Genomic DNA, 56411 nt, shown 5'->3' with positions numbered 1-56411 from the left:
ATACCGTGACGGATTGCACCAGCTTGGCCAGTGTATCCACCACCGTTAACGTTTACCAACACATCGTAGTTGCCAACAGTTTCAGTTGCAACTAGAGGTTGTTTGATAACCTCACGTAGTGCTTCGAATGGGATGTAGTTTTCTACTTCACGATCATTAATAACGATTTTTCCGTTACCTGGTACTAAACGTACACGAGCTACTGAGCTCTTACGACGACCAGTTCCGTAATATTGAACTTGTGCCAAGATAATAACCTCCTCTTATTAATTATCCACGAAGTTCGTAAACTTCTGGTTGTTGTGCTTGGTGCGTATGCTCAGCGCCTGCGAAAACATGCAATTTCTTGAACATTTGACGGCCTAAAGATCCTTTTGGAAGCATACCTTTAATTCCAAGTTCAAGCATTTTTTCTGAGTAGTTTGTACGCATTTCAAGAGCCGTACGGGATTTCAAACCGCCTGGGTGCTGGCTGTGACGGTAGTAGATTTTATCGGTAAGTTTCTTACCTGTCAATTCAATTTTAGATGCATTAATGATGATCACGTGATCACCAGTGTCAACGTGTGGTGTGAAAGTTGGTTTGTGTTTACCACGTAAGATTGCTGCTACTTCGCTGGAAAGGCGACCAAGAGTCTTGCCTTCAGCGTCAACAACGAACCACTTACGTTCGATTTCATTAGCTTTTGCCATATATGTCGTACGCATGAGTTACCCTCCTAATATTTATCATTCATAAATCATTTAAGTTCCGATAGTATATATCTTTAATCACAATAAGATTCCGGGGCTTATCGTGGGGTTAATAACATACCATATGTTATAATATCTTGTTCACGCCGGGATGTCAAGGGAATGTTACACCTGGATTAGTTGTTTTAGAAAAAAAGTATAAAAGCTTTTCTAAATCCTCTGTTCAGTCAAGAATTTTCAGGTGCAAAGAATACGGTTTTTCTTCTTTGCAAAGAGGAGAAGCTAACCATTTTACAACCCTCAGTAAAAAACCTTCCACAAATACAACCCTTGAGGAGCAGCGGTTTTCCCTGCTGCACTGCGGTCTCTTGCCTTTAGCATGGCGCCCGCCTCTTCCGCGCTGTACTTGCCCCTTCCCACATCCAGCAAGGTGCCGGACAGGATCCGGACCATATTATAGAGGAAGCCATTCCCGGTATACGCAAAAGTTAGTTCATCTTCCCTTTCGCTTATATCAATTTTGTATAGTGTCCTGACCTTATCTTCCACATCCGTCTTAGCAGAACAGAAACTGGTAAAGTCATGCTCACCTATTAAATGCTCCGCTGCCTTATGCATTTCTTCTAAATTCAGGTGAAACGGGTAGTGCAAGGCGAAGTTCCTTTTAAAAGGATCTGCTGTTCTACTACGGTAAACAGAATACCGGTACTCTTTTTTCACTGCCGAAAAACGGGCATGGAAATCTTCCGGAACCATTTCTGCTGAACGGACCACAATTTCCGATGGCAGCTTACTGTTCAGCACAGCAGGCCACTTGTCCTCGGGAATAGAGAGCTTTGTATCAAAGTGAAAAACCTGCCCCTTAGCATGGACTCCGGCATCTGTTCTTCCAGAGGCCGTGATTCTCAACTCTTCCCCTTTATGGATGCTGCTTAAGGCCTTTTCAATTTCGAGCTGGACCGTACGTTTCCCCGGCTGCACCTGATACCCTGCAAACGGGGAGCCATCATAGGCCACAGTACACTTTATTCGCTGCATAGAAACACTCCCATTATCCTCTTAATACTAATAGGACCGCGGCCAGTACCACGAGGGATCCCAGGACAGCCGTGTCGGTTCCAGTCCATCTCAAAACCCGGTATTTCGTCCTGCCTTCGCCGCCTTTATACCCTCTGGCTTCCATGGCCGTCGCCAGATCCTCTGCCCTTTTGAACGCACTGACGAACAACGGGATTAACAGGGGTACAATGGACTTGATCCTCTCTTTAACCGGTCCTGTGGCCAGTTCTGCTCCTCGGGCTGTCTGAGCCTTGATGATCTTGTCCGTTTCTTCCATTAGTGTAGGAATGAAGCGGAGGGATATACTCATCATCAGTGCCATCTCGTGCACCGGAAACCTGATCTTCTTCAACGGGTTCAGCAGGGTCTCGAGACCGTCCGTAATGGAGATGGGCGAGGTGGTAAGCGTTAATAGGGTTGTCACAATGATTAAATAGGTGAATCTTAAAGAAATGAATACAGCCTGCCTGAGACCCTCTTCATAGATTTTGATAAAGCCGAAGTCTGCCAGGACCTCTCCCTCTTTAGTAAAAAAGATATGAAGAAGAAAAGTGAACAGCACGAGCCACATCACCGGCTTCAGTCCTCCAAGGAGAAACTTCAGCGGAACCTTTACCGAGAGCATGGCACTCAGCGTAAAAGCTCCAAGTACTGCATAGGTGACAGCATTATTCGCAAGAAAAACTATACATATAAAGGCAAAAATAAAAATTAACTTAGAGCGCGGATCCATTCGGTGTACAAATGAATCGCTCGGTATATAACGGCCGAATATCATTTTATCCATCATGGCTGTTCACCGCGTTCTGAGATGGCTCCCATTTCGGCAGCCAATTCTTCGATGGTCAGACATGTCTTACTGAATTTCATTCCAAGCTTCTGCTCCATACTATATTGGAATTTCACCACTTCCGGCACATCCAGCCCAAGTGAAAACAACCATTCCGGTTTTGAGAAAATATCTTGAGGAGATCCTTTCCCCACAAGCTTGCCTTTTTGCATAATGACGATTTCATCCGCATACTGAGCAGCATCTTCCATACTGTGTGTGACAAGTACAGTAGTCAGACCTTTTTCTCTATGGATCCGATGAAACATCTCCATGATTTCTGTCCTTCCCCTTGGGTCAAGACCTGCTGTTGGTTCATCCAGTACCAGCACATCCGGCTCCATTGCTAGGACGCCTGCAATGGCCACTCTTCTTTTTTGTCCCCCTGAAAGATCAAAAGGAGAGCGCTCCAGTACATCCTCATTCATCCCTACAATCCGAATTAATTCCTTCGCTCTTCTTTCTGCCTCTTCCTGTGTGGCGCCAAAGTTAAGAGGGCCGTAGCATATATCTTTTAATACTGTTTCTTCAAACAGTTGATGTTCAGGAAATTGGAACACGATACCTACGCGTTTCCTGATTGGCTTTAATTGTTTATTTTTCTTTTTGGGAGTTATTTCATATTCTCCTATGACTACTTTTCCTGCTGTCGGTTTCAATAGAGCATTCAAGTGCTGAAGAAGAGTGGATTTTCCCGAACCGGTATGCCCTATGACCGCTGTATACTTTTTTGAAGGCAGAAGGAGGTTGAGATCCTTAAGTGCCAGCTTTTCAAAAGGGGTGCCTGCGGAATAACGGTATTCTACTTTTTCGAGTGATATGTCCATAAATCCCTCACCAATTCTTCTTGTGTCAAATAGGTATCTGCCAGAGCAATCCCACTGTTTCTCAACGCTTTTGCCATCCTGCCGGGAAAGGGGATATCCAGTCCCAGGGCAGTTAATTCTTCATCAAGCTTGAAAATCTCCAAAGGAGTTCCTTCTTTGAACACCTCTCCTTTATTCAAAACGACCATCCTGTCAGCCTTTGCTGCCTCCTCCAGGTCATGGGTAATCGAAATGACAGTAAGACGGCTGTTTTCTTTTAGCTCACGGATCGTTGCTAACACTTCCTGTCTTCCTTGGGGATCCAGCATGGAGGTGGCCTCATCCAGGATAATGATGTCCGGTCTTAAGGCAACCACACCGGCAATAGCCACACGCTGCTTCTGTCCTCCAGAGAGGTGGTGAGGTTCTTGATTAAGAAAATCACTCATTTTGACCAACTTAAGAGCTCCAAGGACTCTCTCTGCCATGGCATCCTGGGCGATTCCGTGATTTTCTAAACCAAAAGCCACATCATCTTCAACGGTAGTACCCACAAATTGATTATCGGGATTTTGAAAAACCATTCCGACCTTTGCTCTGATATCCCATACACTTTCTTCAGTCAGGGAGATGCCATCAACGGTAACGGCCCCATTCTCAGGAAACAGCAATCCATTGAGCATCTTGGCCAATGTCGATTTGCCGGAACCATTATGCCCGACAATGGCCAGCCATTCAGAATCATATACTTTTAAGGAGATATCATTTAATGCATATCCTTCTTGATCATTATAACGGTAGCTCACGTTCTCTATTGAAATGCGTTCTGTCATAGTGATCCCTCCTCTAATCTCTTCTAAGCTCATTGTGTTCTCTTTTAATTTCAGAGCAAATGGGAAAACTACTTTTAATGGAGTTCCCGCCACTTAAAAGGTCCCCAATACAAAAAAAAGCCTGCACCTCGTTCCAAAAACAGCCGCGGCTGTCTTGTTCACTGCAGGAACGGACTTCTATCAAATAGAAGCTGGAAGAGGTGCATGGAGCTAGACGGGTCATTTCTGAGAATGCCCATCATAACGCTCTGCTTTTTGTGTATTGACCAGGGTGTAAACAAAAAGGGCTAGAAGCAGTTAACAAAATAACTGTCCTGCCCTCGTTGTGTAAAATGAAATTATACTAGCTCAATGATAACCATTGGAGCACCGTCACCACGGCGAGGTCCAAGCTTCATGATACGAGTGTATCCGCCTTGACGCTCTGTGTAGCGGCCAGCGATGTCAGCGAATAACTTTTGAACTGCATCTTGGTTCTCTTCAGCGTTAGCTACTTCATGACGGATGAAGCTTGACGCTTGACGACGTGCATGCAAGTCACCACGTTTTCCTAATGTGATCATTTTCTCAACAACTGAGCGAAGTTCTTTTGCACGAGCTTCTGTTGTTTCGATACGTTCGTTGATGATTAGGTCAGTAGCCAAATCGCGAAGCATTGCTTTTCGTTGAGCGCTAGTACGTCCTAACTTTCTGTATGCCATTTAAGATTCCCTCCTTTGTTAGATCGTTAAATAACGTTTTGCCTAACTCAGTCGTCCTTGCGTAAACCTAAGCCCAAGTCTTCAAGCTTAACTTTTACTTCTTCCAAGGATTTACGTCCCAAGTTGCGAACTTTCATCATATCTTCTTCAGTCTTGTTGGCAAGTTCCTGAACAGTGTTGATTCCAGCGCGCTTCAAGCAGTTATATGAACGAACAGATAGATCTAGTTCTTCTATAGTCATTTCAAGAACTTTCTCTTTTTGATCCTCTTCTTTTTCTACCATGATTTCAGCATTCTGAGCTTCGTCAGTAAGACCGACAAAAATGTTAAGATGCTCATTTAGAATCTTGGCGCCAATAGAAATTGCTTCTTTAGGGCCAATGCTTCCGTCAGTCCAAACATCAAGAGAAAGCTTATCAAAGTTAGTCAACTGACCAACACGAGTGTTTTCTACTTGATAGTTAACGCGTGAAACTGGAGTGTAAATTGAGTCGATTGGGATCACGCCGATTGGCAGGTCCTCACGTTTGTTTTGAACAGCAGGTGTATATCCTCGACCTCGTTGAGCAGTCAGACGCATACGGAAGTTGCTGTTAGTAGACAATGTAGCAATGTGCAGGTCCGGATTAAGGACTTCAACATCACTATCATGAGTAATATCAGCAGCTGTTACTACGCCTTCACCTGGTACATCGATTTCAAGCGTTTTCTCTTCATCAGAGTAAATCTTCAGAGCAAGCTTTTTGATATTCATGATGATTGTCGTTACGTCTTCCACGACACCTTCAATTGTTGAAAATTCATGCAGTACGCCATCAATCTGAATGGACGTTACAGCAGCACCAGGGAGTGAGGACAATAGGATACGACGTAAGGAGTTACCCAAAGTTGTACCATACCCACGCTCGAGTGGTTCTACGACGAATTTCCCAAATGCGGCATCATCGCTGATCTCAACCGTTTCAATTTTTGGTTTCTCAATTTCGATCATTAATATTTACCCTCCTTCAAAACGTCAAAATCCCGGTTTTAGGTTTATCACCGAAATTTCCCATGCTTACGTTCCCGATTGCGTACCAACAACTGGTTTAACCCTCTCTTTATGAACGTATCATTTTATCATATCCATTATTGACACGGATACAAAATTTATACAGAGAAATTAAACGCGGCGACGTTTTGGCGGACGACATCCATTATGAGGAACTGGAGTAACGTCTCTGATTGCAGTAACTTCAAGTCCTGCAGCTTGAAGAGCACGGATTGCTGCTTCACGGCCTGCACCTGGTCCTTTTACTGTTACTTCAAGAGTTTTTAATCCGTGTTCCTGGGATGCTTTTGCAGCAGTTTCAGCAGCCATTTGGGCAGCAAAAGGAGTCGATTTACGAGAACCTTTGAACCCTAAAGAACCTGCACTTGACCATGCTACAGCATTACCATGAACGTCAGTGATCATTACGATAGTGTTGTTGAATGTAGAACGAATGTGTGCAATACCAGATTCGATATTCTTTTTCACACGACGCTTACGAGTGTTAGTTTTACGTGCCATTTTAAGATGTACCTCCTTTACCTATTATTTTTTCTTGTTCGCTACAGTCTTACGAGGACCTTTACGAGTACGAGCGTTGTTTTTAGTGTTTTGACCGCGAACAGGTAAACCTCTGCGGTGGCGGAGACCACGGTAAGAACCGATTTCCATTAGACGTTTGATGTTAAGAGAGATTTCACGACGAAGATCTCCTTCAACTTTCAATTTGTCTACGATATCACGGATTTTACCAAGTTCATCATCAGTCAGGTCGCGAACGCGAGTATCTTCAGATACACCTGATTCAGCAAGAATTTTCTTAGCTGTATTTTTACCAATACCGAAAATGTATGTTAATGAAATGACAATACGTTTGTCACGTGGGATATCAACACCAGCAATACGTGCCATATTAAAAGCGCACCTCCTTCTTTATTAGCCTTGTTTTTGTTTGTGTTTAGGGTTTTCACAGATAACCATGACTTTACCGCGACGGCGAATAACTTTACATTTTTCGCAGATCGGCTTTACGGATGGTCTGACTTTCATCTTATTCTAACCTCCTTGAGAGTACGGAGTGCAATGAATTATTTATAACGATAAGTGACTCTTCCACGAGTCAGGTCATATGGAGATAGTTCAACAGTAACTTTATCTCCTGGCAGGATTCGGATGAAGTGCATACGAATCTTACCGGATACGTGAGCAAGTACCGTATGACCATTTTCTAATTCTACCTTAAACATAGCGTTAGGCAAAGTTTCTACTACTGTGCCTTCCACTTCGATTACATCATCTTTCGCCATCGAATTCGTCTCCCTTCTTAACATCTTCTAAGACTTCGTTCAAAAACTTTGTTAGAGCGTATCGCAGTTTTCCATTCGTCACCCGCCCAGTTTCTGTTAAACTGTTCTGAACTTCTGGAGAGATATAATTGTGAAAATAGAGATGTTGAATGTTTTTCTTCTTAGGACGATCAAACTTTCGCTTATCTCCATCAGCAATTAACACAAACCGTTCATCCACTTTTTGAATGATTACCGAGTACTGCCCGGCATCTCTTCCTTTTCTGGTTGAAACGATCTGCCCTATACATGGAGTCGTATCGGACTCGATCAATCAGATCACCTTCACTTAGGCTTTCGTTAAAATCTCGTAACCTTCTTCTGTAATAGCAATTGTGTGTTCAAAGTGCGCACACATTTTACCATCAACTGTAACAACTGTCCAGTTATCAACTAATGTCCTTACATAACGACTGCCTGCATTTACCATAGGTTCAATAGCAAGTACCATACCAGGCTTTAGACGCGGACCTCTGTTTGGCGGACCATAGTGAGGAATTTGGGGATCCTCATGTAAGTCTTGACCAACACCGTGCCCGACATACTCACGAACAATGGAAAACCCTTCTGCTTCAACATAGGTCTGAATCGAATGAGAGATGTTCGATAGGCGTTCACCTGGTTTTGCTTCTTTTAAGCCTAGATATAATGATTCCTCAGTTACATCCAGCAGTCTTTGAGTTTCGTCATCTATAGTTCCAACAGGATATGTCCAAGCGGAATCACCATGATAACCATTGTATTTAGCACCGATGTCGATGCTGATAATATCACCGTTTTTCAACGTGCGGTCACCCGGAATTCCATGAACCAATTCATCATTTACGGAAGCACAAATGCTGCCACGAAACCCATTATAACCTTTAAAAGAAGTAATTGCACCATTTTGACTTATGAATTTTTCAGCGATTGCATCCAATTCACCAGTCGTTATTCCCGGGGCAATATGCTTTTGCAATTCCTTGTGAGCAAGTGCGACAATCCTGCCAGCTTCACGCATGATGTCTAACTCACGAGGTGTTTTACAAATGATCATTAGCGAGAGCTCCCGATTAGTTCATCAATATCAGAGAAAACCTCTTTGATATCTCTCTGGCCGTCGATGTTAACTAAGTAACCCTTATCTTGATAGAAATCAAGAAGCGGCTGAGTTTGTTTAATATTGACATCCAAGCGGTTCTGAACAGTTTCTTCATTATCATCTGCACGCTGATAAAGGTCACCGCCGCAGCGGTCACAAACGCCCTCTTCACTTGGCGGATTGAATACTAGGTGATAAGTTGCGCCGCACTTTTTGCAGATGCGACGGCCTGTCAGGCGTTCCATCAAGACTTCTTTATCTACCTGTATGTTAATCACATAATCAATTTTCTTATCCAGGTCGGTTAGGATAGTTTCCAGAGCATCTGCCTGAGCAACCGTTCTTGGAAAACCATCTAAAAGGAAACCTTTATGGCAGTCTTCTCTGCTGAGACGTTCACGAACGATTCCGATTGTAACTTCATCAGGAACCAATTCACCTTTATCCATAAAAGATTTAGCTTTCAAGCCCAGCTCCGTTTCCTCTTTCATTGCGGCACGGAACATATCGCCGGTTGAGATATGGGGTATTCCATATTTCTCGACGATCATTTCAGCCTGAGTACCTTTTCCTGCACCTGGCAGACCCATTAAAACTATATTCACTTGAATTCCACCTCAGTCTCTATTAGGGTTTCAGGGAACCGACGTCCCCAAAACCTTTTTTTATTTAATGAAGCCTTTGTAGTGGCGTTTCACCAACTGAGCTTCCAGCCCTTTCATCGTTTCGAGTGCAACACCCACAACGATCAGCAAGCTTGTTCCTCCAATTTGAGCCGCCTGAGGCAGACCTGCAAATTTTATGAAGAAAACAGGAAGAATGGAAATGACGGCTAAGAATATCGCTCCAACAAAAGTCAGTCGATATAATACCCTGGTCAAGTATTCTTGAGTGGTTTTACCCGGACGGATACCAGGGATATAGCCACCTTGCTTCTTCAAGTTCTCTGACATTTGTTCAGGGTTGACTTGAATGAAAGCATAAAAGTACGTGAATGCGACGATCAACGCAACATAGATGATCATTCCGATCGGCTGCGTATAATCAAACACATACTGAATCGTACTTGTTACATCATTCGTACCAAAGAATGATGCGATGGTTTGCGGTGTAATGATGAAGGAAATCGCGAAGATTACCGGAATTACACCTGCAGCATTGACTTTCAACGGCAAGTGAGTCGACTGTCCTCCGACAGGGCTGCGTCCTACCAATCGCTTAGCGTATTGAATAGGAATCTTTCTCAGAGCCTGCTGTATGAAGATAACACCCACTGTGATTGCCACGATTGCCAATAGGATCAATATTGTCACAACAATACGAAGGAACAGCTGTTCACCAGCGCCTTCTAACTGAGATGCATAATATTGGTTTACTGCATTAGGGATAGCTGCAACGATACCTGCAAAAATCAAGATTGAAATACCGTTTCCAACTCCCTTGGCAGTGATCTGCTCACCGAGCCATAATAGAAATGCCGTACCAGCAGTCAAAATGAGTGCAATTAAAAGGTACGTCGCGACACTTGGGTTCGGGATTAAAAATCCACCGTACAATTGATTAAATCCATATGACATACCCAAAGCCTGGATAAAACCTAATACGATCGTGAAATAACGGGTAAACTGAGCTAACTTACGGCGGCCAACATCCCCCTGTTTAGACCATTCCGTAAATTTAGGCACAACATCCATCTGCAAAAGCTGCACAATGATAGATGCTGTGATGTACGGCATGATCCCCATAGCAAAGATCGAGAAGTTTTGCAGAGCTCCTCCGCCGAATGTATTCAGGAAGCCGATCAAGCCGGCTTGTTCTTGCATTTTCAGCACATCTGCGTCAACGCTTGGCACTGGAATGAATGTACCTAAGCGAAAGACTACTAACATTAGAAGGGTGAAAATAATTTTGTTTCTTATATCACCCACGCGCATAAAATTGGAGATTGTCTGAAACATTAAATCACCTCGGTTTTACCGCCAGCAGCTTCAATTGCTTCTTTAGCAGTGGATGAGAATTTGTTTGCTTTTACTGTAAGCTTTTTCTCAATATTACCTTTACCAAGAATCTTGATTCCAGATTTTTCGCTGCTTACTACTCCCGTTTCAATAAGAAGTTCAGGAGTAACTTCTGTTCCTTCTTCAAAACGATTTAATGCATCTAGGTTAACGATTGCAAATTCTTTACGGTTGATGTTTGTGAAACCGCGCTTAGGAAGACGTTGGAATAAAGGTGTTTGACCACCCTCGAAACCAGGACGAGTTCCACCGCCAGAACGAGCGTTTTGACCTTTGTGGCCTTTACCGGAAGTTTTACCATTTCCAGAACCAGTTCCACGGCCTACACGATTGCGCTCTTTGCGAGAACCTTTAGCAGGTTTTAATTCATGTAATTTCATGTCGGCACCTCCTTATTTACAAAGAATCTAATTAAGCTTCTTTAACCGTGACTAAGTGAGCAACCTTATTGACCATACCGCGGATAGCAGCATTATCTTGTTGTTCAACTGTTTGATGAAGCTTACGTAAGCCCAGAGCCTTAACTGTTTCGCGTTGATCTTTCGGACGACCAATCACACTGCGAGTGAGGGTAATTTCTAGTTTGTTTGCCATAGTTATCCCTCCTTATCCTAACAGTTCTTCTACTGATTTACCACGTAATTTCGCTACGTCCTCAGCACGTTTTAATTGTTTTAAACCTTCGATTGTAGCACGGATCATGTTGATTGGAGTGTTGGATCCCAATGATTTAGAAAGGATATCCTGAACACCAGCAAGTTCAAGTACCGCACGAACCGGACCACCAGCGATGATTCCTGTACCGGCAGAAGCAGGTTTGATAAGGATTTGTCCAGCACCAAAACGACCGATTACTTGGTGAGGAGTAGTTCCACCTACCATAGGCACTTCAACAAGATTTTTCTTCGCATCTTCAATTGCTTTACGGATAGCATCAGGTACCTCTTGAGCTTTACCAGTACCGAAACCTACGTTACCGTTTTTGTCTCCGACAACTACAAGAGCAGCGAAGCGGAAACGACGTCCACCTTTAACTACTTTCGCAACACGGTTGATCGTTACTACGCGTTCTTCAAGTTCTAGTTTGTTTGGATCAATTCGACGCATCTATATGTCCCTCCTTTTTTATTAAAATTCTAAGCCGTTTTCACGAGCTGCATCGGCTAATGCTTTTACGCGGCCGTGGTATAGGTAACCTCCACGGTCAAAAACTACTGATTTCATACCTTTTTCAGTTGCACGTTTGGCAATTAGTTCACCGACTTGAGCTGCTGCATCTACGTTTGCAGTAGAGTCAAGGTTGATCTCTTTATCTACAGTAGAAGCACTTGCCAAAGTTACACCATTAACATCATCGATCAATTGAGCGTAGATGTTTTTATTTGAACGATATACGTTTAAACGAGGACGTTGTTCTGTACCAGTAATTTTAGAACGTACACGAGCATGTCTTTTCTTACGCGTTTTGTTTTTAGATGGCTTAGTGATCATTAAGGTCACTCCTTTCTACTGCCTAAGCGGCATTATTTACCTGTTTTACCTTCTTTACGGCGTACGAACTCGCCTTCATAACGGATACCTTTGCCTTTATAAGGCTCAGGAGGACGGACAGCGCGGATGTTGGAAGCAATCGCACCAACACGCTCCTTGTCGATACCTTTGATTGAAATCTTTGTGTTAGCCGGAACTTCGATTTCGATACCATTCTCAGGTTCGAATTCAACTGGGTGAGAGTAACCTACGTTCAATACAAGCTTAGTTCCTTGTTTTTGAGCACGGTAACCTACACCGATAAGTTCAAGGTTTCTTTCGAATCCTTTAGAAACACCTTCAACCATATTAGCGATCAAAGCACGAGTCGTTCCGTGTAATGAACGATGTTCTTTTGATTCAGATGGACGAGAAATGTTCACTACGTTTTCTTGGACTTCTATATTAATATCCGGGCTGAATGTACGAGACAATTCACCTTTAGGACCTTTTACAGTTACGTTATTGGCATCAGTAGTGATTGTAACGCCTGCTGGCACCTCGATAGGTTTTTTACCTACACGTGACATACTGTTGCACCTCCATTCATTTCAAAAATATTACCAAACGTATCCTAGTACTTCTCCACCGACTTGCTGAGCACGAGCTTCTTTATCAGTTAGAACTCCTTGAGAAGTTGAAACAAGAGCTACTCCCAAACCGTTAAGTACTTTAGGAACTTCATCAGCTTTTGCATAAACGCGTAGACCTGGTTTAGAGATACGCTTTAATCCAGTGATAACACGTTCGTTATTAGAACCGTATTTTAAGAAGATGCGGATAACACCTTGCTTGTTATCTTCAACAAATTCCACATCGCGTACGAAACCTTCACGTTTAAGGATTTCTGCGATTTCTTTTTTGATGTTAGAAGCAGGTATTTCTAGCTTCTCGTGACGTACCATATTCGCATTACGGATGCGAGTAAGCATATCTGCAATTGGATCTGTCAATGTCATATTAATTTACCTCCTTCCCAAAATAGGGTTTTACCAGCTAGCTTTTTTAACGCCAGGAATTTGACCCTTGTAAGCAAGTTCACGGAAACAGATACGGCAAAGTTTGAATTTGCGGATTACTGAATGTGGACGGCCACAACGCTCACAGCGAGTGTATCCTTGAACAGGATGCTTAGGTTCACGTTTTTGTTTTGCGATCATTGATTTTTTAGCCACATTTTCGCCTCCCTTATTTAGAGATTACTTTTGAAATGGCATTCCGAATTGTGTCAATAACTCACGTGATTCTTCATCAGAGTTTGCTGTAGTAACGATAACGATATCCATTCCGCGTACTTTGGAAACTTTATCATAATCGATCTCTGGGAAAATCAACTGCTCTTTAACACCAAGAGTGTAGTTACCGCGACCATCGAATGCTTTTTTAGAAATACCGCGGAAGTCACGTACACGAGGTAGAGATACAGAGATAAGCTTATCTAGGAACTCATACATGCGTTCGCCGCGAAGAGTTACTTTCGCACCGATTGGCATACCTTCACGAAGACGGAAACCTGCGATAGATTTTTTTGCTTTAGTTACAACTGGTTTTTGACCAGTGATTAGTGTTAATTCTTCAACAGCAGTGTCCATTGACTTTGCATTTGAAACAGCATCGCCGACACCCATGTTAATAACGATTTTGTCGATCTTTGGAACCTGCATTACTGATTTATAGCTGAATTTGCTCATTAGAGCTGGAGTAATTTCGTCATTAAATTTTGCTTTTAGGCGGTTCATTTGAGTACCTCCCTTCTTCTTTAAACTATTTATCTAGAACTTCACCAGATTTTTTTGCTACACGTACATTCTTACCATCAACCTTCTTGAATCCAATACGAGTTGGTTCATTCGTCTTAGGATCAAGCAGCATAACATTCGATACATGAACAGGTGCCTCTTGGCTGATGATTCCGCCTTGCGGATTCCCTTGAGAAGGTTTTGAATGTTTTTTGATAACATTGATTCCTTCTACGATCACACGGTCTTTTTTAGGTAGTGATGTTAGTACAACACCAGTTTTACCTTTATCTTTACCTGTGATTACCATTACTTTATCGCCTTTTTTTACATGCATTAGTCGCACCTCCTCTTAACGCACAATAGGTTCTATTAAAGAACTTCTGGAGCTAAAGATACAATTTTCATAAAGTTATTTTCGCGCAATTCACGTGCTACTGGTCCGAAGATACGAGTACCACGCGGTCCTTTATCATCACGGATAATTACACATGCGTTTTCATCAAACTTAATGTAAGTTCCGTCTGTACGGCGGACACCGCTCTTTGTACGAACAACAACAGCTCTAACTACGTCGCCTTTTTTAACAACGCCACCTGGTGTTGCTTGTTTTACTGTACATACGATAACATCACCGATATTAGCTGTTTTACGGCCAGATCCGCCAAGTACTTTAATAGTCAAAACTTCACGAGCACCAGAGTTGTCGGCAACTTTCAAACGAGATTCTTGTTGAATCATCTAGGTAACCTCCCTTCGGAAAATAAATATCCGAACTTTTATTAAATAATTACTGCTTTTTCTACTACTTCTAGTAAGCGGAAACGTTTTGTAGCTGAAAGCGGGCGAGTTTCCATAATACGAACTACATCACCAGTTTTAGCTTCGTTCTGCTCATCATGAGCCTTGAACTTTTTAGAGTACTTTACGCGTTTGCCGTACAATGAATGTTTTTTGTAAGTTTCAACTAGAACTGTAACTGTTTTATCCATTTTATCGGAAACAACACGTCCAGTGTAAACCTTACGTTGATTGCGTTCACTCATTCTGCAAACCTCCTCTCAATTTATCGATTGTTAACCCCGATCTCTCTTTCATGGATAACAGTTTTCATACGAGCGATCGCCTTACGTACTTCACGAATACGGGCAGTGTTTTCAAGCTGTCCTGTCGCAAGCTGGAAGCGAAGGTTGAATAGTTCTTCTTTTAAAGATTTTACTTTTTGATCAATTTCGGCAGTGGTTAGGTCACGAATTTCATTACTTTTCATTTGATTCACCACCAATTTCTTCACGTTTCACAAACTTAGTTTTGATAGGAAGTTTGTGTGATGCAAGACGAAGCGCCTCACGAGCTACCTCTTCAGATACACCTGCAATTTCAAACATGATCTTGCCAGGCTTCACTACTGCTACCCAGCCTTCAGGAGCACCTTTACCAGAACCCATTCGGACTTCTAGAGGTTTAGCAGTGTAAGGTTTATGAGGGAAAATTTTAATCCACACTTTACCGCCACGTTTCATGTAACGAGTCATAGCAATACGTGCAGCTTCGATTTGTCGGTTAGTGATCCAAGAAGCTTCTACAGCTTGAAGGCCATATTCACCGAATGCAACCTCTTGGCCGCCTTTTGCGCGTCCACGCATTTTACCACGATGTTCACGACGATACTTAACGCGTTTAGGTAATAACATAATTATTTTCCTCCTTCCTCAGATTTCTTCTTAGCAGGAAGGACCTCTCCACGATAGATCCATACTTTAACACCAAGTTTACCGTAAGTTGTGTCAGCTTCAGCATGAGCATAATCAATGTCAGCGCGAAGTGTATGAAGTGGAACTGTTCCTTCGCTGTAATGTTCAGCACGAGCGATATCTGCACCGCCAAGACGACCAGATACTTGAGTTTTGATACCCTTAGCTCCTGCGCGCATTGCACGTTGGATAGTTTGTTTTTGAGCACGACGGAAAGATACACGGTTTTCTAATTGACGAGCGATATTCTCTGCAACTAGCTTGGCATCTAGGTCAGCTCTCTTGATTTCAACGATGTTGATGTGTACACGCTTAGAAGTAAGCTCGTTCAAAGCTTTACGTAAAGCTTCAACCTCTGTACCACCTTTACCGATAACCATACCAGGTTTTGCTGTATGAATTGTGATATTGATGCGGTTTGCCGCACGTTCGATTTCTACTTTAGAAACAGAAGCGTCAACTAAACGTTTCGCAATATATTCACGTACTTTAAGGTCTTCGTGCAGAAGATTGGCATAATCTTTATCAGCGTACCATTTTGATTCCCAATCACGAATAACTCCTACACGCAGTCCGACTGGATGTACTTTTTGACCCACGAATTATCCCTCCTTCTTTTCTGATACCACGATTGTGATGTGGCTTGTGCGTTTGTTGATTTGGCTTGCGCGTCCCATCGCACGAGGGCGGAAGCGTTTCATTGTTGGACCTTCGTTAACAAAGGCATCTGAGATGACTAAGTTGTTCACGTCCATGTCATAGTTATGTTCTGCGTTAGCGATAGCAGATTTTAATACTTTCTCAACTACTGGAGAAGCAGCTTTAGGAGTAAGATTTAAAATCGCTACAGCTTCGCCTACTTGCTTACCTCGGATTAGATCAACCACTAAACGTACCTTACGAGGAGCAATACGAACTGTTTTAGCGACAGCTTTAGCTTGCATTAGGATACCCTCCTCTCAATTAGCGTCTTGTTTTCTTGTCATCATTTCCATGACCTTTGTAAGAACGAGATGGTGCGAATTCACCAAGCTTGTGTCCTACCATATCTTCTGTAACATATACCGGTACATGTTTACGACCATCATAAACTGCGATTGTATGACCGATGAAATTCGGGAAAATTGTTGAACGGCGTGACCAAGTTTTAACAACTTGCTTCTTTTCGCCTTCGTTCAATTTCTCGATTTTAACCATCAAATGATCATCAACAAAAGGTCCCTTTTTTAAGCTACGACCCATGTTTGAACCTCCCTTCGTGATTGCTCTACGGCTCTATAGGTGAACCGTAGTCCAATCCCGTTATTTTTTGCGACGGCGCACAATAAATTTGTCAGATTTGCTCTTCTTCTTACGAGTCTTGAATCCAAGAGTTGGTTTACCCCATGGAGACATTGGTGATTTACGTCCGATAGGAGCGCGTCCTTCACCACCACCGTGTGGATGGTCGTTAGGGTTCATTACAGATCCACGTACAGTTGGGCGTTTGCCTAACCAGCGAGAACGACCTGCTTTACCGATGTTGATTAGTTCGTGCTGCTCGTTACCTACTTGACCTACAGTCGCGCGGCAAGATGAAAGGATCATGCGAACCTCACCTGAATTTAAACGTACAAGCACGTATTTACCTTCTTTACCAAGAACCTGAGCTGATGTACCAGCAGAACGAACCAATTGTCCGCCTTTACCTGGCTTAAGTTCGATGTTATGAACTACAGTACCTACAGGGATATTGATAAGTGGTAATGCATTACCTACTTTAATATCTGCTTCTGTGCCAGACATTACTTCCATACCTACTTGAAGTGTTTTAGGAGCAAGGATGTAACGCTTTTCTCCGTCCACATAGTTGATTAATGCAATGTTTGCTGAGCGGTTAGGATCATATTCGATTGTAGCAACGCGTCCTGGTATACCATCTTTATCACGTTTGAAGTCGATGATACGGTATTGACGCTTATGACCGCCGCCTTGATGACGAACTGTTAACTTACCTTGGTTGTTACGGCCGCCTTTTCTGTGTAAAGGCGCTAGCAATGACTTTTCTGGTTTGTCAGTAGTGATCTCTGCAAAATCAGAAGTAGTCATTCCGCGACGACCATTAGAGGTTGGTTTATACTTTTTAATCGCCATGTTTTTCCCTCCTCTTCTAAATTATTGGATTATACTTCAAAGAATTCGATTTCTTTGCTTTCAGCTGTAAGAGTCACGATCGCCTTACGACGTTTGTTCGTATAGCCGGCATGACGTCCCATACGCTTGAACTTACCTTTGTAATTCATAACGTTCACTTTTGCAACTTTAACGCCGAAGATCACTTCAACTGCATCTTTCACTTGAGTTTTGTTCGCTCTAGTGTCGACTTCAAAAGTGTATTTTTTATCAGCCATTAGATCAGTTGAAAGTTCTGTAATTACGGGGCGCTTAATGATATCGCGTGCATCCATTATGCAAGCACCTCCTCTACTTTTTCAACTGCTGCTTTAGTGATGATCAATTTATCATGAGCAACAACGTCCAGTACGCTGATTCCGTTAGCTGCAACTACTGTTACACCAGGAATGTTACGTGCTGATAGTGCTACATAATCTTCATTTCCTTCTGTTACTACTAATGTTTTAGAGTTTACAGAAAGGTTTTTCAAAACACCAGCGAATTCTTTTGTTTTTGGAGAATCAAAAACAAGAGATTCTAATACTAGGATGTTTTCTTCTGCTACTTTAGAAGATAGAGCAGATTTGATAGCTAAGCGACGAACCTTCTTAGGAAGCTTGTAGCTGTAGCTGCGTGGAACCGGTCCAAATACAGTACCACCGCCGCGCCATTGTGGAGATCTGATAGATCCCTGACGTGCACGTCCAGTACCTTTTTGACGCCATGGTTTACGTCCACCGCCTCTTACTTCAGAACGGCCTTTTACTTTGCTTGTACCTTGACGCTGAGATGCTCTTTGCATGATAACAGCTTCATAAAGTACGTTTTGGTTTGGTTCGATACCAAATACTGAATCATTAAGTTCAACATCACCAACTTGTGATCCGCTTTGGTTAAATAATGCTACTTTCGGCATTCGTGTTTCCTCCTTTCCAAAAAAGTTCTATTATTTTGTTTTTACGCCAGTTTTAACTTTAAGCATTGCTTTTTTAGGTCCAGGAACATTTCCTTTAACTAGAAGCAAGTTGCGTTCAGCATCAACTTTGACGATTTCAAGGTTTTGAATCGTGATTTGCTCTCCGCCCATGCGTCCAGGTAGTAATTTACCTTTGAATACACGGTTTGGATCAACAGGTCCCATTGAACCAGGACGACGATGGTAGCGGGAACCATGGGACATAGGTCCGCGGGATTGGTTATGACGCTTGATAGCACCTTGGAAACCTTTACCCTTTGAAATTCCTGTTACATCTACGATATCGCCTTCTGCGAAAATTTCTACTTTGACTTCTTGACCTACTTCATAATCTGAAGAGTTTACTCCGCGGAATTCACGGACGAAGCGCTTAGGAGCAGTTTCTGCTTTAGCAACGTGTCCTTTTTCCGGTTTGTTAGAAAGCTTTTCGCGTTTGTCTTCAAAACCGATTTGGATAGCTTCGTATCCATCAACCTCTGAAGTCTTCTTTTGAAGAACAACGTTTCCAGCAGCTTCGATAACTGTTACCGGGATAAGATCACCGTTTTCAGCAAAAACTTGAGTCATACCGATCTTTCTGCCTAAGATTCCTTTGGTCATAAGTCACACCTCCTGAATTGTTTTTGTATAGTAATTATAATTTGATTTCAATATCGACACCAGATGGCAGATCTAAACGCATTAGCGCATCAACCGTTTGTGGTGTTGGGTTAACAATATCGATTAAGCGTTTATGCGTACGCATTTCGAACTGCTCACGAGAATCTTTGTACTTATGGACCGCACGAAGAATTGTGTAGATTGATTTCTCAGTCGGAAGCGGAATCGGGCCGGACACTGCCGCACCAGAACGCTTTGCTGTTTCAACAATTTTCTCTGCAGATTGATCCAGGATTCTGTGATCATACGCTTTTAAACGAATACGAATTTTTTGTTTTGCCATTATTTTCCCTCCTTTATCGCCTACTTTAAGATAGACATTCTCCATGGAAATTTCCCACACACTCGCCATGGCAAAGCGGCCGGGTGTGTCAGCAACCTTCCATTTCATCGCAGTCAAAGACCAACATTGTCTATTATAACTAATTCCCAAAGGATATGCAACATTTTCTTGAATATCTTTGTTATTAGCGCACTTTTACAATTATACAAATTAATATGGGTGATTGCAAGGGGGAGACGAGATTACAAAATATTTCTATAGAAATAGGTTTTCGAGTCGATCTTCTGAACATAGACAGACATCAGTTGGCGAGTTTCCATTATAGTGCTTTGTTTTTTTAAGTTGTTTATATATAGAAGGAAATAAACTGCGACTTTTATAGAACATTTTGTGTAGTGAGTAAGTTAGAGAGATACCTGTTCAATGGCTGTTACTTATAATAGAAGGAGTTTTTCTTTTAGTCTGGGTATAGGGGGGAAGGTTATAAGATAGGTTACTCATATGGGATTTTCAGTGTTTAAGAAAGGACTGAAGTATCTTACCTTAGTCTCATTAGTTATATATCTTTATTCTGATTCTTAACGTGCCAAAGTTCATTGTCCAGTATTCTAGAATATCTCAGTTACCCAATGGTTTGTATAGTATGTTACGTTTGATGAATAGGGTTTTTTTGTTTAATTTCTTGTTCTGGGGTTTTTTTAATGGTGAAAGGCCTTTTTTACTGTCACAAAGGATGTAAGCTAATCACCCTACTATAAAGAGGATTTTCCTTTTTAGTATAGTGTTTACAGGCTAATCACCCTATTATAATGAGGATTTTTCTTTTTAGTATAGTGTTTACAGACTAATCACCCTATTATAATGAGGATTATCGTTTTTAGCATGGTGTTTACAGGCTAATCACCCTATTATAATGAGGATTATCCTTTTTAGTATAGTGTTTACAGGCTAATCACCCTATTATAATGAGGATTATCCTTTTTAGTATAGTGTTTACAGGCTAATCACCCTATTATAATGGTGTTTTTAGTCTTTACCATGGTGTTTATGTTTTATCAACCCTAAAATAATGTGTATTTCCATTGAGCTCCTGCATGATTTCTACATATATACTTATCAAACCATACAAAAAAGCAGATGGGCTCCGGATCCCATCTGCTTTAGTATGAATCTAAGAGTAAGAACTACTCTTGGATAGTAGCAACTACTCCAGCGCCTACAGTACGTCCACCCTCACGGATAGAGAATTTAGTACCTTCTTCGATAGCGATTGGAGAGATTAGTTCAACTGTCATTTCGATGTTATCTCCAGGCATAACCATTTCTACGCCTTCAGGAAGATTACAGATACCAGTTACATCAGTTGTACGGAAGTAGAACTGAGGACGGTAGTTAGTGAAGAATGGAGTGTGACGTCCACCCTCTTCTTTAGAAAGAACATAAACTTCAGCTTTGAAGTTAGTGTGTGGAGTGATTGTACCTGGCTTAGCAAGTACTTGACCACGTTGGATGTCTTCACGAGCTACCCCACGAAGAAGAGCTCCGATGTTGTCACCAGCTTCTGCATAGTCAAGAAGCTTACGGAACATTTCTACACCAGTTACAGTAGTAGATTTTGGCTCCTCAGAAAGACCGATGATGTCGATAGTGTCTCCAACTTTAACTTGTCCACGCTCTACACGTCCAGTTGCAACTGTACCACGGCCAGTGATTGAGAATACATCCTCAACAGGCATCATGAATGGCTTTTCAGTGTCACGCTCTGGAGTTGGGATATAGCTGTCAACAGCTTCCATTAGTTCGTAGATTTTCTCTTCCCACTCAGCTTCTCCTTCAAGAGCTTTAAGAGCAGAACCTTTGATTACTGGTACATCATCACCAGGGAAATCGTATTCAGAAAGAAGGTCACGAACTTCCATTTCTACAAGTTCAAGCAACTCTTCGTCGTCTACCATATCACATTTGTTCATGAATACTACTAGGTATGGTACACCAACTTGACGAGAAAGAAGGATGTGCTCACGAGTCTGTGGCATTGGGCCATCAGCAGCAGAAACAACTAGGATTCCGCCGTCCATTTGAGCAGCACCAGTGATCATGTTTTTAACGTAGTCAGCATGTCCTGGGCAGTCAACGTGTGCATAGTGGCGAGTATCTGTTTCGTACTCAACGTGTGCAGTAGAGATTGTGATACCGCGCTCTCTTTCTTCTGGAGCACCATCAATTTGGTCATAAGCCATAGCTGTTCCACGGCCGTACTTCTTATGCAAAGTAGTTGTGATAGCAGCTGTTAATGTAGTTTTACCATGGTCAACGTGACCAATTGTACCGATATTAGCATGTTCCTTGGAACGATCGAATTTTTCCTTACCCATTTGGAAATCCTCCTTTAAATTATAAAAAATTAAGTATATTTTATATGGCTGCCAGAAGGCGGGGTACCACCTTCTTAGACACCATAGCTTACACTAGTATTTATACTTGATTACAGCGAATAAATCAATTATTCACCTTTATTTTTTTTGATGATTTCTTCAGCGATTGATTTTGGAACTTCTTCATAATGATCGAAGTGCATAGAGTATGTTCCGCGACCTTGCGTGTTAGAACGCAATGAAGTTGCATAACCAAACATTTCAGAAAGTGGGACGAAGGATTTAACTACTTGCGCGTTACCGCGAGCTTCCATTCCTTCTACACGTCCGCGACGGGATGTGATATCACCCATGATGTCACCCATGTATTCTTCAGGGATAACAACTTCAACCTTCATCATTGGCTCTAGGATAGCTGGATCACACTTAGAAACTGCGTTTTTAAGTGCAAGGGATGCAGCTACTTTAAATGCCATTTCAGAAGAATCGACGTCATGGTAAGAACCATCGACTAGTCTAGCTTTAACATCGATTAACGGATAACCGGCGATAACGCCATTCTCCATAGAGTCAGCAAGACCGGCTTGTACTGCTGGGATGTATTCACGTGGAACAACCCCTCCAACAATACCGTTTTCGAATTCGAACCCTTTTCCTTCTTCATTTGGAGAGAATTCAATCCAAACGTGACCGAATTGTCCACGACCACCTGATTGACGGGCAAATTTACCCTCAACTTTAGCAGAACCGCGGAATGTTTCACGATAAGATACTTGAGGAGCACCAACGTTAGCTTCAACCTTGAATTCGCGTCTCATACGATCCACGATGATATCCAAGTGAAGTTCACCCATACCCGCAATGATAACCTGTCCAGTTTCCTGGTCAGTATGCGCGCGGAATGTAGGATCTTCTTCTTGAAGTTTTTGAAGTGCAGTCGTCATCTTATCTTGGTCAGCTTTAGATTTAGGCTCAACAGATAGAGAGATAACAGGCTCTGGGAATTCCATGGATTCTAAGATTACAAGGCTCTTTTCATCACATAGAGTATCACCAGTTGATGTATCTTTCAATCCAACAGCAGCTGCGATATCTCCAGCATATACTGTTGAGATTTCCTCACGAGAGTTAGCATGCATTTGCAGGATACGACCTACACGCTCACGCTTGCCTTTCGTAGAGTTTTGTACGTAAGAACCAGAATCAAGTGTTCCGGAATATACGCGGAAGAAAGTCAGTTTACCAACATAAGGATCTGTCATTACCTTAAATGCCAATGCAGAGAATGGTGCATCGTCAGTTGATGGACGAGTTACTTCTTCTTCTGTATCAGGAAGCATACCCTTGATGTCAGCAACATCAGTTGGTGCCGGAAGATAATCGATGACAGCATCGATTAGCAGCTGAACACCTTTGTTTTTGAAGGCAGAACCACAAAGCACTGGATAGAATTCTACTGTGTTTGTCGCTTTACGGATAGCAGATTTCAATTCATCGTTCGTTAGCTCTTCGCCTTCAAGGTATTTCATCATTAATTCTTCGTCAAGTTCAGAAACCGCTTCAATCAGTTTACCACGGTATTCTTCTGCTTGATCTTTATACTCATCAGGGATTTCACGAGCATCAGCACGTGTACCAAGATCATCTTCATAGAAGTAAGCTTTCATTTCTACAAGGTCGATGATTCCTTCGAAATCGTCTTCAGCACCGATTGGAAGCTGAATAGGATGAGCGTTCGCTTGAAGACGGTCATGCATAGTTCCTACAGAGTATAGGAAGTCAGCACCGATTTTATCCATCTTGTTTACGAATACTACACGAGGTACACCGTAAGTCGTTGCCTGGCGCCAAACTGTTTCAGTCTGAGGCTCAACTCCAGACTGAGCGTCTAGAACTGCTACTGCACCATCAAGTACACGAAGGGAACGTTCAACCTCAACAGTGAAGTCTACGTGTCCTGGTGTATCAATGATGTTGATACGATGGTCTTTCCAAGATGCTGTTGTCGCAGCAGATGTGATCGTGATTCCACGTTCCTGCTCCTGCTCCATCCAGTCCATCTGAGAAGCACCTTCGTGAGTTTCACCGATTTTGTGAATACGTCCAGTATAGAAAAGGATACGCTCTGTTGCAGTTGTTTTACCAGCATCGATGTGAGCCATGATACCGATATTACGAGTCTTTTCTAAGGAGAACTCTCTAGGCATGTCGTCTTTCTCCTTCCATTAATGAAAATTATTTTATATAGTAGAAGATTACCAACGGTAGTGAGCAAACGCTTTGTTTGCTTCAGCCATTTTGTGCATATCTTCACGCTTCTTAACAGAAGCACCTGTGTTGTTTGCTGCATCAAGGATTTCATTAGCTAAACGCTCTTCCATCGTCTTTTCACCGCGAAGACGAGAGTAGTTTACTAACCAACGAAGACCTAAAGTAGTACGACGCTCAGGACGAACTTCAACAGGTACTTGGTAGTTTGCACCACCAACACGACGTGCTCTTACTTCCAATACCGGCATGATATTTTTCAGAGCTTGGTCGAACACTTCCATTGCATCTTTGCCAGAACGCTCGCTGATTAGATCAAACGCAGCGTATAGTTTCTTTTGAGCTTTACCTCTCTTACCGTCAATCATGATTTTGTTGATTAGACGAGAAACTAATTTGGAATTGTACATTGGATCTGGAAGTACATCTCTTTTTGCTACAGGACCTTTACGTGGCATGTGTTTTCCTCCTTTCAACGAAAATAATCTATTCGTTAAATTAGTTCTTTATTATTTTTTAGCTGCTTTAGGACGCTTAGTACCGTATTTAGAACGGCCTTGCATACGACCTTCAACTCCAGCTGTATCCAACGCACCGCGAACGATGTGATAGCGTACCCCTGGTAAATCCTTTACACGTCCGCCGCGAATTAACACGACACTGTGCTCTTGAAGATTGTGGCCAATCCCAGGAATGTATGCAGTTACCTCGATTCCGTTAGTTAAACGTACACGAGCGTATTTACGCAACGCTGAGTTTGGTTTCTTTGGAGTCATCGTACCAACACGAGTACAAACACCGCGTTTTTGTGGAGAAGAAAGGTTAGTGTTCACTTTTTTGAAGCTGTTGTAACCTTTATTCAATGCAGGTGAAGTTGACTTTGTTGATTTAGACTGGCGTGGTTTACGCACTAATTGATTAATAGTAGGCATGTAAATATCCTCCCTTCTTATATTTTATAAGCCCACACATCCAGGTGGTTCATTTTTGTGTAAAAACAAAGTCTTTGCAGATCTCTAACTGCAAAAACTATTTTACTTAATAATAGCAACAGCTGCCGCTCCAACTTCAATTCCGCATGACTTCCCCAGCTTTCGCATGGAATCAACTCGTGTCACTGGAACATCCATCTCATTGGCTGTTTGTATGACCTTAGAAGTTACTTTGTGATCAGCATCATCAGCTACAACCAATAGTGATACAAGACCATTTTTAAGAGCTTTGACTGTCTGCTTTGTTCCTACAATGATTTCACTAGCCTGTGATACTTTTTCATAAGACATTATTTCATCCTCCAAAGTAACAGGTTACAGTATAGGAGCAACCTTGAATATATTATCATCTTAAAAAACTATTGTCAACAACAGAAATGAATATTTTATAAGTGCGGGTACTTATATATCATCTAAAAATTAATTTTCATGATTTCCGCTCCAGGTGTACGACTCCGCTGGGCTCACCTGTCGAGCTTATCCCGCAGGAGATCGTACACCTTACGCTCCAATCTAAGAGTGAAGCAGAAAAGCGGTCAAATCATATTAAAATTCCTGTAGACAATTTTTAACGCCGAGCATTATAAAATTATTCTACTGTTACTGTTTCTTCTTTTTGTTCCATCAATGGTTCTGCTCTGCGGTAACGCTGCATTCCTGTTCCAGCCGGAACAAGTTTACCAATGATGACATTTTCTTTCAAGCCGAGCAATTCATCGCGCTTGCCTTTGATCGCTGCATCAGTAAGGACACGTGTTGTTTCCTGGAAGGATGCTGCTGACAGGAATGAATCTGTTTCAAGAGAGGCTTTTGTGATACCAAGCAATACCGGACGTCCGGTTGCTGGTATATCCCCATCAAGAATGGCTTTTTCATTGGCGTCCGTAAATTGGTGGATGTCTAGCAATGTACCAGGCAGAACTTCCGTTTCACCTGCATCGATTACTCTGACTTTTCTCAGCATTTGACGTACCATAACCTCTACGTGCTTATCGCCGATTTCAACACCCTGCATACGGTAAACCTTTTGTACTTCACGAAGCAGGTATTCCTGCACTGCGTTTACGTCCTTGACTTTCAATAGTTCTTTAGGATCGATGGAACCTTCAGTGATTCCCTCACCTCTGATCACCCGATCATTGACACCATATTTCAAGCGGGCCGTATATGGAGCAGTGTAAGTCCTTGTTTCTACTTCGCCTTGTACAGTGATTTCATATTGGCGGTCCTTGCCTTCTGAAATAGAAGTGATAACACCTTCAATTTCAGAGATGACAGCCTGCCCTTTAGGATGGCGAGCCTCAAAGATCTCCTGGATACGAGGAAGACCCTGAGTGATATCGTCTCCTGCAACCCCTCCTGTATGGAAGGTACGCATCGTAAGCTGTGTACCCGGCTCACCGATAGATTGTGCTGCAATGATTCCGACAGCTTCCCCGACTTCGACTTTTTGGCCGGTAGCAAGGTTGGTGCCGTAACACTTCTCACATACACCATGACGCGTGTTACAAGTGAACGCGGAGCGGATATATACAGTTTCAATGCCTGCATCAATGATAGCCTTGGCAAGATCCTGTGTAATTAATTGATTTTCCTCAACCATCACTTCATCCGTGGATGGGTGCTTGATCGCTCTGCGGGAATATCTTCCGATCAGGCGCTCTTCAAGCGGTTCGATGATTTCGGTACCATCTTTAATGGATGCAACATGGAGGCCGCGGTCCGTTCCGCAATCTTCTTCACGGACGATAACATCCTGTGCAACATCAACAAGACGGCGTGTAAGGTAACCAGAGTCAGCTGTTTTAAGCGCCGTATCGGCAAGACCTTTACGGGCACCGTGAGTGGATATGAAGTACTCAAGTACTGTCAGGCCTTCACGGAAACTTGACTTGATTGGAAGCTCGATAATACGTCCAGCCGGGTTGGCCATGAGTCCGCGCATACCTGCAAGCTGAGTGAAGTTGGATGCATTACCACGGGCACCTGAGTCACTCATCATGAAGATAGGGTTGCTTCGGTCAAGGGTAGCCATCAGCTTGCCTTGGATTGTATCCTTGGCAGCACTCCAGATAGAGATTACTCTGTCATAACGCTCATCTTCCGTGATCAGACCACGTTTGAACTGCTTCAGCACGTTGTCCACTTTAGATTGGGCTTCTGTCAGGATCTCTTCTTTCTCGGCCAGTACGACGATATCGGCGATACCAACGGTGATACCTGCTTTAGTAGAGTATTTAAACCCAAGATCCTTCATGCGGTCAAGCATGCGGGATGTTTCTGTGATCGCAAAGCGTTTGAAGACTTCGGCGATGACATTCCCAAGGAATCCTTTTTTGAATGGATTGATCAGTTCTCTATTTTTGAACTCTTCTTTGATGTCCGTTTTAGGGTCAACGAAGTACTGCTCAGGAGTTACTGTTTCCAGGTTGCTCTGAGTCGGCTCATTGATGAACGGGAAGCTGTCAGGAAGAATTTCATTAAAGACAATTTTTCCGACAGTAGTCAATAGAAGCTGTTTGTTTTGTTCTTCAGTGAACGTTTTATTATTAAGCGATGATGCTGCTACCGCGATACGGGAATGCAGATGTACATAACCGTTCTGGTAGGCAATCAGGGCTTCGTTAGCATTGCTGTAAGTGGTTCCTTCCCCTTTGGCATCTTCGCGTTCCATTGTCAGGTAGTAGTTACCAAGAACCATATCCTGTGATGGAGTTACAACCGGTTTACCGTCTTTCGGGTTAAGGATATTTTGAGCTGCGAGCATCAGCATTCTTGCTTCAGCCTGCGCTTCAGATGATAAAGGTACATGGACCGCCATTTGGTCACCGTCGAAGTCTGCGTTATAAGCAGTACATACAAGCGGATGAAGGCGGATTGCCCTTCCTTCTACCAATGTCGGTTCAAATGCCTGGATTCCCAATCTGTGAAGAGTCGGGGCGCGGTTAAGCAGTACAGGGTGCTCTTTGATTACCTCTTCAAGGACATCCCATACTTCAGGCTGAATTCTTTCGATTTTGCGTTTCGCACTTTTAATGTTGTGCGCAATGCCTTTTTCGACAAGTTCCTTCATAACGAAAGGTTTGAACAATTCAAGGGCCATTTCTTTTGGAAGTCCGCACTGATACATCTTCAGGTTAGGACCAACAACGATTACCGAACGGCCTGAGTAGTCAACACGCTTTCCAAGAAGGTTTTGACGGAAACGTCCCTGTTTCCCTTTAAGCATATGAGAAAGGGATTTTAACGGTCTGTTACCAGGACCCGTTACAGGACGGCCTCTTCGTCCATTATCGATCAGTGCATCTACTGCTTCTTGAAGCATACGCTTTTCATTTTGAACAATGATGCTCGGTGCGCCAAGATCCAATAAACGCTTCAAGCGGTTATTACGGTTGATTACACGGCGATACAGATCATTAAGGTCTGATGTCGCAAAGCGTCCACCGTCAAGCTGTACCATCGGGCGCAGCTCTGGAGGGATTACTGGCAGAACATCAAGGATCATCCAATCAGGATCATTTCCTGAGTTCCTGAATGATTCTACTACTTCCAGTCTTTTGATTGCACGAGTACGACGCTGGCCTTGAGCAGTTTTCAATTCTTCTTTCAGGAAATCGGCTTCTTTATCGAGGTCGATGTCCTGCAAAATCTTCTTGATTGCCTCGGCACCCATTGCCGCTTGGAACTTCACACCATATTTTTCACGGTATGCACGATATTCTTTTTCAGAAAGAAGCTGCTTTTTCTCAAGAGCAGTATCTCCCGGCTCTGTTACTACATAGGAAGCGAAGTAGATGACTTCTTCCAAAGCGCGGGGGGACATGTCTAAGACAAGTCCCATACGGCTTGGAATTCCTTTAAAGTACCAGATATGCGATACAGGCGCCGCAAGCTCGATGTGCCCCATTCTTTCACGGCGCACTTTCGCTTTTGTAACCTCTACTCCGCATCGGTCACAGACTACACCTTTATAACGGACACGCTTGTATTTTCCGCAGTGGCATTCCCAGTCCTTTGTTGGTCCGAAAATACGCTCGCAGAACAAACCGTCCTTTTCAGGTTTTAACGTACGATAGTTGATAGTTTCCGGCTTCTTGACTTCACCAAATGACCAAGAACGAATCTTGTCAGGTGATGCAAGGCCGATTTTCATATATTCAAAGTTATTAACATCTAGCAAGGGGCCTACCTCCCTTTTAATCTACAGGTTCTAACCCTAATTGCTCCGAATCCGGCTATTCTTTCGACCCAACTGTTTCGGATTCTTGTTGATCCTTGTCTGCGATATTTAAAGTATCTGCCTGCTGTGATTCATCTTCATCTTCCATGTCACGCATTTCGATTTCTTCGTCATTGCTTGAAAGGATTTTAACGTCCATACCTAAACTTTGAAGTTCTTTGATCAATACTTTGAATGATTCCGGAACACCTGGTTCAGGTACATTTTCACCTTTGACAATAGCTTCATAAGTCTTCACACGACCGACAACATCATCCGATTTGACTGTAAGAATTTCCTGCAGTGTATAAGCGGCTCCGTATGCTTCAAGAGCCCATACTTCCATCTCACCGAAACGCTGTCCGCCGAATTGGGCTTTACCGCCAAGCGGCTGCTGTGTAACAAGTGAGTATGGCCCAGTTGAACGGGCATGAAGCTTATCGTCAACCATGTGAGCAAGCTTGATCATATACATGATACCGACTGACACACGATTATCGAATGGCTCGCCGGTACGTCCGTCGTACAGGACAGTCTTGGCATCTCTCGCCATGCCTGCCTCTTCGATAGTGGACCAGACATCCTCCTCACGCGCACCATCAAATACTGGTGATGCAACATGAATTCCCAGATATCTCGCTGCCATACCAAGATGAAGCTCGAGCACCTGTCCGATATTCATACGGGATGGAACGCCCAGCGGATTCAACATGATATCGATCGGAGTTCCATCTGGAAGGAACGGCATATCTTCTTCAGGAAGGATACGCGAGATAACACCTTTGTTACCATGTCGTCCTGCCATTTTATCTCCCTCAGAAATTTTACGTTTCTGAACGATATAAGCACGGACAAGCTGGTTTACACCCGGAGGAAGTTCATCTCCGTCTTCACGGTTAAAGACTTTAACATCCAGTACGATACCGCCGCCTCCATGAGGTACACGAAGAGAAGTGTCACGGACTTCACGTGCTTTTTCACCGAAAATCGCATGAAGCAGTCTTTCTTCAGCTGTAAGTTCAGTTACACCTTTAGGCGTCACTTTACCGACAAGCAGGTCTCCGTCTTTCACTTCTGCACCGACACGGATAATTCCGCGTTCATCAAGATTGCGAAGCGCATCTTCGCCGACATTCGGGATATCGCGGGTGATTTCTTCAGGTCCAAGCTTTGTATCCCTGGATTCTGATTCATATTCCTCAATGTGGATGGATGTATAAACATCATCCTTCACAAGGCGTTCACTCATGATGATGGCATCTTCATAGTTGTAACCGTCCCATGTCATGAAACCAACCATTACATTGCGCCCAAGAGCAAGTTCACCTTTTTCCATTGAAGGGCCGTCTGCTAGAATTTCACCTTTTGTCACCCTGTCACCTTCACTTACGATTGGGCGCTGGTTGTAACATGTTCCTTGGTTGGAACGGATGAATTTCTGCATTCTGTATTTATCTAGATCGCCTTTCACTTCCTGGCCATCTATTTCTTTAATTTGGCGGACCCAAACTTGTTTCGCTTCTACACGCTCTACGAGACCTTCATGTTTACAGATGACAGCAGCACCGGAATCCTTTGCGGAAACGTGCTCCATCCCTGTCCCGACAATCGGGGATTCAGGATTCATTAGAGGTACAGCTTGTCGCTGCATGTTCGCTCCCATAAGTGCACGGTTAGAGTCATCGTTCTCAAGGAAAGGAATACAAGCTGTTGCAGCAGATACAACCTGCTTAGGTGATACATCCATATAATCGATGCGTTCACGTTTAACAACTGTATTCTCCCCGCGGAAACGGGCGATGACTTCATCGTCTAGGAAAGAACCGTCGTCACTCAGGCGTGCATTCGCCTGTGCCACAACGTAGTTATCCTCTTCGTCTGCAGTCAAATAATCCATACGGTTCGTTACCTTTCCTGTGTCAGGGTCGACACGGCGGTAAGGAGTTTCTATGAAACCGAAACGATTCACTTTTGCAAATGAAGATAAAGAGTTGATCAATCCAATGTTCGGACCCTCTGGTGTTTCGATCGGACACATACGCCCATAGTGGGAGTAGTGAACGTCACGGACTTCAAAGCCTGCGCGTTCTCGTGTAAGACCGCCTGGTCCCAATGCTGATAGACGTCTCTTGTGAGTCAGTTCAGCCAGCGGGTTCGTTTGATCCATGAACTGAGAAAGCTGAGAACTTCCAAAGAACTCTTTAATGGATGCAATAACAGGACGAATATTGATCAATTGCTGAGGAGTGATCGTGTTCGCATCCTGAATGGACATTCTTTCGCGAACAACACGTTCCATACGGGAAAGACCGATCCTGAATTGGTTTTGAAGCAATTCACCAACAGAACGAAGACGTCTGTTGCCCAGGTGGTCGATGTCATCGGTATCACCGACTCCGTGCAGCAAGTTAAAGAAGTAACTGATAGAAGAAATGATATCAGCAGGTGTGATATTCTTAATTTCTTCTTCTACAAATGCGTTACTGATAACATTGATCTCTTTTTCTCCCTCTTCATTAGGAGAGTAGATTTTAATAGACTGAAGCACTACATCATCTTCCAAAACGCCGCCAGCCTGCTGATAGGTTTTGAAGCCGATGCCGTTTTCTAAGTACGGAATGACTTTGTCCAGAGCACGTCGGTCAAGCACTGTGCCCTTCTCTGCCACAATCTCCCCTGTCTCCGGATCAGCAAGCGTTTCAGCCAGTGTCTGTCCGAACAAACGGTTTTTGATATGCAGCTTTTTATTCATTTTGTAGCGTCCTACATTTGCAAGATCATATCTTTTAGGATCAAAGAAACGTGAAACCAAAAGACTCTTTGCATTTTCTACTGTAGGCGGCTCACCCGGACGAAGGCGCTCATAGATTTCCAAAAGCGCTTTCTCGATACCCTCGGTGTTATCCTTTTCGAGAGTATTGCGGATATACTCATTATCACCAATAAGATCGATGATTTCTTGATCAGAACCAAACCCAAGTGCACGCATAAGAACCGTTACCGGTAATTTACGTGTGCGGTCAATACGCACATGCACTACATCTTTCGCATCTGTTTCATATTCCAGCCACGCACCGCGGTTTGGAATAACGGTAGCAGTGAAGCCTTTCTTGCCGTTTTTGTCCATTTTGCCGCTGAAGTAAACACTAGGCGATCGAACAAGCTGTGATACAATAACGCGTTCAGCACCATTGATTACGAACGTTCCCGTTTCTGTCATCAGCGGGAAATCGCCCATAAATACATCCTGGTCTTTAACTTCGCCGGTTTCCTTGTTCAACAAGCGGACTTTGACTCTTAACGGCGCTGAATATGTTACATCTCGCTCTTTTGATTCTTCCACCGAGTACTTTGGCTCCCCAAGGCTATAATCAATAAATTCCAAGGAAAGATTACCAGTGAAGTCCTCAATCGGAGAAATGTCGCGAAACATCTCTCTTAATCCCTCATCAAGAAACCATTGATAGGAGGATGTTTGAATTTCGATTAAATTTGGTAAATCTAATACTTCACTGATACGCGCAAAACTTCTGCGTTGGCGGTGTCGTCCATACTGAACTAGTTGACCTGTCAACTGATTCACCCCTCAAATCAAACGTTTTGGTTGCCTCTATATGTCTTAAAGTAGTACAACCACTCTACTATAAGACAAAAAGAAAAAGGGTTTTACTCCATAAAACCTCATTTTCCACATAACGTGCTATTATTTTATAATCTTTTCCATATAATCCAGACTTTATACATATGGACATAATACCGGAAAATAATATTTTTGCATTTTATAATACTAACATAGCCCCTATGTTACGTCAATTAATTTTCTTTTACGGATTTTAAAATCTGATAGCCTTTTTTCTTGGCTGCTATTTCAACATTTCCATAGATACCTTCCATCTTTTTTTCGGCTGAGGCTGCACCTTGTTTCTTTTGTATAACAACCCACAACTCTCCGCCTTCAATCAAATGGTTATAACTGTCTTCAAGTATTTCGTGAACAACCGATTTGCCCGCGCGGATTGGCGGATTGGTGAGAATCGCTGAGAATTCCTTCTCGTTAACCTTCTCGAAGCAGCTGCTCTCATAAATAGACACATTGGGTATCCCGTTTTTTTCCGCATTTTCTTTTGCAAGTCCCAGTGCGCGTTCATTGACATCAACCATATGCACCGTGCGGCCGGGAAAACTTTTCGCCATCGAAAGACCGATTGGTCCGTATCCGCACCCTACATCCAGCAGGGGGCCGTCCTGTCCATTATCGGCAAATGAGTCAATTAGAAGACGGGAACCAAAATCGATTTCTTTCTTTGAAAAAACACCTTGATCTGTTTTCATGCGGAATTTAAAATCTCTCAACACTATCTCTATCATTTGAGGATCGCTTTTCACCTCAGGTGTGCGGGAATAATAATGATTTGTCATTACAAGCCTCCCATCCGGGGTGATCACCCGATTGTCTGAACAAAGGATGTACCCGCCTGGTTCTATCAACTAACAGAACAAAAAAGCCCGCTATATAAGCGAGCTTTTAAATCTGTCGTGAATTACTTAACTTCTACGCCAGCTCCAACTTCTTCAAGTTTAGCTTTAAGTTCTTCAGCTTCCTCTTTAGAAATGCCTTCTTTAAGAGCTTTTGGTGTGTTGTCAACAAGTTCTTTCGCTTCTTTAAGACCAAGGCCTGTGATTTCGCGAACAACTTTGATAACTTTAATTTTTTGAGAACCAGCGCTCTCAAGAACAACGTCGAATTCAGTTTGCTCTGCAGCAGCGTCTCCGCCAGCTCCACCAGCAGCAGCTACAGGAGCAGCAGCAGTTACACCAAATTCTTCTTCAATAGCTTTTACAAGATCGTTTAAATCAAGAACAGACATTTCTTTAATCGCATCGATAATTTGCTCTTTACTCATTTTATATTTCCTCCTATATTGTATGGATTGTTTTTAATTTGGTTTGCAAGCTAACTTGCAGGATTAAGCGCCTTGCTCTTCTTTTTGGTCCGCAACTGCTTTTGCAGCCAACGCGAAGTTGCGCATTGGAGCTTGAAGCACGCTGAGAAGCATAGAAAGAAGACCTTCACGAGATGGAAGTTCAGCGATCGCTTTAACTTCTTCTACAGAAGTGACCGTACCTTCGATAATACCCGCTTTGATTTCAAGAGCTTCGTGGTCTTTAGCAAAGTTGTTGATTATCTTAGCTGGAGCCACAACCTCTTCTGTACTGAACGCAATCGCGCTCGGTCCAGTCAATACTTCATTCAAACCTTCGAATCCAGCTGCTTCAGCCGCACGACGTGTCATTGTATTTTTGTATACTTTGAAGTCGATGCCAGCTTCACGAAGTTGTTTACGAAGTTCAGTAACCTCAGATACATTCAGTCCACGGTAATCTACAATGATAGTAGATACACTGTTTTTCATCTTGTCTGAGATCTCATCAACGATTTGTTTCTTTTGATCAAGAATGCTGCTCATCATTACACCTCCTGTAGATTTCTGATGAACATTTATACCGGCCTATCACAATAAAAATGCCTTCATATCAAGATAGACATGAAGGCATTGCAGACGAATCTTCCGAATCGTTATATCGCAATTACCTCGGCAGGAATTTAAGCTTTGCAGCACCTGCTGTCTACGGTACAAATGTTATTTATTTTTTAACAACAGAATGAATTATATATCACTCAATCCGTTAAGTCAATATCAAATTAAAATTATTTTACTGCGAATGTTGAAGGATCTACTTTCACTCCAGGACCCATTGTTGAAGTGACAGCCACATTTTTCATGTAAGTTCCTTTAGCAGCAGCTGGTTTAGCTTTAAGCATTGTATCATAAATCGTAGTGAAGTTTTCAACAAGCTTGTCAGTGTCAAATGATACTTTGCCGATTGGCACATGTACATTTCCAGCTTTATCAGCACGGTATTCTACTTTACCCGCTTTGATTTCGTTAACTGCTTTTTCAACATCGAAAGTTACTGTTCCTGTTTTAGGGTTTGGCATTAAACCTTTTGGCCCAAGCACACGGCCAAGTTTACCAACTTCACCCATCATGTCAGGTGTCGCAACGATTACATCGAAATCGAACCAGCCTTGGTTGATTTTCGCGATTAAGTCTGCATCGCCTACGAAGTCAGCGCCAGCAGCTTCTGCTTCTTTCGCTTTTTCGCCTTTAGCGAATACAAGAACTTTTTGAGTTTTACCAGTTCCGTGCGGAAGAACAACCGCTCCACGGATTTGCTGGTCGTTTTTACGAGTGTCTACTCCAAGACGGAAAGCCACTTCTACTGATGCGTCAAACTTAGCAAAGTTTGTCTTTTTCACTAATTCAACCGCTTCTGACACAGCGTAGTTCTGTGTACGGTCAACCAGTTTTTGAGCTTCAAGATATTTTTTACCTTTGTTAGCCATTATAATTTCCTCCTAGATTGTGGTTTTAGCGGAATAACCTCCCACGAATAAAGGTTGCGAGTGAAACAACCATTTCATCATCGCAACCTCGTCCAACATGCACATTCAACTAATCAGAGTATTAGTCTTCGATGACAATACCCATGCTGCGCGCAGTACCTTCAACCATTAACATAGCCGCTTCAACGCTTGCTGCGTTTAAGTCAGGCATTTTTGTTTCAGCGATTTCACGTACTTTGTCACGCTTAACCGTTGCAACTTTGTTACGGTTTGGTTCACCAGAACCAGACTCGATGCCAGCTGCTTTCTTAAGTAAAACTGCAGCAGGCGGAGTTTTAGTGATGAATGTAAATGAACGGTCTTCAAATACCGAAATTTCAACAGGGATAATCAAGCCAGCTTGATCAGCTGTGCGAGCATTAAATTCCTTACAGAATCCCATGATATTAACACCAGCTTGACCAAGTGCTGGACCAACCGGCGGCGCTGGATTTGCTTTACCAGCAGGGATTTGCAACTTAACAACTTTAACTACTTTTTTAGCCACGAGACACACCTCCTTAAAGTCCGTGATGTGGTAATAGGGCCAGTATTGCCCTCCCACTCATTTAATAAATGTCTTTATCAACATAAAGAACTTGATTTGTAGTACAGCAGTCTCTCGCAGAGACAGACTGACTTATGAAATATTATCACTTATCCAAAGTAATTTCAAGTTCTTTTAAATTATAATTTATCAATTTGTGTAAATTCGAGCTCCACCGGAGTTTCACGGCCGAACATATTCACGAGCACTTTCACTTTTCCTTTTGCAGCATCGATCTCTTCGATTGAACCTGTAAAGTTGGCAAAAGGACCCTCTGTCACAGTTACTGTTTCTCCTAATTCGAAGTTCACTTCCATCCTTTTCTCTACCATACCCATCTGTTTCAGGAGTGAATTTACTTCTTCAGGAAGAAGCGGTGTTGGTTTTGACCCTGAACCTGTCGATCCTACGAATCCTGTCACACCAGGCGTATTCCGCACTACATACCAAGAATCGTCTGTCATGACGATTTCAACGATGACGTAACCCGGGAACACTTTCTTCTTAACTACTTTTTTCTTGCCGTTCTTAATTTCTGTTTCTTCTTCTTCAGGAACAACCACGCGGAAAATTTTATCTTGCATCCCCATCGATTCAACACGTTTTTCCAGATTAGCTTTTACTTTGTTTTCATATCCTGAGTAAGTATGGACCACATACCAGTTTTTCTCCATTTGTTAGGACTTAAAGTCCGTCCCTCCTCTAAATTACATAATCATTATTTTCGCCCAAATGAAAAAACCCGGTTTTAACGGGTTCCTAGAAGTTTTGCGCTATTAAATGTCATTATACCATGAATACTGTATCTATATACAATGCATTCTGTATTTCTCTATCATCGGCTCCAGGCAGCCTGAAGCCGTAAAGAATTTATCTGCCGGGAATAAGACGGATGAGTTCAGAAATCCCTAAATCTATCACTGTGAAGAATAGTGCAACAAAAATAACAGTGGAAATGACTGTAATCGTGTAGCGGGTAAGCTCTTTGCGTTTAGGCCAGCTTACCTTTTTCATCTCTGATGAAACATTGCTAAAGAATTTAAACATCTGTTGTTACCTCCAACTTGTATATATCACCGGGCATTTATAGTAAAATCTTACTTTGTTTCTCTATGGACAGTGTGTGCATTGCATGTGCTGCAAAACTTCTTTAATTCCAGTCTATCCTGCTTGCCGCTTCTATTATTCGGAGCGGTATAGTTCCGGGAACCACATTCATTGCAAGCTAAAATAAGCTTGTTGCTCATATATCTCACCTGCTGTGCTTTATACTGATTTAATCCTATCAAAAATAACACGGAGGTGACAATGTGTCAACAAGGCCTCCGCACACTACAGCGTGATTTCCCTGACTTCCAGATACCTTTCAAGCTTCCGTTTGACCCTCTGCAAAGCATTGTCTATCGATTTGACATGACGGTTCAATTCCTCAGAGATTTCCTGATAGGATTGGCCGTCAAGGTAAAGTGAGAGTACTTTTCTTTCCAGATCACTTAAAAGTTCAGCCATCTTGTCTTCCATACTGTCAAACTCTTCCCGGTTGATAATCAATTCTTCCGGATTAGTAATTTTGGCACCTGTTATGACATCCAGAAGGGTCCTGTCCGATTCTTCATCATAAATAGGCTTGTCCAATGACACATAGGAATTTAACGGAATATGCTTTTGGCGTGTCGCTGTCTTAATGGCAGTGATGATCTGCCGTGTAATACAAAGCTCGGCAAATGCTTTAAAGGAAGTCAGCTTGTCCTCTTTGTAATCGCGGATCGCTTTATACAGCCCTATCATGCCTTCTTGGATGATATCCTCTTTATCGGCACCTATTAAAAAGTAGGACCTTGCTTTCGCTCTCACAAAATTCCGATATTTTTTAATAAGAAAATCCAGCGCTTCACTTTCCCCTTGGTGAACCATCTCAATCACGGCTTCGTCGTCCATCGTCTCTAGTAGAGCTTTCAGTTCTCCAGTGCTGCTGTGAATGTCCACACATATCCCCCTCGCGGAAACAATAGATAGAAATATTATACAGTACTTTTTTTGAAAGCGTCAACAGGTCATTGCTGCCCTCTGCGCCATTTTTCAAAAATTTCTGCCACTTCTTCTGTTAATGCGATCTTGGAGGAAGGCTGTTTCTCCGAGGATTTCCTTACGTTTCTTTCAATCTTTTTCTGGATGGTCTGCATCTCATTAAAAAGTTCACGGGCGGATTTCCTCAATGCTCCCTGCCCGAATATGGCCCATTGTTCAGTGAAATCAGAGGTAGCAACGTAGATCTGTGTTTTAATATTATTGAGTTCTATTGCCAGCTTCTCAATTCTTTCATCAGCCGTCTCATTTTCCCTGGTAAAAAACACATCAACTTTGTAATTCTTGTATTTTCTTTCAATCCCGGTAACGTAGTGGGCATCAAATACAACGATTACTCTGTAACCTGTATACCCTTGATATTCCGCCATGCTTTCCACCAAGCGGTCTCTGGCCGCAGCAAGGTCCTTATTCTTAAGGTCCCTGAGCTCCGGCCAGGCCCCGATAATGTTGTAGCCATCAACAAGGAGGATGTTCATGATCCCCTACTCTCCTAAAGGATGGCGTTTACGGTGGACCTCATACATCAGAATGCTGGCTGCGACAGAAGCGTTCAACGATGTCACATGTCCAACCATAGGCATCTTAATAAGAAAATCGCATTTTTCTCTTATTAAACGGCCGATTCCTTTCCCTTCACTGCCGATGACTAAGCATATCGGCAAAGTTCCATCGAGCCTGCGGTAATCGTCCGCACCCTTGGCATCCGTTCCCGCTACCCAGACTCCTCTTTCCTTCAATTCGTCAATGGTCTGCGCAAGATTGGTAACCCGCGCTACAGGAATATGTTCAATCGCCCCTGTCGACGCCTTCGCCACTGTAGCTGTAAGCCCAACGGCCCTTCTCTTCGGAATGATGATTCCATGCACACCTGAAGCATCAGCCGTTCTCATGATGGATCCCAGATTGTGCGGATCCTCCAGTTCATCCAGCATCAGGAAGAAAGGAATTTCCCCCTTTTGTTCTGCCCTGGCATACAGCTCGTCCATTTCGGCGTACTGGTAAGCTGCCACCTGTGCCACCACACCCTGATGGTTATCACGGACCATTCCCTCGATCTTTTGCTTTGGTACAAATTGGACTAGAACCTTCTTTTCTTTAGCAAGCGAGGTAATCTGTCCCATCGACCCTTTTTGCGAGCCTTCTGCAACCCAGATCTTATTGATATCCCTGCCTGACTTTAGTGCTTCTAAAACGGGATTTCTCCCTCCAATAAATTCACTGCTCATGCTGATCCTCCTTTCTTAATTTCCGTCGAATTTTCTATTAAAACAGTGCGAATTAGTTCTTCCAGCCGGTCTTTACGGTTTTGAAGAAATAAGTAGCCGATCAAGGCTTCAAAAGCGGTACTGTAACGGTACGTCTGCACATCTGTATTCTTCGGGATGGTCCCCGACTTTGCATTCCGGCCCCTGCGGACAATCGCCTTCTCTTCTTCGGAAAGCACCTCTTCGTCGGACAGCCTCTTAAGGGCTGCCGCCTGCGCTTTGGCTGAAACATAGCCTGTCGCTGCGCGGTGAAGGTGGTTCGGCTTTAGCCTTCCCGACTGAAGCAGGTGCTGCCGTACATAGGTTTCATATACGGCATCCCCCATATATGCCAGTGCCAAGGCATTCATTTGTTTGGCATCTATGTTTTCATTTTGCTGATATAACATGTTTACCCTCTTTTCCAACGTGTGCCCTGGGCAGTATCTTCCAGAATGATATTCATTGCTTTCAGCTTGTCGCGCAGCTGGTCGGCAAGCTGGAAGTCACGGTCTTTCCGCGCCTGGTTCCGCTGGTTGATCATGTCTTCAATTTCTTCATCCAGCAGTTCCGCTTCTTCAAGCTTCAGCCCCAGGACCTCGAAAAATTCCTGGAAGTGCTTTGAGAAAGCATCAATGACAGTAGTCGATGTATTCTTTTCCATCAAATAATAATTTGCCTGCCTTGAAAGCTCGAACAAGACAGAAATACCGTTTGCTGTATTAAAATCATCATCCATCTCTTCTATGAACTGGTTTTTGAGTGACACGAGTTTTTCCAGCCATTCTTCGTTATTGTCTGTCAGCTCTGCAGAAACCTCTCTCCGGTGCTTCAGGTTCTCATAGGATGTCTTCAAACGGTCCAACCCTGATTTCGCATTTTCCAAAAGTTCCAAGTTGTAATTGATAGGGTGGCGGTAGTGAACAGACAACATGAAAAATCGTAACACCTGCGGATCCTGTTCTTTAATAATATCGTGAACAAGGACAAAGTTCCCAAGAGATTTGGACATTTTTTCATTATCGATGTTGATATATCCGTTGTGCATCCAATAACGTGCAAAAGTCTGGTTATTCAATGCCTCAGACTGGGCAATTTCGTTTTCATGATGAGGAAATGCCAAATCCTGCCCGCCTGCATGGATATCGATGGTATCTCCCAAGTACTTCTTTGCCATCGCAGAGCATTCGATATGCCAGCCCGGCCTTCCTTGTCCCCAAGGGCTATCCCAGAAGATTTCCCCTTCTTTGGCAGCCTTCCATAGAACAAAGTCTAGGGGATCTTCCTTTTTGTCTCCCGCTTCAATGCGGGCCCCCACTTTCAAGTCATCAATCGATTGATGAGAAAGCTTTCCATAACCGTCAAACTTCCTTGTTCGATAATAGACATCTCCTTGTGATTCATAGGCATACCCTTTCTCAATCAAAGCCTGGATAAAATCGATGATGATATCCATACTTTCTGTCACACGCGGATGGACATCCGCTCTTTGGCAGCCAAGGGCTTCCGTGTCTTCATGATAAGCTGCGATAAAGCGCTCTGCTACTGCCGGAACATCTTCTCCCAGTTCATTCGCTGCCTTAATCAACTTATCATCCACATCTGTAAAATTCGAGACAAAATTCACATCGTACCCTCTATATTCAAAGTAACGGCGTACGGTATCAAATACTATAGCAGGGCGCGCATTCCCGATGTGTATATAATTGTAAACAGTCGGTCCGCAGACATACATCTTTACTTTGCCTTCTTCGAGCGGTTTAAATTCTTCTTTCTGCCTTGTGAGGGTATTGAATAGTTTAATGGTCATCTTGCCGGATATCCCCTTTCTTTTCTGCTTCTTCAAGCTTTTGCTTCAGTGCCAGTATCTGATTTTCCAAATCGGTACATCGGTCTGCCACCGGATCCGGAAGGTCAGTATGATTAAAATCCTTCACCTTCACACCGTCTTTAATGACGACCTTGCCGGGGATGCCCACCACAGTCGAATTAGCCGGCACATCTTTCAGGACAACCGAACCTGCTCCTATTTTAGAATTCTCCCCAACAATAATGGAACCTAATACTTTTGCGCCTGTTGCAACGAGCGCATTATCCCTGATTGTCGGGTGGCGTTTCCCTTTCTCTTTTCCCGTTCCACCCAAGGTCACTCCCTGAAAGATCGTCACATTGTCACCGATTTCACACGTTTCCCCTATGACGACCCCCATGCCATGGTCTATGAAAAAACGTCTGCCGATCACCGCTCCAGGATGGATTTCGACCCCTGTAAAAAAGCGGCTCAATTGGGATATCACTCTTGCCAGGAAGTAAAATTTTCGTTTATAAAAAGCGTGAGCAAGCCTGTGTGCCCAAATCGCGTGCAGTCCCGAATACGTTAAGATGACCTCTAGTGAATTTCTTGCTGCCGGATCCTGGTCAAATACGGTCTGAATATCTTCTCTAAGATGTTTGAACAACTGGACTCCCTCCTTTCGTGAACCTTTTCTGCAGAAATGCCTTTATATGCTCAAGCGTTTTCATTAATGCTGCTTGCGGCTGTTTACCTGAACACCTGCAATAAGGCAATATTTAGTTTTTAGAAAAACAAAAAAAAGCGCCTCTGTCCATAGACAGAGACGCTTTCGGCGCGGTTCCACTCTGTTTGGGTAAAACGAATTGTTTCTCCCCAACTTTAATCCCTTGTAACGGAAGGAAACCGCCTTTACATACTATTTTCAATAAAGGACTCAGAGGTGCATTTCAAAAAACGAGAGGCTTAAACCACTTTCAGCCGGTGGTGGTTCTCTCTGAAAAGCTTCGTTTTTTTACTTCTCCTCATCAACACTTTGGTTTATTCGCTTTGTGATACTCTTAATATATTACAAACAATCGGAAATGTTAACCCAAAAGACTTTCAATTCGGTGCTTAACTTTATCTTTTCCTAAAAGTTCAATTGCATTCGGAAGCTCAGGGCCGTGTGTTTGGCCGGTTACCGCTACGCGGATCGGCATGAACAATTTTTTTCCTTTATGTCCTGTTGACTTCTGGACTGCTTTGATGGATTTCTTGATTTCATCCGCTTCATAATTCTCCAGCCGGTCGATTTCATCAACAAACGCTTTTAGCACTTCTGGCACCTGCTCTTCTTCTAGGACGGCTTGTGCCTCTTGATCATAATCGATATCCTTCTTGAAGAACATGCCTGAGAGCTCGACAATTTCAGCACCATAACTCATTTGTTCCTGGTACAATGCAATTACTTTGCGCGCCCAATCCCGCTCTTCTTCAGCAGGATTCTCGCCTACTCTGCCCGCTTTTACTAAATGAGGCATTGCTAATGCAGCTACCTGATCAAGGTCAAGATTCTTCATATACTGGTTATTCACCCAGAGAAGCTTCTGTTTATCGAATACAGCCGGTGACTTTGATAAACGCTCGGGGTCAAAAATCTCGATGAACTGCTCTTTGCTGAACAGCTCCTCTTCTCCTTTTGGAGACCAGCCCAATAAAGCGATGAAGTTGAACAAAGCCTCAGGAAGATATCCAAGTTCTTCGTACTGCTCGATGAATTGAATGATGGTTTCGTCACGCTTGCTCAGCTTTTTACGGCTTTCATTCACAATTAAAGTCATATGGCCGTATACTGGCGCTTCCCAGCCGAACGCTTCAAAAATCATCAGCTGCTTTGGTGTATTGGAGATATGGTCATCACCGCGAAGAACATGACTGATCTTCATTAGATAGTCATCTACGGCAACCGCAAAGTTGTATGTTGGAATGCCATTCTTTTTCACAATAACAAAATCGCCGATGCCATCTGATTCAAACGACACATCATCTTTGACAATATCATCAAATTTATAGACTTTTCCTGCTGGCACTTTAAAGCGGATGCTCGGCTTGCGGCCTTCAGCAGCAAGCTTATCCTGTTCCTCTTTAGACAGGTTGGCACACTTGCCTGAATATCTCGGCATTTCGCCTTTAGCCTGCTGTGCTTCACGTTCTGCTTCGAGTTCCTCTTCTGTGCAATAACACTTGTAGGCAAGGCCTTTATCTAAAAGCTCTTGATAATACTTGCTGTAGATGTGATTTCTTTCAGACTGGCGGTATGGACCATACTCTCCGCCTTTATCCACACTTTCGTCCCAGTCAATCCCAAGCCATTCTAAATATTTAAGCTGGCTTTCTTCGCCGCCTTCTATGTTACGTTTTTCATCTGTGTCTTCAACCCTGATAATGAACTTTCCGCCAGTATTGCGGGCAAAAAGATAGTTAAAAAGAGCTGTTCTGGCATTACCGATATGTAAATGTCCGGTTGGACTCGGAGCATAACGCACTCTGATTTCGTTTGTCATGAGTATTTCCTCCTCGATTCTCAGTATCTCTGCAATATTTTATCACCGTTGGGTGCATGAATAAAGCTTTATTGTGATTGCTGATAAAAATAGTGACCATGAACTTTTTTTCCTATGGCGTGGTTTGCGAACTTGTTAAATATCCGTTGATTTCCGCTGCAGGCGCCCGACTCCGCGGGGCGGGCGGTGAGCCTCCTCGGCTTCGCCTGTGGGGTCTCACCTGTCCCGCTAGTCCCGCAGGAGGTCGTTCACCTTCCGCTCCAATCATAAATAGTAAGCATTTTTTAAATGGGGGTGAATAACATCTTTTTTTAAATAAAGGATGCTTTCATTAAAATTCATATTCTAAAAAGGGCTTGAGCTTAAGAAATTTAGACTGCAGGTTACTCAGTTCAGTCACCCCGTGCTTAAATAAAGCTAATTAGAATAGTTATCGCATGCCTTAACTGGAACAGTTAAGAAATCCTTAATAATCAGGCAGATATTCTTGGGATTACTTAGTGGTTTTTAACAACCAACACTGTTGCCTGCGCTGCAATTCCTTCTCCCCGGCCGGTGAACCCAAGCTTTTCAGAAGTGGTTGCTTTAACATTCACCTGTGAAATATCCGCTTCCAGGAGTTCCGCAATTCTTTCTCGCATCTGTGAAATGTAAGGAGCCATTTTGGGCATTTGGGCAATGATCGTACAATCGATATTCGCCAGCTCATAGCCTTCCTCTTTTACTAGGTTCCAAACATGGCTTAACAATTTCCCTGAGTCAGCATCTTTGAAATCAGGATCTGTATCCGGGAAATGCTTCCCGATGTCTCCTGCAGCTATGGTTCCAAGGCACGCATCAGCTACAGTATGCAGAAGCACGTCCGCGTCTGAGTGGCCCAGGAGCCCCTTCTCATAAGGAATGGTGATTCCCCCAATGATCAACGGCCTCCCTTCTGTCAGTTGGTGAACATCGAATCCTTGTCCGATTCTGAACATATGAAACTTCCTTTCGGTTCTATATTTGCCTTCTCTTTGCGAGGATCGCCTCTGCAAAGTATAAATCTTCCGGCGTCGTTATCTTTATATTATCATAGTCACTTTCCACAATTCCGACTTTTCTGTCCAGCCTCTCTACAAGCGAAGCATCATCTGTTCCTGTAAACACCTCTTCCTCCGCTCGTCGATGGGCCTCCATTAAGAGAGTATGGCTAAAAGCCTGGGGGGTCTGGACTTGCCACAAGCTCGACCGTTCAATGGTTTCCTGGACGATGCCATCCGCGGCCTTCTTGATTGTATCTTTTACAGGTGCAGCCGTAATTGCCGCCCCCATTTTATCTGCCTTCTTCACCAGTTCCTTTATGACTTCACCTGTCACAAATGGACGGGCTCCATCATGGACGAGAACCATATGACTGTTCTGTGCGGACTTTAATGCATTATAGACGCTGTGCTGACGTTCCTTACCACCCAGAACCATCTTTCGGGCCTTGGTAATGCCATAATTTACAGTCAATTCTTCAAAGATACTCTTATCATCAGGATGGACAGCCAAAATGATTTCTTCACAATCTGCATCCCTTTCAAACACTTCCAAGGTATGGATAAGGATGGGGCGCCCCTCCAGCTCCAGCAGCAGTTTATTCCTGCCTGCTTTCATCCGCTTCCCCTGGCCTGCTGCCGGCATGATCACTTGGTACTTCATATATAAACTCCTATCTCCTTTAACTGATAAAAAGGCGGTGACAGAACTCTTTTTCAGAGAACATTAGCCACCGCCGGTTTATCATGCTGTTTTTATCTTTTCTTTATAATGCTTTTTCCAATTGTTTCGGCTTGGCAAAAATCATTCTTCCTGCAGAAGTCTGGAGCACACTTGTCACCAGGACTTCAATGCTCTTGCCGATATAATTACGGCCTTCTTCAACCACTATCATGGTTCCATCATCGAGGTAGGCAATACCCTGCTTCTGTTCTTTTCCATCCTTGATGACCTGGACGCGCAGTTCTTCCCCAGGCAGGACGACAGGTTTTACAGCATTGGCTAAATCGTTGATGTTCAAGACCTGAACGCTTTGGAGATCACATACCTTGTTTAAGTTGAAGTCATTCGTCACAACTATACCGTTCGTGATTTTGGCAAGCTTCACCAGCTTGCTGTCCACTTCCTGAATTTCTTCAAAGTCACCCTCATAGATCTGGACTTCAATCGGCAGTTCTTTTTGAATGCGGTTCAAAATATCAAGTCCGCGCCTTCCTCGGTTTCTCTTCAAGGCATCCGAAGAGTCCGCAATATGCTGCAGCTCCTCCAAGACGAACTGGGGGATCACAACGATTCCTTCCAAGAAGCCGGTTTGGCATATATCCGCGATACGCCCATCAATAATCACACTAGTATCAAGGATTTTCAGTGTTTTCTCCGGAACCTCGATGTCGTCATCGGATCCTTTCTTCTTCGTTTTGTTGCCCATAGAGAAAAGATTGATCAATTCATCCCTTTTCTTAAAGCCAACCTGAAAACCGACATATCCAAGAAGAAGGGTCAACAGGATTGGCACCACCGTGTTGATAATCGGAATCTCCCATGAATTAAGAGGAATTCCGACAAGATAAGCAACGAACAGCCCGATAATCAGTCCCATGCTCCCAAAAAGGATATCCGTAACCGGTGCTTTCACCAGTGTATCTTCAAACCACTTTACTAGATTCTCCACGTACTTAACTGCCCAGAAAGTTAATATATAAAAAATAATAGCTCCTAAGATGGCAGTTATATAAGGGTTGTTTAATAAAGGTTCATCTGACAAATTAATTAATTTAAGTAAATCGGGAAGAAGAAAAATCCCCAATGTCCCTCCTAGTATAAGGAAACATGCTTGAACGATTCTCTTTAACATCCCCTCACCTCCTCCTACTCATTATAAACAATTTCCTTTTTTTGAAACGTATAAAAACGGAATATTTTTTGAATGTCATTAAAATGATACACGTTTGTTATCTTAGTATAATTCCACTATTGCTCAGCCTTTGAAAAAAGGCTAACACTTAATCTGACGGGTGTCAATTTTAAAAAAAGGAATATTTTAACATAGACAAAAAGGTGTGACAAACAGACTACAACTGCCTGTCAGCAAAAGTCTGTTCCCTAATCAATTTTAATCCCTGCTTGATTTTTCGGGCTCTAACTTCACCGATCCCTTCCACATCATCCAGTCCCTCGACATCCGCTTTGAGGATGTTCGGCAGGATCTCAAAATTTGTCACCAGATTCTCGATGATGACAATCGGCAGTCTCGGGATTTTGTTTAAGACCCTGTAGCCTCTCGGGCAGACACCGTCATCCAGGTGGATATATCCGTTGTAGCCCAGCAGTTTAAGAAGTACTGTGTCATCCAGCACTTCAGAGTGGACCAGTTCTTGAAACTTATGAAGGATATCAAATGGTTTGATATCGCGCACGTGGGAATAATCCCTTATAATCAGCATCGCTTCCTCTTCAATATCTGAAAGAAGTTCATTCATCTGCAGCCTGATCAATCTGCCTTCCGTTCCCAACTCACTTAAATAGGTCAGAAGCTCATTCTTAATCCGGAGGACCATTTCGAAGCGGTGAAGGACCTGCAGAAGATCGCTGTATGTGACGAGCTCTTCAAATTCAAGGACAGAAAGGTTTGAAATGCTCTGGTCCAGCACAACTTTATACTTCTCAAGTGTCTGAATGGCCTGGTTTGCTTTCGTCAGGATATTTGAAATATCTTTCAGCGCATATCTGAAATTTCCCTGATACAAGGTAATGACATTTCTTCTTTGGGAAATAGCGACCACCAGGGACTTGGTCTGCTTGGCTACACGTTCAGCAGTTCTGTGCCTCATACCGGTTTCGGAAGAAGGTACAGTCGCATCCGGGGCGAGCTGTGCATTGGCCAGGATGATTTTGGTGCCTGAATCATTTAAAATGATGGCTCCATCCATCTTCGCCAGTTCATAAAGGTAGCTTGGCGAAAATACACTGTTTATATGGAAGCCCCCATCCACCAATGATTTCACTTTGTCATTGAAACCAATCACGATAAGTCCCCCAGTATTCGCCCTAAGGACATTGTCGATTCCTTCACGGAGAGGAGACCCCGGAGCGACAAACTGCAGGATATCGGACATGGACTTATCCTGTACCTTCTTCTCATTCATGTATTTATCCTCCTAAAATTTGCTTCAATGCTTCATTGATATTTTTCACACCGACGATTTCGATTCCTGAAGGAACCTTCCATCCTCCGATATTATTAGCAGGGATGATCACTCTCTTAAAACCGAGTTTTGCCGCTTCCTGGACACGCTGTTCGATTCTGGATACTCTTCTGATTTCGCCGGTCAGCCCCACTTCGCCTATAATGCAGTCAAAAGCATCTGAGGACTGATCCCTGAAGCTTGAAGCTATGGAAGCAGCCACTGCAAGGTCTATCGCAGGTTCATCAAGCTTCACCCCGCCAGCCACCTTCAAGTAGGCATCCTGATGCTGAAGCAGGAAACCCGCCCTTTTTTCAAGGACAGCCATTATTAAAGAAACCCTGCTGTGGTCTATCCCTGTCGCCATCCTTCTTGGATTGTTGAAGCTTGTCGGAGTGACAAGCGCCTGGATTTCGACCAGAACAGGCCTGGTTCCTTCCATTGAGGCAACCACCGTCGATCCGGCAGCTCCCTGTGACCTTTCTTCCAGGAAGATTTCAGAAGGGTTATCGACTTCCTCAAGCCCGAGTTCTTTCATTTCAAATATGCCCATCTCATTAGTAGAACCAAACCGGTTTTTGACAGCCCTTAGAATTCTGTATGCATGATGTCTTTCGCCTTCAAAATAAAGTACGGTATCTACCATATGTTCCAACAGCCTCGGCCCTGCTATAGAGCCTTCTTTTGTAACATGCCCGACAATAAATATTGCGATTCCTTTTGTTTTTGCGATTCTCATTAATTCTGCGGTACACTCCCTGACTTGGGAAACACTGCCGGGAGCTGAAGTGACCTCTGGGTGGAAAATCGTTTGAATGGAGTCGACAATCACAAACTCAGGGGAAAGCTCTTCGATGGTGCCATGGATAGCTTCCAAATTTGTTTCGGCATATATATATAATTCATCCGCTTTGATTTCAAGGCGGTCTGCTCTAAGCTTTGTCTGTTTGATTGATTCCTCGCCGGATATATATAGAACTTTGTGTTTACCCTCAGCCAACTGAGATGAAACCTGTAAAAGCAAAGTGGATTTTCCTATACCAGGGTCTCCGCCAATCAGTATCAGTGATCCTGGGACCACCCCACCGCCAAGTACTCTGTTCAACTCCTTGGAATCTGTCTCTACCCGGGGTTCCTGCTTGGATTGGATGGATACCAGTTTTTCAGCCTTTGATGGGCCTTGGTCAACAGAATGCTTAAAAGCACCTCTGGGCTGTTTGCCGGTGATCTCCACTTCTTCGACCATCTTATTCCATTCTGAACATCCTGGGCATCTTCCCATCCATTTCGCTGATTCGTATCCGCAAGACTGACACATGAATTTGGTTTTTTTCTTAGCCAACTCTATAACCTCTCTCTTCATATCTATGTGAATGATTTTATTGAAATACTTCTATTGGGAATGATTGTAGCTTTTTTACGGGAAGGTTACAAATATGAGGGGTCTCTCAAAAAAATATAGTTCAGGGTATCCATATTTCTGTGTTCGCTGGGGAATGTGGCAAATTGCCGCTTTTTTTGATCTTTATCGAAATGCGTTCCCGTGTTTAAAGAGAAAAGCTCTGAGACGGGCCAGTAGATGGAACGGCTCTAATCCAGAAATCAATCACTAGTTGTCCAAAAACAAGAAAAGGCAAGCCAAGAGCAGCCTTCTTCCCGGGGAGGATTGACTTGTACAGTGACCCTCTCACCTGGAAGACCATTCGACTGCTCTTGCTTTGCTCTACTCTAATTCTTATGAAGACGTCTTGGTCGTTTCCCTCATTTTGACTGTGAATTCTTTATCTTCCACATCAATGAGTACACTTTGCCCTGTGAGAACAGTGCCTTTCAGAAGCTCTTCAGAAAGGCGGTCCTCGATATGCTTCTGGATGGCACGGCGCAATGGACGTGCTCCATATTCAGGATCGAAGCCTTCGTCTGCGATTTTCTCTTTGGCAGCGTCCGTCAGCTCGAGGCTGATATCCTGCTCTTTCAATCGATTCGTCAATTGATCGGACATCAATGTCACAATCTCTTTTAAATGTTCTTTTTCCAGTGAATGGAAGACGATGATTTCATCGATACGATTCAGGAATTCTGGGCGGAAGGCTCTTTTCAGCTCTTCCATCACTTTTCCTTTCATATCTTTGTAATCCTGCTCACCATCCTGGATATTGAAACCGACGTATTTATTCTTTTTCAGGGATTCTGCCCCAACATTGGAAGTCATGATCAGAACCGTGTTCCTGAAATCGACCGTGCGGCCTTTACTATCAGTCAGACGCCCATCTTCCAGCACTTGAAGAAGAATATTGAATACATCGGGATGCGCCTTCTCGATTTCATCAAGCAGGACGACGGAATATGGTTTACGGCGCACCTTTTCAGTCAGCTGCCCGCCTTCTTCATATCCTACATAACCTGGAGGGGACCCTACAAGTCGGGATGTCGAGTGTTTTTCCATATACTCGGACATATCGATCCGGATCATGGATTCCTCATCACCGAACATAGATTCTGCCAGCGCTCTGGCCAATTCTGTCTTTCCGACACCTGTCGGCCCAAGGAATACAAATGAACCGATTGGTCTCTTAGGGTCTTTCAAGCCGGCTCTTGCTCTTCTTACGGCTTTGGAAACGGCTTTAACTGCTTCGTCTTGTCCGATCACCCGTGAATGAAGAATTTCTTCAAGCTTCAGGAGCTTATCCGTTTCAGTCTGAGCCAGTTTTGAAACTGGAATCCCGGTCCAGCTTGATACCACTTTAGCGATATCTTCAACTGTGACTTCGGTATTCTCCTGCCCCTGTTTTTCTTTCCAGGTTTTTTTCGTTTCTTCAAGTTCTTCCCTTAAACGCTGCTCTGTGTCTCTGAGTGAAGCGGCTTTTTCAAATTCCTGGCTTTGGACTGCGGCATCTTTCTCTTTTCTAATCTCTTCAAGCTTCACTTCAAGTTCTTTAAGATTAGGAGGGGTAGTATAAGAGCGCAGTCTTACCTTGGAACCGGACTCATCAATCAAGTCGATTGCCTTATCCGGAAGGAATCGGTCTGAAATGTAACGGTCTGAGAGTTTAACAGCCGCTTCGATCGCTTCATCCGTGATGGATACACGGTGATGGGCTTCATAACGGTCACGAAGGCCTTTTAAAATTTGAATAGACTCATCCGGTGTCGGCTCATCAACCTGGATCGGCTGGAATCTTCTTTCTAACGCCGCATCCTTCTCGATGTACTTTCGGTACTCATCAAGCGTCGTCGCACCAATACACTGCAGCTCACCGCGGGCGAGTGACGGCTTAAGGATATTGGAAGCGTCGATTGCACCTTCCGCACCGCCTGCTCCGATTAATGTATGAAGTTCATCAATAAAGAGGATAATGTTCCCCGCCTGGCGGATTTCATCCATGACCTTTTTAAGACGGTCTTCAAATTCACCGCGGTATTTAGTCCCGGCAACCACTGTACCCATATCCAGTGTCATGACCCGTTTGTCACGAAGGATTTCTGGCACTTCATTATTGACGATTTGCTGCGCAAGTCCTTCAGCGATTGCTGTTTTACCAACGCCGGGTTCACCGATCAAGACCGGATTATTCTTCGTTCTGCGGCTGAGCACCTCAATTACACGCTGGATCTCTTTGCTTCTCCCAATGACCGGATCAAGGCTGTCTTCCCTTGCGATAACGGTAAGATCCCTTGCCAGACTGTCCAGAGTAGGCGTATTTGCATTAGTGCTGGTACCGCTTTGATGGCCATTGGATTCGGTGCTGCCAAGCAGCTGCAGTACCTGCTGTCTTGCTTTATTAAGGCTGACACCAAGATTGTTCAGCACACGTGCTGCTACACCTTCTCCTTCCCTAATCAATCCAAGGAGGATATGCTCTGTCCCTACATAGGAGTGACCCAGCTTTCTTGCTTCATCCATTGACAGTTCGATGACTTTTTTTGCTCTCGGAGTATAATGGATGGTCTGGGAACTTTCCTTGCCTTTCCCGATCAGGCCTTCCACTTCTTTCTGAATTTTTTCAGGGCTCAACCCTAGGGCCGTCAATCCTTTCGCTGCGATTCCTTCACCCTCGCGCACTAATCCTAAAAGAATATGTTCTGTTCCGATGTTGCTGTGAGATAAACGGATAGCCTCTTCCTGTGCTAAAGCCAATACCTTTTGGGCTCTTTCAGTAAATCTGCCAAACATCATAATCGTCTCCTCCTAACTGCTTCTATTCTCAAGTTTAATTCGTTCCCGAATAAAGGCCGCTCTTCTTATGTCCCTCTCGTCAGGGCGGAGCGGTCCGCCTGAATATTGCTGTAAAAACCCTGGCTGGGTCAGTATCATTAATTCATTTAATATATTGCGGGATATATTTTGTATATACCCTAAATCAATCCCCAATCTCACATCTGACAAACATTTAGCTGCTTCTTTTGATTCGATGATCCTGCAATTCTCCAATACACCCAGAGAGCGGAACACTCTGTCTTCTAATTGTATGTTCGAAGTTTTCACTAATGCTTCCCGCGCTGATTGTTCTTGCGCGATAATCTGCTTGACGACACCCGTTAAATCATCCACGATGTCCTCCTCGGATTTTCCGAGTGTGATTTGATTGGAGATTTGAAATATATTACCTAAAGCTTCGCTGCCTTCACCGTAAATTCCTCTAACAACTAATCCAAGCTGGTTGATAGCTGGAATGATACGGTTCATTTGCTGAGTGATGATCAAAGCCGGAAGATGCATCATCACCGATGCTCTCAAACCTGTTCCCACATTGGTTGGACAGGAAGTCAGATAACCGCTTTTTTCATGAAAAGCGAAATCCAGCTTGCTCTCCAGCCAGTCATCTATCTCATCTGCTTTCTTCAGGGCTTCCTTCAATTGAAGGCCAGGATACAAACACTGTATACGGATATGGTCTTCTTCATTGACCATGATGCTGATATCTTCCTTTTCAGAGAGAACAACCCCGCCATAGCTGGAATCATCGGCCAGATTAGGACTGACGAGATGCTTCTCCATCAATACACGCTTTTGGAGCGGCTGCATCTCAGACATCTTCAATAATTCAAGGTTTCCATGTTCACCTGACTCACCGCTGATACTCTCCTGAACTTTCCCAAGAATCCTGTTTGCTTCCTCTGAAGAAAAAAGAGTCGGAAAAAGGTAATCGCTTAAATTACGGGCAAGGCGGATTCGGGTGCTCAATACGACATCCGAGTTCGGCCCCTCTTCACTCATCCATGAACTTGAAGCTTGGCTCAAAAACTTCTCTAACGACATTACTTCCCGCCTCCCTCTTGGCGAATTTCCTTCTCAAGGGAACGAATTTCATCCCTCACTCCAGCTGCCTGTTCAAACTCTTCATCGTGAATGAGCTGCTGAAGCTCGGCTTTTAAACCAGTAATCTTTTTCTTTAGATGAATCGTACCGCCCATTCGTGAAGGCACCTTGCCATGATGCTCCACATTTCCGCTGTGTACCCTCTTCAAAATCGGCGTCAATTCATCTTTAAATGTTTCATAGCAGCTTGCACAGCCAAACCGCCCTACCTGGATGAACTGTTGAAAAGTCAGTTTACACTTCTCACATTGAAGCACTTCCTCGGAAGAAATCTGCTTCTCCTGCTGTTTCATAGCGGGACTTAAGTTTAAAAGTCCGGAAAGAAGGCTGTTTACGGAAAAAGAAGGAGAGCCGTCGAACATGAACATTTCCCCTTTTTCCTGGGCACATCTCTCACATAAATGGACTTCTGTCTTTTCCCCGTTCACTATCTTTGTAAAATGGAGAGTGGCAGGTCTTTCATTACACTCCTGGCAAATCAATTCAACTCACCTCTCCTATTTATATTTCAATGTAATCAGCATCGCCTTCAGCATTCTTGCCCTTAACTCATCTCTCTCAGGCAACTCTATATAAATTACCGAGCGATCCATCACACTTAACATTATTTTCGCTTCTCTTAATGTAATAACCTCTTCTTCCACTAAACGATACACCAGATCTTCCGCTGAACTTTGGGCGACCCTGGAGTCAACCAGGGAAATCAACTGGTCGACCAGATGGGCATGATCATGGGAATGAACCTTCATTATGCGGATATATCCCCCGCCGCCCCTCTTGCTCTCTACCATGTATCCTCGTTCAATCGTGAACCTGGTATTGATAACATAATTGATTTGGGAGGGGACACACTGAAACTTGTCAGCAATTTCGCTGCGCTTTATCTCGACAATCTCATTGCCGCTTGATTCAAAAACCTTCTTAAGGTAGTTTTCGATGATATCGGAAATATTCCTCATCAGGCCTCCTCCTCTTTTGACTTTGACTATATTTGACTAAGATTATACAACAGAACAACTTATGATTGCAATCGATTAATCTGCCTTAAAAGTTTTCCCAGGTCTAGGGGTTTCTTAAACCTGTGAATTGACGAATATGCAAAAATGGACTCCATAAGAAGACCATCATATCAGGAGCCGTATTAAATTATATTTAAATAGCAGGGTCATTGATACATTCAAAATAATAAAGTGAACAACAACTGGACCAATATAAACCACCTGGAATATATACCTATATACATTAAAATTAAATAGTGATAATCCTGTTTTCAATTAAGAATATTACTAGGCAGAGGCCACACAGGCTCTTTCTCTCTCACGTACTTGACCTTCTTGCTCCTTCGTTAGATTCCACAACGTGAAGAAGATACATCTAAGCCGAAAAGGGTTCACTCCTGTACCCAGAGGCGCAGTATGAGGACATATCTTCTCCTAATACATGTCACTCATGTACCCAGAGACGCAACTTGAGGACATATCTATGATGAAAACTAGTTACTTATGTACTCAGAGCTTCAACGTGAGGACATATCTATGACGAAAACTAGCCACTCATGTACTCAGAGATGTAGCATGAGGACATATTTACTCCGAAAGCAAGTCACTTATGTACCCAGAGAAGCTATGTGAGGAAATATCTATGAGAAAAAAGGGGCACTCATGTACCCAGACACGCAACGTGAGGACATATCTATGACGAAAAAGGGACACTCATGTATCCAGAGCTTCAACGTGAAAACATATCTATGACGAAAACTAGTCACTCATGTACCCAGAGCTTCAACGTGAGGACATATCTGTGACGAAAAAGGGACACTCATGTATCCAGAGCTTCAACGTGAAAACATATCTATGACGAAAACTAGCCACTCATGTACTCAGAGCTTCAACGTGAGGACATATCTATCACGAAAACTAGTTACTCATGTACCCAAAGACGCAACGTGAGGACATATCTATGACGAAAAGTAGCCACTCATGTACTCAGAGCTGCAACGTGAAGACATATCTATGATGAAAACAAGCCACTCATGTACTCAGAGCTTCAACGTGAGGACATATCTATGACGAAAAAGACTCACTCATGTATCCAGAGCCTCATCACGAGGACATATCTAAGACAAAAAGGACTCACTCATGTATCCAGAGCCTCAGCGTGAGGACATATCTATACCGAAAAGGGGGCACTCATGTACCCAGCGGTCCAACGCGAGGACCTATCTACTCCTAAAACTAGTTACTCATGTAAACGGAGAGAATCTACTAGGGAGATTTTTAGAATAAAAAAGAGGACCACATCGGGTACTCTTTGGCTTGCCTGGCAACGTCCTACTCTCACAGGGGGAGACCCAACTACCATCGGCGCTGAAGGCTCGGACGGCGATGAGCGGCGAATCTCTTCGTCCGCTTCGCTCGTTCACATCCTCATGGGCGGCTGCCCACTGCGGTGTTCTCTCCCTTTCGTCCTCGACCTTCTTGCTCCTCCCCATCCTCGCTCCTGCGTTTTAAGAAAATCTATAAAATCTATTTTGGGGATCTCCCCCTTTTTTAAATACAAAAAAAGAGCACCACTTCGGGTACTCTTTGTCTTGCCTGGCGACGTCCTACTCTCACAGGGGGAGATCCCCCAACTACCATCGGCGCTGAAGAGCTTAACTTCCGTGTTCGGCATGGGAACGGGTGTGACCTCTTCGCCTTAGTCACCAGACATATTCAATTGAAAGAACATTGTTCTTTCAAAACTAGATAAAGTATTAGAAGAAAGAAGAAAGTATTCCGAGTTTCGCTGTTATTTCGTGGTTAAGTCCTCGATCGATTAGTATCTGTCAGCTGCACGTGTCGCCACGCTTCCACCTCAGACCTATCTACC

Annotated in this window: 68 protein-coding genes, 1 rRNA gene and 2 other annotated features (1 of these 71 running past the window's edge); all 69 genes read right to left on the bottom strand. The window is 43.4% G+C overall.

The window, feature by feature from the left end; all coding sequences use genetic code 11:
- A protein-coding gene (gene rpsI, locus FZC78_RS20525; protein ID WP_006838393.1) for a 30S ribosomal protein S9 crosses the window boundary here: on the bottom strand, positions 1-248 show its 5' portion. The gene continues 145 nt to the left of window position 1, outside the view; 248 of the gene's 393 nt are visible here — the first part of the coding sequence; the start codon lies at positions 246-248; its stop codon lies off the left edge, out of view.
- A 22-nt stretch (positions 249-270) separates the two neighbouring features.
- A complete protein-coding gene (rplM, locus tag FZC78_RS20520) occupies positions 271-708 on the bottom strand; it encodes a 50S ribosomal protein L13 (protein WP_113929787.1) in 438 nt (145 codons plus the stop codon).
- Positions 709-993: 285 nt separating this feature from the next.
- The gene (truA, locus tag FZC78_RS20515) at positions 994-1731 is read right to left on the bottom strand and encodes a tRNA pseudouridine(38-40) synthase TruA (protein WP_148941956.1); all 738 of its coding nucleotides are present in this window, start codon (positions 1729-1731) and stop codon (positions 994-996) included.
- Positions 1732-1744: 13 nt separating this feature from the next.
- Positions 1745-2542: an energy-coupling factor transporter transmembrane component T family protein gene (locus tag FZC78_RS20510; protein WP_148941955.1), complete on the bottom strand. Its 798-nt coding sequence runs from the start codon at positions 2540-2542 to the stop codon at positions 1745-1747.
- On the bottom strand, positions 2539-3408 hold the full coding sequence (locus FZC78_RS20505) for an energy-coupling factor ABC transporter ATP-binding protein (RefSeq protein ID WP_148941954.1): 870 nt from the start codon (positions 3406-3408) through the stop codon (positions 2539-2541). Before FZC78_RS20505 ends, FZC78_RS20510 begins: the two co-directional genes overlap by 4 nt.
- Positions 3384-4220, bottom strand: coding sequence for an energy-coupling factor ABC transporter ATP-binding protein (locus FZC78_RS20500; protein WP_148941953.1), 837 nt, complete (start codon positions 4218-4220; stop codon positions 3384-3386). The genes FZC78_RS20505 and FZC78_RS20500 overlap by 25 nt, the downstream gene beginning before the upstream one ends.
- Before the next feature lie 338 nt (positions 4221-4558).
- Complete coding sequence (gene rplQ / locus FZC78_RS20495) at positions 4559-4921, bottom strand: 50S ribosomal protein L17 (protein ID WP_148941952.1); 363 nt, start codon at positions 4919-4921, stop codon at positions 4559-4561.
- Positions 4922-4968: 47 nt separating this feature from the next.
- Positions 4969-5913 (bottom strand): DNA-directed RNA polymerase subunit alpha, encoded by a 945-nt coding sequence (locus tag FZC78_RS20490; RefSeq protein WP_148941951.1) that lies wholly within the window; start codon positions 5911-5913, stop codon positions 4969-4971.
- A gap of 171 nt (positions 5914-6084) precedes the next feature.
- The gene (gene rpsK, locus FZC78_RS20485) at positions 6085-6474 is read right to left on the bottom strand and encodes a 30S ribosomal protein S11 (RefSeq protein ID WP_113929780.1); all 390 of its coding nucleotides are present in this window, start codon (positions 6472-6474) and stop codon (positions 6085-6087) included.
- Positions 6475-6498: 24 nt separating this feature from the next.
- Positions 6499-6864, bottom strand: a complete 366-nt coding sequence (gene rpsM / locus FZC78_RS20480; RefSeq protein WP_148941950.1) for a 30S ribosomal protein S13 — start codon at positions 6862-6864, stop codon at positions 6499-6501.
- A 24-nt stretch (positions 6865-6888) separates the two neighbouring features.
- Positions 6889-7002, bottom strand: coding sequence for a 50S ribosomal protein L36 (gene rpmJ / locus FZC78_RS20475; RefSeq protein ID WP_000868344.1), 114 nt, complete (start codon positions 7000-7002; stop codon positions 6889-6891).
- Positions 7003-7040: 38 nt separating this feature from the next.
- On the bottom strand, positions 7041-7259 hold the full coding sequence (gene infA / locus FZC78_RS20470) for a translation initiation factor IF-1 (RefSeq protein ID WP_113929778.1): 219 nt from the start codon (positions 7257-7259) through the stop codon (positions 7041-7043).
- A complete protein-coding gene (locus tag FZC78_RS20465; RefSeq protein WP_148941949.1) occupies positions 7246-7572 on the bottom strand; it encodes a KOW domain-containing RNA-binding protein in 327 nt (108 codons plus the stop codon). The genes infA and FZC78_RS20465 overlap by 14 nt, the downstream gene beginning before the upstream one ends.
- A 15-nt stretch (positions 7573-7587) precedes the next feature.
- A complete protein-coding gene (gene map, locus FZC78_RS20460) occupies positions 7588-8334 on the bottom strand; it encodes a type I methionyl aminopeptidase (protein WP_148941948.1) in 747 nt (248 codons plus the stop codon).
- A complete protein-coding gene (locus FZC78_RS20455; protein WP_148941947.1) occupies positions 8334-8984 on the bottom strand; it encodes an adenylate kinase in 651 nt (216 codons plus the stop codon). The genes map and FZC78_RS20455 overlap by 1 nt, the downstream gene beginning before the upstream one ends.
- A gap of 60 nt (positions 8985-9044) precedes the next feature.
- Complete coding sequence (secY, locus tag FZC78_RS20450; protein ID WP_148941946.1) at positions 9045-10337, bottom strand: preprotein translocase subunit SecY; 1293 nt, start codon at positions 10335-10337, stop codon at positions 9045-9047.
- Positions 10337-10777, bottom strand: coding sequence for a 50S ribosomal protein L15 (rplO, locus tag FZC78_RS20445; RefSeq protein ID WP_113929773.1), 441 nt, complete (start codon positions 10775-10777; stop codon positions 10337-10339). Before rplO ends, secY begins: the two co-directional genes overlap by 1 nt.
- Positions 10778-10808: 31 nt before the next feature.
- Entirely contained in the window at positions 10809-10991 is a 183-nt protein-coding gene (rpmD, locus tag FZC78_RS20440) for a 50S ribosomal protein L30 (RefSeq protein ID WP_113929772.1), read from the bottom strand.
- Positions 10992-11003: 12 nt separating this feature from the next.
- On the bottom strand, positions 11004-11504 hold the full coding sequence (gene rpsE / locus FZC78_RS20435; protein ID WP_148941945.1) for a 30S ribosomal protein S5: 501 nt from the start codon (positions 11502-11504) through the stop codon (positions 11004-11006).
- A gap of 21 nt (positions 11505-11525) precedes the next feature.
- Positions 11526-11888: a 50S ribosomal protein L18 gene (gene rplR, locus FZC78_RS20430; RefSeq protein WP_148941944.1), complete on the bottom strand. Its 363-nt coding sequence runs from the start codon at positions 11886-11888 to the stop codon at positions 11526-11528.
- Between the two features lie 32 nt (positions 11889-11920).
- On the bottom strand, positions 11921-12457 hold the full coding sequence (rplF, locus tag FZC78_RS20425; protein ID WP_148941943.1) for a 50S ribosomal protein L6: 537 nt from the start codon (positions 12455-12457) through the stop codon (positions 11921-11923).
- Positions 12458-12487: 30 nt separating this feature from the next.
- The gene (gene rpsH / locus FZC78_RS20420) at positions 12488-12886 is read right to left on the bottom strand and encodes a 30S ribosomal protein S8 (protein WP_113929768.1); all 399 of its coding nucleotides are present in this window, start codon (positions 12884-12886) and stop codon (positions 12488-12490) included.
- A gap of 30 nt (positions 12887-12916) precedes the next feature.
- Positions 12917-13102: a type Z 30S ribosomal protein S14 gene (locus FZC78_RS20415; RefSeq protein WP_113929767.1), complete on the bottom strand. Its 186-nt coding sequence runs from the start codon at positions 13100-13102 to the stop codon at positions 12917-12919.
- Between the two features lie 24 nt (positions 13103-13126).
- Entirely contained in the window at positions 13127-13666 is a 540-nt protein-coding gene (gene rplE, locus FZC78_RS20410) for a 50S ribosomal protein L5 (protein WP_148941942.1), read from the bottom strand.
- Positions 13667-13691: 25 nt separating this feature from the next.
- Positions 13692-14003 (bottom strand): 50S ribosomal protein L24, encoded by a 312-nt coding sequence (gene rplX / locus FZC78_RS20405; protein WP_148941941.1) that lies wholly within the window; start codon positions 14001-14003, stop codon positions 13692-13694.
- Between the two features lie 35 nt (positions 14004-14038).
- Positions 14039-14407, bottom strand: a complete 369-nt coding sequence (rplN, locus tag FZC78_RS20400; protein ID WP_006838978.1) for a 50S ribosomal protein L14 — start codon at positions 14405-14407, stop codon at positions 14039-14041.
- A gap of 41 nt (positions 14408-14448) precedes the next feature.
- Positions 14449-14712: a 30S ribosomal protein S17 gene (gene rpsQ, locus FZC78_RS20395; RefSeq protein ID WP_148941940.1), complete on the bottom strand. Its 264-nt coding sequence runs from the start codon at positions 14710-14712 to the stop codon at positions 14449-14451.
- 20 nt (positions 14713-14732) lie between these two features.
- Positions 14733-14936, bottom strand: coding sequence for a 50S ribosomal protein L29 (rpmC, locus tag FZC78_RS20390; RefSeq protein ID WP_148941939.1), 204 nt, complete (start codon positions 14934-14936; stop codon positions 14733-14735).
- Positions 14926-15360: a 50S ribosomal protein L16 gene (gene rplP, locus FZC78_RS20385; protein WP_148941938.1), complete on the bottom strand. Its 435-nt coding sequence runs from the start codon at positions 15358-15360 to the stop codon at positions 14926-14928. The genes rpmC and rplP overlap by 11 nt, the downstream gene beginning before the upstream one ends.
- Before the next feature lie 2 nt (positions 15361-15362).
- The gene (gene rpsC / locus FZC78_RS20380; protein WP_119548617.1) at positions 15363-16019 is read right to left on the bottom strand and encodes a 30S ribosomal protein S3; all 657 of its coding nucleotides are present in this window, start codon (positions 16017-16019) and stop codon (positions 15363-15365) included.
- A gap of 3 nt (positions 16020-16022) precedes the next feature.
- A complete protein-coding gene (gene rplV, locus FZC78_RS20375) occupies positions 16023-16364 on the bottom strand; it encodes a 50S ribosomal protein L22 (RefSeq protein ID WP_006838981.1) in 342 nt (113 codons plus the stop codon).
- Positions 16365-16383: 19 nt separating this feature from the next.
- The gene (gene rpsS, locus FZC78_RS20370) at positions 16384-16662 is read right to left on the bottom strand and encodes a 30S ribosomal protein S19 (RefSeq protein ID WP_113929759.1); all 279 of its coding nucleotides are present in this window, start codon (positions 16660-16662) and stop codon (positions 16384-16386) included.
- A gap of 60 nt (positions 16663-16722) precedes the next feature.
- Positions 16723-17553: a 50S ribosomal protein L2 gene (gene rplB, locus FZC78_RS20365; protein WP_148941937.1), complete on the bottom strand. Its 831-nt coding sequence runs from the start codon at positions 17551-17553 to the stop codon at positions 16723-16725.
- 29 nt (positions 17554-17582) lie between these two features.
- Entirely contained in the window at positions 17583-17867 is a 285-nt protein-coding gene (gene rplW / locus FZC78_RS20360) for a 50S ribosomal protein L23 (RefSeq protein ID WP_148941936.1), read from the bottom strand.
- A complete protein-coding gene (gene rplD, locus FZC78_RS20355; protein WP_148941935.1) occupies positions 17867-18490 on the bottom strand; it encodes a 50S ribosomal protein L4 in 624 nt (207 codons plus the stop codon). The genes rplW and rplD overlap by 1 nt, the downstream gene beginning before the upstream one ends.
- A 30-nt stretch (positions 18491-18520) precedes the next feature.
- Complete coding sequence (gene rplC / locus FZC78_RS20350; RefSeq protein ID WP_148941934.1) at positions 18521-19150, bottom strand: 50S ribosomal protein L3; 630 nt, start codon at positions 19148-19150, stop codon at positions 18521-18523.
- Positions 19151-19184: 34 nt separating this feature from the next.
- Complete coding sequence (gene rpsJ, locus FZC78_RS20345; protein ID WP_034676072.1) at positions 19185-19493, bottom strand: 30S ribosomal protein S10; 309 nt, start codon at positions 19491-19493, stop codon at positions 19185-19187.
- A gap of 1184 nt (positions 19494-20677) precedes the next feature.
- Complete coding sequence (tuf, locus tag FZC78_RS20335) at positions 20678-21868, bottom strand: elongation factor Tu (protein WP_148941932.1); 1191 nt, start codon at positions 21866-21868, stop codon at positions 20678-20680.
- 128 nt (positions 21869-21996) lie between these two features.
- Positions 21997-24075 (bottom strand): elongation factor G, encoded by a 2079-nt coding sequence (gene fusA, locus FZC78_RS20330; protein ID WP_148941931.1) that lies wholly within the window; start codon positions 24073-24075, stop codon positions 21997-21999.
- Between the two features lie 48 nt (positions 24076-24123).
- Positions 24124-24594, bottom strand: coding sequence for a 30S ribosomal protein S7 (gene rpsG / locus FZC78_RS20325; protein WP_113929751.1), 471 nt, complete (start codon positions 24592-24594; stop codon positions 24124-24126).
- Between the two features lie 51 nt (positions 24595-24645).
- Positions 24646-25068, bottom strand: a complete 423-nt coding sequence (gene rpsL, locus FZC78_RS20320; RefSeq protein ID WP_113929750.1) for a 30S ribosomal protein S12 — start codon at positions 25066-25068, stop codon at positions 24646-24648.
- Between the two features lie 102 nt (positions 25069-25170).
- Positions 25171-25419 carry a 50S ribosomal protein L7ae-like protein gene (locus FZC78_RS20315; protein WP_148941930.1) on the bottom strand — a complete coding sequence of 83 codons (249 nt, stop codon included), beginning with the start codon at positions 25417-25419 and terminating at the stop codon, positions 25171-25173.
- A 298-nt stretch (positions 25420-25717) separates the two neighbouring features.
- Complete coding sequence (gene rpoC, locus FZC78_RS20310) at positions 25718-29311, bottom strand: DNA-directed RNA polymerase subunit beta' (RefSeq protein WP_148941929.1); 3594 nt, start codon at positions 29309-29311, stop codon at positions 25718-25720.
- A 55-nt stretch (positions 29312-29366) separates the two neighbouring features.
- Positions 29367-32924: a DNA-directed RNA polymerase subunit beta gene (gene rpoB / locus FZC78_RS20305; RefSeq protein WP_148941928.1), complete on the bottom strand. Its 3558-nt coding sequence runs from the start codon at positions 32922-32924 to the stop codon at positions 29367-29369.
- A gap of 239 nt (positions 32925-33163) precedes the next feature.
- A complete protein-coding gene (locus FZC78_RS20300) occupies positions 33164-33769 on the bottom strand; it encodes a class I SAM-dependent methyltransferase (RefSeq protein ID WP_148941927.1) in 606 nt (201 codons plus the stop codon).
- Between the two features lie 122 nt (positions 33770-33891).
- The gene (gene rplL, locus FZC78_RS20295; protein WP_148941926.1) at positions 33892-34254 is read right to left on the bottom strand and encodes a 50S ribosomal protein L7/L12; all 363 of its coding nucleotides are present in this window, start codon (positions 34252-34254) and stop codon (positions 33892-33894) included.
- Positions 34255-34317: 63 nt separating this feature from the next.
- On the bottom strand, positions 34318-34818 hold the full coding sequence (gene rplJ, locus FZC78_RS20290; protein ID WP_148941964.1) for a 50S ribosomal protein L10: 501 nt from the start codon (positions 34816-34818) through the stop codon (positions 34318-34320).
- Between the two features lie 43 nt (positions 34819-34861).
- Positions 34862-35002 (bottom strand) — a sequence feature (ribosomal protein L10 leader region).
- A 58-nt stretch (positions 35003-35060) separates the two neighbouring features.
- Positions 35061-35759, bottom strand: coding sequence for a 50S ribosomal protein L1 (gene rplA / locus FZC78_RS20285; protein WP_148941925.1), 699 nt, complete (start codon positions 35757-35759; stop codon positions 35061-35063).
- A 121-nt stretch (positions 35760-35880) separates the two neighbouring features.
- Positions 35881-36306 carry a 50S ribosomal protein L11 gene (gene rplK / locus FZC78_RS20280; protein ID WP_148941924.1) on the bottom strand — a complete coding sequence of 142 codons (426 nt, stop codon included), beginning with the start codon at positions 36304-36306 and terminating at the stop codon, positions 35881-35883.
- A gap of 179 nt (positions 36307-36485) precedes the next feature.
- Positions 36486-37019 carry a transcription termination/antitermination protein NusG gene (gene nusG / locus FZC78_RS20275; RefSeq protein WP_148941923.1) on the bottom strand — a complete coding sequence of 178 codons (534 nt, stop codon included), beginning with the start codon at positions 37017-37019 and terminating at the stop codon, positions 36486-36488.
- Positions 37020-37215: 196 nt separating this feature from the next.
- On the bottom strand, positions 37216-37392 hold the full coding sequence (gene secE, locus FZC78_RS20270) for a preprotein translocase subunit SecE (RefSeq protein ID WP_113929740.1): 177 nt from the start codon (positions 37390-37392) through the stop codon (positions 37216-37218).
- A gap of 50 nt (positions 37393-37442) precedes the next feature.
- On the bottom strand, positions 37443-37592 hold the full coding sequence (gene rpmG, locus FZC78_RS20265) for a 50S ribosomal protein L33 (protein WP_148941922.1): 150 nt from the start codon (positions 37590-37592) through the stop codon (positions 37443-37445).
- An 85-nt stretch (positions 37593-37677) separates the two neighbouring features.
- The gene (gene sigH / locus FZC78_RS20260) at positions 37678-38325 is read right to left on the bottom strand and encodes an RNA polymerase sporulation sigma factor SigH (RefSeq protein WP_262372294.1); all 648 of its coding nucleotides are present in this window, start codon (positions 38323-38325) and stop codon (positions 37678-37680) included.
- 74 nt (positions 38326-38399) lie between these two features.
- The gene (locus FZC78_RS20255) at positions 38400-38909 is read right to left on the bottom strand and encodes an NYN domain-containing protein (RefSeq protein WP_148941921.1); all 510 of its coding nucleotides are present in this window, start codon (positions 38907-38909) and stop codon (positions 38400-38402) included.
- A gap of 6 nt (positions 38910-38915) precedes the next feature.
- On the bottom strand, positions 38916-39659 hold the full coding sequence (gene rlmB, locus FZC78_RS20250; protein WP_148941920.1) for a 23S rRNA (guanosine(2251)-2'-O)-methyltransferase RlmB: 744 nt from the start codon (positions 39657-39659) through the stop codon (positions 38916-38918).
- Positions 39656-40087 (bottom strand): Mini-ribonuclease 3, encoded by a 432-nt coding sequence (locus tag FZC78_RS20245; RefSeq protein WP_148941919.1) that lies wholly within the window; start codon positions 40085-40087, stop codon positions 39656-39658. The genes rlmB and FZC78_RS20245 overlap by 4 nt, the downstream gene beginning before the upstream one ends.
- Positions 40088-40089: 2 nt before the next feature.
- Positions 40090-41487, bottom strand: a complete 1398-nt coding sequence (cysS, locus tag FZC78_RS20240; RefSeq protein WP_148941918.1) for a cysteine--tRNA ligase — start codon at positions 41485-41487, stop codon at positions 40090-40092.
- The gene (gene cysE / locus FZC78_RS20235; RefSeq protein ID WP_148941917.1) at positions 41477-42136 is read right to left on the bottom strand and encodes a serine O-acetyltransferase; all 660 of its coding nucleotides are present in this window, start codon (positions 42134-42136) and stop codon (positions 41477-41479) included. The genes cysS and cysE overlap by 11 nt, the downstream gene beginning before the upstream one ends.
- A gap of 152 nt (positions 42137-42288) precedes the next feature.
- Positions 42289-42510: a binding site (T-box leader), on the bottom strand.
- A 47-nt stretch (positions 42511-42557) separates the two neighbouring features.
- Positions 42558-44015, bottom strand: coding sequence for a glutamate--tRNA ligase (gene gltX, locus FZC78_RS20230; protein ID WP_148941916.1), 1458 nt, complete (start codon positions 44013-44015; stop codon positions 42558-42560).
- A gap of 497 nt (positions 44016-44512) precedes the next feature.
- A complete protein-coding gene (gene ispF, locus FZC78_RS20225) occupies positions 44513-44992 on the bottom strand; it encodes a 2-C-methyl-D-erythritol 2,4-cyclodiphosphate synthase (RefSeq protein ID WP_148941915.1) in 480 nt (159 codons plus the stop codon).
- 19 nt (positions 44993-45011) lie between these two features.
- Complete coding sequence (gene ispD / locus FZC78_RS20220) at positions 45012-45698, bottom strand: 2-C-methyl-D-erythritol 4-phosphate cytidylyltransferase (protein WP_148941914.1); 687 nt, start codon at positions 45696-45698, stop codon at positions 45012-45014.
- Between the two features lie 103 nt (positions 45699-45801).
- Positions 45802-46890, bottom strand: a complete 1089-nt coding sequence (locus FZC78_RS20215; RefSeq protein ID WP_148941913.1) for a PIN/TRAM domain-containing protein — start codon at positions 46888-46890, stop codon at positions 45802-45804.
- A gap of 217 nt (positions 46891-47107) precedes the next feature.
- Entirely contained in the window at positions 47108-48181 is a 1074-nt protein-coding gene (gene disA / locus FZC78_RS20210; protein WP_148941912.1) for a DNA integrity scanning diadenylate cyclase DisA, read from the bottom strand.
- 4 nt (positions 48182-48185) lie between these two features.
- Entirely contained in the window at positions 48186-49562 is a 1377-nt protein-coding gene (radA, locus tag FZC78_RS20205) for a DNA repair protein RadA (RefSeq protein WP_148941911.1), read from the bottom strand.
- A 393-nt stretch (positions 49563-49955) separates the two neighbouring features.
- Positions 49956-52397, bottom strand: a complete 2442-nt coding sequence (gene clpC / locus FZC78_RS20200; RefSeq protein WP_148941910.1) for an ATP-dependent protease ATP-binding subunit ClpC — start codon at positions 52395-52397, stop codon at positions 49956-49958.
- A 12-nt stretch (positions 52398-52409) separates the two neighbouring features.
- Positions 52410-53480, bottom strand: coding sequence for a protein arginine kinase (locus FZC78_RS20195; RefSeq protein WP_148941909.1), 1071 nt, complete (start codon positions 53478-53480; stop codon positions 52410-52412).
- Positions 53480-54022, bottom strand: coding sequence for a UvrB/UvrC motif-containing protein (locus FZC78_RS20190; RefSeq protein ID WP_148941908.1), 543 nt, complete (start codon positions 54020-54022; stop codon positions 53480-53482). Before FZC78_RS20190 ends, FZC78_RS20195 begins: the two co-directional genes overlap by 1 nt.
- A gap of 15 nt (positions 54023-54037) precedes the next feature.
- Positions 54038-54499 (bottom strand): CtsR family transcriptional regulator, encoded by a 462-nt coding sequence (locus FZC78_RS20185; protein ID WP_148941907.1) that lies wholly within the window; start codon positions 54497-54499, stop codon positions 54038-54040.
- 1633 nt (positions 54500-56132) lie between these two features.
- Positions 56133-56249: ribosomal RNA gene (gene rrf, locus FZC78_RS20180) — 5S ribosomal RNA — on the bottom strand.
- Between the last annotated feature and the right edge of the window lie 162 nt (positions 56250-56411).

Origin of the sequence: Rossellomorea vietnamensis (genome assembly GCF_008180415.1) — a bacterium.
Taxonomy (GTDB): domain Bacteria; phylum Bacillota; class Bacilli; order Bacillales; family Bacillaceae_B; genus Rossellomorea; species Rossellomorea vietnamensis_C.
The sequence above is the reverse complement of the archived record's forward strand: the minus strand, read 5'-3'. Positions and strand labels throughout refer to the sequence as shown.

What these genes read in the sequence shown, in the direction of transcription:
- rplM (WP_113929787.1), bottom strand. Translation starts at nt 708, where the DNA reads ATGCGTACGACATATATGGCAAAAGCTAATGAAATCGAACGTAAGTGG.
- truA (WP_148941956.1), bottom strand. Translation starts at nt 1,731, where the DNA reads ATGCAGCGAATAAAGTGTACTGTGGCCTATGATGGCTCCCCGTTTGCA.
- FZC78_RS20510 (WP_148941955.1), bottom strand. Translation starts at nt 2,542, where the DNA reads ATGATGGATAAAATGATATTCGGCCGTTATATACCGAGCGATTCATTT.
- FZC78_RS20505 (WP_148941954.1), bottom strand. Translation starts at nt 3,408, where the DNA reads ATGGACATATCACTCGAAAAAGTAGAATACCGTTATTCCGCAGGCACC.
- FZC78_RS20500 (WP_148941953.1), bottom strand. Translation starts at nt 4,220, where the DNA reads ATGACAGAACGCATTTCAATAGAGAACGTGAGCTACCGTTATAATGAT.
- rplQ (WP_148941952.1), bottom strand. Translation starts at nt 4,921, where the DNA reads ATGGCATACAGAAAGTTAGGACGTACTAGCGCTCAACGAAAAGCAATG.
- FZC78_RS20490 (WP_148941951.1), bottom strand. Translation starts at nt 5,913, where the DNA reads ATGATCGAAATTGAGAAACCAAAAATTGAAACGGTTGAGATCAGCGAT.
- rpsK (WP_113929780.1), bottom strand. Translation starts at nt 6,474, where the DNA reads ATGGCACGTAAAACTAACACTCGTAAGCGTCGTGTGAAAAAGAATATC.
- rpsM (WP_148941950.1), bottom strand. Translation starts at nt 6,864, where the DNA reads ATGGCACGTATTGCTGGTGTTGATATCCCACGTGACAAACGTATTGTC.
- rpmJ (WP_000868344.1), bottom strand. Translation starts at nt 7,002, where the DNA reads ATGAAAGTCAGACCATCCGTAAAGCCGATCTGCGAAAAATGTAAAGTT.
- infA (WP_113929778.1), bottom strand. Translation starts at nt 7,259, where the DNA reads ATGGCGAAAGATGATGTAATCGAAGTGGAAGGCACAGTAGTAGAAACT.
- map (WP_148941948.1), bottom strand. Translation starts at nt 8,334, where the DNA reads ATGATCATTTGTAAAACACCTCGTGAGTTAGACATCATGCGTGAAGCT.
- secY (WP_148941946.1), bottom strand. Translation starts at nt 10,337, where the DNA reads ATGTTTCAGACAATCTCCAATTTTATGCGCGTGGGTGATATAAGAAAC.
- rplO (WP_113929773.1), bottom strand. Translation starts at nt 10,777, where the DNA reads ATGAAATTACATGAATTAAAACCTGCTAAAGGTTCTCGCAAAGAGCGC.
- rpmD (WP_113929772.1), bottom strand. Translation starts at nt 10,991, where the DNA reads ATGGCAAACAAACTAGAAATTACCCTCACTCGCAGTGTGATTGGTCGT.
- rpsE (WP_148941945.1), bottom strand. Translation starts at nt 11,504, where the DNA reads ATGCGTCGAATTGATCCAAACAAACTAGAACTTGAAGAACGCGTAGTA.
- rplR (WP_148941944.1), bottom strand. Translation starts at nt 11,888, where the DNA reads ATGATCACTAAGCCATCTAAAAACAAAACGCGTAAGAAAAGACATGCT.
- rplF (WP_148941943.1), bottom strand. Translation starts at nt 12,457, where the DNA reads ATGTCACGTGTAGGTAAAAAACCTATCGAGGTGCCAGCAGGCGTTACA.
- rpsH (WP_113929768.1), bottom strand. Translation starts at nt 12,886, where the DNA reads ATGACATTGACAGATCCAATTGCAGATATGCTTACTCGCATCCGTAAT.
- rplE (WP_148941942.1), bottom strand. Translation starts at nt 13,666, where the DNA reads ATGAACCGCCTAAAAGCAAAATTTAATGACGAAATTACTCCAGCTCTA.
- rplX (WP_148941941.1), bottom strand. Translation starts at nt 14,003, where the DNA reads ATGCATGTAAAAAAAGGCGATAAAGTAATGGTAATCACAGGTAAAGAT.
- rplN (WP_006838978.1), bottom strand. Translation starts at nt 14,407, where the DNA reads ATGATTCAACAAGAATCTCGTTTGAAAGTTGCCGACAACTCTGGTGCT.
- rpsQ (WP_148941940.1), bottom strand. Translation starts at nt 14,712, where the DNA reads ATGAGTGAACGCAATCAACGTAAGGTTTACACTGGACGTGTTGTTTCC.
- rpmC (WP_148941939.1), bottom strand. Translation starts at nt 14,936, where the DNA reads ATGAAAAGTAATGAAATTCGTGACCTAACCACTGCCGAAATTGATCAA.
- rplP (WP_148941938.1), bottom strand. Translation starts at nt 15,360, where the DNA reads ATGTTATTACCTAAACGCGTTAAGTATCGTCGTGAACATCGTGGTAAA.
- rplV (WP_006838981.1), bottom strand. Translation starts at nt 16,364, where the DNA reads ATGCAAGCTAAAGCTGTCGCTAAAACAGTTCGTATTGCTCCTCGTAAG.
- rpsS (WP_113929759.1), bottom strand. Translation starts at nt 16,662, where the DNA reads ATGGGTCGTAGCTTAAAAAAGGGACCTTTTGTTGATGATCATTTGATG.
- rplB (WP_148941937.1), bottom strand. Translation starts at nt 17,553, where the DNA reads ATGGCGATTAAAAAGTATAAACCAACCTCTAATGGTCGTCGCGGAATG.
- rplW (WP_148941936.1), bottom strand. Translation starts at nt 17,867, where the DNA reads ATGGATGCACGCGATATCATTAAGCGCCCCGTAATTACAGAACTTTCA.
- rplD (WP_148941935.1), bottom strand. Translation starts at nt 18,490, where the DNA reads ATGCCGAAAGTAGCATTATTTAACCAAAGCGGATCACAAGTTGGTGAT.
- rplC (WP_148941934.1), bottom strand. Translation starts at nt 19,150, where the DNA reads ATGACCAAAGGAATCTTAGGCAGAAAGATCGGTATGACTCAAGTTTTT.
- rpsJ (WP_034676072.1), bottom strand. Translation starts at nt 19,493, where the DNA reads ATGGCAAAACAAAAAATTCGTATTCGTTTAAAAGCGTATGATCACAGA.
- tuf (WP_148941932.1), bottom strand. Translation starts at nt 21,868, where the DNA reads ATGGGTAAGGAAAAATTCGATCGTTCCAAGGAACATGCTAATATCGGT.
- fusA (WP_148941931.1), bottom strand. Translation starts at nt 24,075, where the DNA reads ATGCCTAGAGAGTTCTCCTTAGAAAAGACTCGTAATATCGGTATCATG.
- rpsG (WP_113929751.1), bottom strand. Translation starts at nt 24,594, where the DNA reads ATGCCACGTAAAGGTCCTGTAGCAAAAAGAGATGTACTTCCAGATCCA.
- rpsL (WP_113929750.1), bottom strand. Translation starts at nt 25,068, where the DNA reads ATGCCTACTATTAATCAATTAGTGCGTAAACCACGCCAGTCTAAATCA.
- FZC78_RS20315 (WP_148941930.1), bottom strand. Translation starts at nt 25,419, where the DNA reads ATGTCTTATGAAAAAGTATCACAGGCTAGTGAAATCATTGTAGGAACA.
- FZC78_RS20300 (WP_148941927.1), bottom strand. Translation starts at nt 33,769, where the DNA reads ATGACAAATCATTATTATTCCCGCACACCTGAGGTGAAAAGCGATCCT.
- rplL (WP_148941926.1), bottom strand. Translation starts at nt 34,254, where the DNA reads ATGAGTAAAGAGCAAATTATCGATGCGATTAAAGAAATGTCTGTTCTT.
- rplJ (WP_148941964.1), bottom strand. Translation starts at nt 34,818, where the DNA reads ATGAGCAGCATTCTTGATCAAAAGAAACAAATCGTTGATGAGATCTCA.
- rplA (WP_148941925.1), bottom strand. Translation starts at nt 35,759, where the DNA reads ATGGCTAACAAAGGTAAAAAATATCTTGAAGCTCAAAAACTGGTTGAC.
- nusG (WP_148941923.1), bottom strand. Translation starts at nt 37,019, where the DNA reads ATGGAGAAAAACTGGTATGTGGTCCATACTTACTCAGGATATGAAAAC.
- secE (WP_113929740.1), bottom strand. Translation starts at nt 37,392, where the DNA reads ATGTTTAAATTCTTTAGCAATGTTTCATCAGAGATGAAAAAGGTAAGC.
- rpmG (WP_148941922.1), bottom strand. Translation starts at nt 37,592, where the DNA reads ATGAGCAACAAGCTTATTTTAGCTTGCAATGAATGTGGTTCCCGGAAC.
- FZC78_RS20255 (WP_148941921.1), bottom strand. Translation starts at nt 38,909, where the DNA reads ATGAACATCCTCCTTGTTGATGGCTACAACATTATCGGGGCCTGGCCG.
- rlmB (WP_148941920.1), bottom strand. Translation starts at nt 39,659, where the DNA reads ATGAGCAGTGAATTTATTGGAGGGAGAAATCCCGTTTTAGAAGCACTA.
- FZC78_RS20245 (WP_148941919.1), bottom strand. Translation starts at nt 40,087, where the DNA reads ATGTTATATCAGCAAAATGAAAACATAGATGCCAAACAAATGAATGCC.
- cysS (WP_148941918.1), bottom strand. Translation starts at nt 41,487, where the DNA reads ATGACCATTAAACTATTCAATACCCTCACAAGGCAGAAAGAAGAATTT.
- gltX (WP_148941916.1), bottom strand. Translation starts at nt 44,015, where the DNA reads ATGACAAACGAAATCAGAGTGCGTTATGCTCCGAGTCCAACCGGACAT.
- ispF (WP_148941915.1), bottom strand. Translation starts at nt 44,992, where the DNA reads ATGTTCAGAATCGGACAAGGATTCGATGTTCACCAACTGACAGAAGGG.
- ispD (WP_148941914.1), bottom strand. Translation starts at nt 45,698, where the DNA reads ATGAAGTACCAAGTGATCATGCCGGCAGCAGGCCAGGGGAAGCGGATG.
- FZC78_RS20215 (WP_148941913.1), bottom strand. Translation starts at nt 46,890, where the DNA reads ATGTTAAAGAGAATCGTTCAAGCATGTTTCCTTATACTAGGAGGGACA.
- disA (WP_148941912.1), bottom strand. Translation starts at nt 48,181, where the DNA reads ATGAATGAGAAGAAGGTACAGGATAAGTCCATGTCCGATATCCTGCAG.
- clpC (WP_148941910.1), bottom strand. Translation starts at nt 52,397, where the DNA reads ATGATGTTTGGCAGATTTACTGAAAGAGCCCAAAAGGTATTGGCTTTA.
- FZC78_RS20195 (WP_148941909.1), bottom strand. Translation starts at nt 53,480, where the DNA reads ATGTCGTTAGAGAAGTTTTTGAGCCAAGCTTCAAGTTCATGGATGAGT.
- FZC78_RS20185 (WP_148941907.1), bottom strand. Translation starts at nt 54,499, where the DNA reads ATGAGGAATATTTCCGATATCATCGAAAACTACCTTAAGAAGGTTTTT.